This window comes from Celeribacter baekdonensis (assembly GCF_900102315.1).
GTDB classification, from domain to species: Bacteria; Pseudomonadota; Alphaproteobacteria; order Rhodobacterales; family Rhodobacteraceae; genus Celeribacter; species Celeribacter baekdonensis.
In genome coordinates this window covers 115,344-170,442 of sequence record NZ_FNBL01000005.1, presented here as the reverse complement: position 1 = coordinate 170,442, position 55,099 = coordinate 115,344, and the positions used below count along the sequence as shown (strand labels likewise).

Annotated in this window: 57 protein-coding genes (2 of these 57 only partly in view); 33 read left to right on the top strand and 24 right to left on the bottom strand. The window is 58.1% G+C overall.

What is annotated here, in order from left to right:
* Positions 1 to 1,265, top strand: partial view of a glutamate--cysteine ligase gene (locus BLT54_RS10835; protein ID WP_074644812.1) — the 3' portion only. It extends 106 nt beyond the left edge of the window; only the last 1,265 of its 1,371 coding nucleotides appear in the window; its start codon lies beyond the left edge, outside the window; the stop codon is at positions 1,263 to 1,265.
* Positions 1,266 to 1,338: 73 nt separating this feature from the next.
* On the opposite strand, the gene BLT54_RS10830 is transcribed toward BLT54_RS10835, so the two are convergent.
* The 6 genes from BLT54_RS10830 to BLT54_RS10805 form a co-directional block, all read right to left on the bottom strand.
* Positions 1,339 to 1,764 carry a DUF805 domain-containing protein gene (locus BLT54_RS10830; RefSeq protein ID WP_074644810.1) on the bottom strand — a complete coding sequence of 142 codons (426 nt, stop codon included), beginning with the start codon at positions 1,762 to 1,764 and terminating at the stop codon, positions 1,339 to 1,341.
* Positions 1,765 to 2,084: 320 nt separating this feature from the next.
* Positions 2,085 to 2,678 (bottom strand): glycerol-3-phosphate 1-O-acyltransferase PlsY, encoded by a 594-nt coding sequence (plsY, locus tag BLT54_RS10825; protein WP_074644807.1) that lies wholly within the window; start codon positions 2,676 to 2,678, stop codon positions 2,085 to 2,087.
* A 41-nt stretch (positions 2,679 to 2,719) separates the two neighbouring features.
* Positions 2,720 to 3,985: a dihydroorotase gene (pyrC, locus tag BLT54_RS10820; RefSeq protein WP_074644804.1), complete on the bottom strand. Its 1,266-nt coding sequence runs from the start codon at positions 3,983 to 3,985 to the stop codon at positions 2,720 to 2,722.
* Complete coding sequence (locus BLT54_RS10815) at positions 3,982 to 4,497, bottom strand: hypothetical protein (protein ID WP_074644802.1); 516 nt, start codon at positions 4,495 to 4,497, stop codon at positions 3,982 to 3,984. The genes pyrC and BLT54_RS10815 overlap by 4 nt, the downstream gene beginning before the upstream one ends.
* Entirely contained in the window at positions 4,494 to 5,015 is a 522-nt protein-coding gene (locus tag BLT54_RS10810) for a hypothetical protein (RefSeq protein WP_074644800.1), read from the bottom strand. Before BLT54_RS10810 ends, BLT54_RS10815 begins: the two co-directional genes overlap by 4 nt.
* Entirely contained in the window at positions 5,012 to 5,974 is a 963-nt protein-coding gene (locus BLT54_RS10805; RefSeq protein ID WP_074644798.1) for an aspartate carbamoyltransferase catalytic subunit, read from the bottom strand. Before BLT54_RS10805 ends, BLT54_RS10810 begins: the two co-directional genes overlap by 4 nt.
* 123 nt (positions 5,975 to 6,097) lie before the next feature.
* On the opposite strand from BLT54_RS10805, the gene BLT54_RS10800 reads away from it, so the two are divergent.
* The 5 genes from BLT54_RS10800 (at position 6,098) to BLT54_RS10780 (ending at position 13,078) form a co-directional block, all read left to right on the top strand.
* Complete coding sequence (locus BLT54_RS10800; RefSeq protein ID WP_074644796.1) at positions 6,098 to 6,898, top strand: uracil-DNA glycosylase; 801 nt, start codon at positions 6,098 to 6,100, stop codon at positions 6,896 to 6,898.
* Complete coding sequence (locus tag BLT54_RS10795) at positions 6,895 to 7,524, top strand: LysE family translocator (RefSeq protein WP_074644793.1); 630 nt, start codon at positions 6,895 to 6,897, stop codon at positions 7,522 to 7,524. Before BLT54_RS10800 ends, BLT54_RS10795 begins: the two co-directional genes overlap by 4 nt.
* Before the next feature lie 22 nt (positions 7,525 to 7,546).
* Entirely contained in the window at positions 7,547 to 8,089 is a 543-nt protein-coding gene (gene moaB / locus BLT54_RS10790; protein WP_074644790.1) for a molybdenum cofactor biosynthesis protein B, read from the top strand.
* A gap of 142 nt (positions 8,090 to 8,231) precedes the next feature.
* A complete protein-coding gene (locus BLT54_RS10785; RefSeq protein ID WP_074644788.1) occupies positions 8,232 to 9,701 on the top strand; it encodes an efflux RND transporter periplasmic adaptor subunit in 1,470 nt (489 codons plus the stop codon).
* 2 nt (positions 9,702 to 9,703) lie between these two features.
* A complete protein-coding gene (locus BLT54_RS10780) occupies positions 9,704 to 13,078 on the top strand; it encodes an efflux RND transporter permease subunit (RefSeq protein ID WP_074644785.1) in 3,375 nt (1,124 codons plus the stop codon).
* Positions 13,079 to 13,082: 4 nt separating this feature from the next.
* Here BLT54_RS10780 and BLT54_RS10775 read toward each other — a convergent pair whose 3' ends face one another.
* Entirely contained in the window at positions 13,083 to 13,949 is an 867-nt protein-coding gene (locus tag BLT54_RS10775) for a protein-disulfide reductase DsbD domain-containing protein (protein WP_143026796.1), read from the bottom strand.
* A gap of 123 nt (positions 13,950 to 14,072) precedes the next feature.
* On the opposite strand from BLT54_RS10775, the gene BLT54_RS10770 reads away from it, so the two are divergent.
* The 5 genes from BLT54_RS10770 (at position 14,073) to BLT54_RS10750 (ending at position 18,435) form a co-directional block, all read left to right on the top strand.
* A complete protein-coding gene (locus tag BLT54_RS10770) occupies positions 14,073 to 14,654 on the top strand; it encodes a YqgE/AlgH family protein (RefSeq protein WP_074644783.1) in 582 nt (193 codons plus the stop codon).
* Positions 14,655 to 14,783: 129 nt separating this feature from the next.
* Complete coding sequence (locus tag BLT54_RS10765; protein ID WP_074644781.1) at positions 14,784 to 16,493, top strand: acyl-CoA dehydrogenase family protein; 1,710 nt, start codon at positions 14,784 to 14,786, stop codon at positions 16,491 to 16,493.
* Positions 16,493 to 17,527 (top strand): MBL fold metallo-hydrolase, encoded by a 1,035-nt coding sequence (locus BLT54_RS10760; protein ID WP_074644779.1) that lies wholly within the window; start codon positions 16,493 to 16,495, stop codon positions 17,525 to 17,527. Before BLT54_RS10765 ends, BLT54_RS10760 begins: the two co-directional genes overlap by 1 nt.
* A 118-nt stretch (positions 17,528 to 17,645) precedes the next feature.
* Entirely contained in the window at positions 17,646 to 17,780 is a 135-nt protein-coding gene (locus BLT54_RS10755) for an aa3-type cytochrome c oxidase subunit IV (protein WP_074644776.1), read from the top strand.
* Positions 17,781 to 17,808: 28 nt separating this feature from the next.
* Positions 17,809 to 18,435: a hypothetical protein gene (locus tag BLT54_RS10750; RefSeq protein ID WP_074644774.1), complete on the top strand. Its 627-nt coding sequence runs from the start codon at positions 17,809 to 17,811 to the stop codon at positions 18,433 to 18,435.
* A gap of 1 nt (position 18,436) precedes the next feature.
* Here BLT54_RS10750 and BLT54_RS10745 read toward each other — a convergent pair whose 3' ends face one another.
* From BLT54_RS10745 to greA, 4 genes are all read right to left on the bottom strand, one after another.
* Positions 18,437 to 18,763: an AzlD domain-containing protein gene (locus BLT54_RS10745; protein ID WP_074644772.1), complete on the bottom strand. Its 327-nt coding sequence runs from the start codon at positions 18,761 to 18,763 to the stop codon at positions 18,437 to 18,439.
* The gene (locus BLT54_RS10740) at positions 18,760 to 19,476 is read right to left on the bottom strand and encodes an AzlC family ABC transporter permease (protein WP_074644770.1); all 717 of its coding nucleotides are present in this window, start codon (positions 19,474 to 19,476) and stop codon (positions 18,760 to 18,762) included. Before BLT54_RS10740 ends, BLT54_RS10745 begins: the two co-directional genes overlap by 4 nt.
* Before the next feature lie 123 nt (positions 19,477 to 19,599).
* Complete coding sequence (locus BLT54_RS10735) at positions 19,600 to 20,616, bottom strand: hypothetical protein (RefSeq protein WP_083351787.1); 1,017 nt, start codon at positions 20,614 to 20,616, stop codon at positions 19,600 to 19,602.
* 16 nt (positions 20,617 to 20,632) lie between these two features.
* Positions 20,633 to 21,103, bottom strand: coding sequence for a transcription elongation factor GreA (greA, locus tag BLT54_RS10730; RefSeq protein ID WP_074644768.1), 471 nt, complete (start codon positions 21,101 to 21,103; stop codon positions 20,633 to 20,635).
* A 397-nt stretch (positions 21,104 to 21,500) separates the two neighbouring features.
* On the opposite strand from greA, the gene BLT54_RS10725 reads away from it, so the two are divergent.
* From BLT54_RS10725 to BLT54_RS10715, 3 genes are all read left to right on the top strand, one after another.
* Positions 21,501 to 23,153 (top strand): electron transfer flavoprotein-ubiquinone oxidoreductase, encoded by a 1,653-nt coding sequence (locus BLT54_RS10725; RefSeq protein ID WP_074644765.1) that lies wholly within the window; start codon positions 21,501 to 21,503, stop codon positions 23,151 to 23,153.
* 121 nt (positions 23,154 to 23,274) lie between these two features.
* On the top strand, positions 23,275 to 24,981 hold the full coding sequence (locus tag BLT54_RS10720) for a tetratricopeptide repeat protein (RefSeq protein WP_074644763.1): 1,707 nt from the start codon (positions 23,275 to 23,277) through the stop codon (positions 24,979 to 24,981).
* A gap of 9 nt (positions 24,982 to 24,990) precedes the next feature.
* On the top strand, positions 24,991 to 25,818 hold the full coding sequence (locus tag BLT54_RS10715; protein WP_074644983.1) for a 4-(cytidine 5'-diphospho)-2-C-methyl-D-erythritol kinase: 828 nt from the start codon (positions 24,991 to 24,993) through the stop codon (positions 25,816 to 25,818).
* Between the two features lie 66 nt (positions 25,819 to 25,884).
* Here BLT54_RS10715 and BLT54_RS10710 read toward each other — a convergent pair whose 3' ends face one another.
* The gene (locus tag BLT54_RS10710) at positions 25,885 to 26,895 is read right to left on the bottom strand and encodes a polyprenyl synthetase family protein (protein WP_074644761.1); all 1,011 of its coding nucleotides are present in this window, start codon (positions 26,893 to 26,895) and stop codon (positions 25,885 to 25,887) included.
* A 50-nt stretch (positions 26,896 to 26,945) separates the two neighbouring features.
* On the opposite strand from BLT54_RS10710, the gene BLT54_RS10705 reads away from it, so the two are divergent.
* From BLT54_RS10705 to BLT54_RS10695, 3 genes are all read left to right on the top strand, one after another.
* The gene (locus tag BLT54_RS10705) at positions 26,946 to 27,164 is read left to right on the top strand and encodes a putative signal transducing protein (protein ID WP_074644759.1); all 219 of its coding nucleotides are present in this window, start codon (positions 26,946 to 26,948) and stop codon (positions 27,162 to 27,164) included.
* The gene (locus tag BLT54_RS10700) at positions 27,161 to 27,922 is read left to right on the top strand and encodes a tRNA1(Val) (adenine(37)-N6)-methyltransferase (RefSeq protein WP_074644757.1); all 762 of its coding nucleotides are present in this window, start codon (positions 27,161 to 27,163) and stop codon (positions 27,920 to 27,922) included. Before BLT54_RS10705 ends, BLT54_RS10700 begins: the two co-directional genes overlap by 4 nt.
* A gap of 137 nt (positions 27,923 to 28,059) precedes the next feature.
* Entirely contained in the window at positions 28,060 to 28,227 is a 168-nt protein-coding gene (locus BLT54_RS10695) for a YdcH family protein (protein ID WP_074644755.1), read from the top strand.
* Between the two features lie 31 nt (positions 28,228 to 28,258).
* Here BLT54_RS10695 and yddG read toward each other — a convergent pair whose 3' ends face one another.
* The 4 genes from yddG to BLT54_RS10675 form a co-directional block, all read right to left on the bottom strand.
* On the bottom strand, positions 28,259 to 29,122 hold the full coding sequence (yddG, locus tag BLT54_RS10690) for an aromatic amino acid exporter YddG (protein WP_074644981.1): 864 nt from the start codon (positions 29,120 to 29,122) through the stop codon (positions 28,259 to 28,261).
* An 85-nt stretch (positions 29,123 to 29,207) separates the two neighbouring features.
* Entirely contained in the window at positions 29,208 to 29,930 is a 723-nt protein-coding gene (phbB, locus tag BLT54_RS10685) for a beta-ketoacyl-ACP reductase (protein ID WP_074644752.1), read from the bottom strand.
* A gap of 299 nt (positions 29,931 to 30,229) precedes the next feature.
* A complete protein-coding gene (locus tag BLT54_RS10680; protein WP_074644750.1) occupies positions 30,230 to 31,405 on the bottom strand; it encodes an acetyl-CoA C-acetyltransferase in 1,176 nt (391 codons plus the stop codon).
* Positions 31,406 to 31,554: 149 nt separating this feature from the next.
* A complete protein-coding gene (locus BLT54_RS10675; protein WP_074644748.1) occupies positions 31,555 to 32,382 on the bottom strand; it encodes an EAL domain-containing protein in 828 nt (275 codons plus the stop codon).
* 355 nt (positions 32,383 to 32,737) lie between these two features.
* On the opposite strand from BLT54_RS10675, the gene BLT54_RS10670 reads away from it, so the two are divergent.
* Complete coding sequence (locus BLT54_RS10670) at positions 32,738 to 34,015, top strand: PAS domain-containing protein (protein WP_074644746.1); 1,278 nt, start codon at positions 32,738 to 32,740, stop codon at positions 34,013 to 34,015.
* On the opposite strand, the gene BLT54_RS10665 is transcribed toward BLT54_RS10670, so the two are convergent.
* On the bottom strand, positions 33,984 to 34,580 hold the full coding sequence (locus BLT54_RS10665; RefSeq protein WP_083351786.1) for a TlpA family protein disulfide reductase: 597 nt from the start codon (positions 34,578 to 34,580) through the stop codon (positions 33,984 to 33,986). The genes BLT54_RS10670 and BLT54_RS10665 overlap by 32 nt on opposite strands.
* A 12-nt stretch (positions 34,581 to 34,592) precedes the next feature.
* Here BLT54_RS10665 and argH point away from each other — a divergent pair, with 12 nt between their 5' ends.
* The 4 genes from argH to BLT54_RS10650 are packed head-to-tail and all read left to right on the top strand — an operon-like array spanning position 34,593 to position 40,040.
* A complete protein-coding gene (gene argH / locus BLT54_RS10660; RefSeq protein ID WP_074644979.1) occupies positions 34,593 to 35,984 on the top strand; it encodes an argininosuccinate lyase in 1,392 nt (463 codons plus the stop codon).
* Entirely contained in the window at positions 35,981 to 36,145 is a 165-nt protein-coding gene (locus tag BLT54_RS22550) for a hypothetical protein (protein ID WP_176832867.1), read from the top strand. The genes argH and BLT54_RS22550 overlap by 4 nt, the downstream gene beginning before the upstream one ends.
* A gap of 37 nt (positions 36,146 to 36,182) precedes the next feature.
* Positions 36,183 to 37,448 carry a diaminopimelate decarboxylase gene (gene lysA, locus BLT54_RS10655; protein WP_074644744.1) on the top strand — a complete coding sequence of 422 codons (1,266 nt, stop codon included), beginning with the start codon at positions 36,183 to 36,185 and terminating at the stop codon, positions 37,446 to 37,448.
* Positions 37,449 to 37,496: 48 nt separating this feature from the next.
* Positions 37,497 to 40,040 carry a DUF4175 domain-containing protein gene (locus BLT54_RS10650; RefSeq protein WP_074644742.1) on the top strand — a complete coding sequence of 848 codons (2,544 nt, stop codon included), beginning with the start codon at positions 37,497 to 37,499 and terminating at the stop codon, positions 40,038 to 40,040.
* A 133-nt stretch (positions 40,041 to 40,173) separates the two neighbouring features.
* On the opposite strand, the gene BLT54_RS10645 is transcribed toward BLT54_RS10650, so the two are convergent.
* A complete protein-coding gene (locus BLT54_RS10645; RefSeq protein WP_083351785.1) occupies positions 40,174 to 41,316 on the bottom strand; it encodes a zinc-ribbon domain-containing protein in 1,143 nt (380 codons plus the stop codon).
* Between the two features lie 42 nt (positions 41,317 to 41,358).
* Between BLT54_RS10645 and BLT54_RS10640 the strand changes: the two genes are divergently transcribed.
* The 4 genes from BLT54_RS10640 to BLT54_RS10625 are packed head-to-tail and all read left to right on the top strand — an operon-like array spanning position 41,359 to position 44,275.
* Positions 41,359 to 41,973: a cell division ATP-binding protein FtsE gene (locus tag BLT54_RS10640; protein ID WP_425429334.1), complete on the top strand. Its 615-nt coding sequence runs from the start codon at positions 41,359 to 41,361 to the stop codon at positions 41,971 to 41,973.
* Positions 41,970 to 42,869 carry a cell division protein FtsX gene (locus BLT54_RS10635; RefSeq protein WP_074644739.1) on the top strand — a complete coding sequence of 300 codons (900 nt, stop codon included), beginning with the start codon at positions 41,970 to 41,972 and terminating at the stop codon, positions 42,867 to 42,869. The genes BLT54_RS10640 and BLT54_RS10635 overlap by 4 nt, the downstream gene beginning before the upstream one ends.
* Entirely contained in the window at positions 42,869 to 43,612 is a 744-nt protein-coding gene (locus tag BLT54_RS10630) for a lysophospholipid acyltransferase family protein (RefSeq protein WP_074644737.1), read from the top strand. The genes BLT54_RS10635 and BLT54_RS10630 overlap by 1 nt, the downstream gene beginning before the upstream one ends.
* Before the next feature lie 57 nt (positions 43,613 to 43,669).
* Positions 43,670 to 44,275, top strand: coding sequence for a pyridoxamine 5'-phosphate oxidase family protein (locus BLT54_RS10625; RefSeq protein WP_074644735.1), 606 nt, complete (start codon positions 43,670 to 43,672; stop codon positions 44,273 to 44,275).
* Between the two features lie 42 nt (positions 44,276 to 44,317).
* Here the strand turns inward: BLT54_RS10625 and BLT54_RS10620 are convergent, their stop codons facing one another.
* A complete protein-coding gene (locus tag BLT54_RS10620; RefSeq protein WP_074644733.1) occupies positions 44,318 to 45,280 on the bottom strand; it encodes an acetyl-CoA carboxylase carboxyltransferase subunit alpha in 963 nt (320 codons plus the stop codon).
* 113 nt (positions 45,281 to 45,393) lie between these two features.
* Between BLT54_RS10620 and BLT54_RS10615 the strand changes: the two genes are divergently transcribed.
* Entirely contained in the window at positions 45,394 to 46,239 is an 846-nt protein-coding gene (locus tag BLT54_RS10615; protein WP_074644731.1) for an AraC family transcriptional regulator, read from the top strand.
* 77 nt (positions 46,240 to 46,316) lie between these two features.
* On the opposite strand, the gene BLT54_RS10610 is transcribed toward BLT54_RS10615, so the two are convergent.
* Positions 46,317 to 47,276 carry an L-malyl-CoA/beta-methylmalyl-CoA lyase gene (locus BLT54_RS10610; RefSeq protein ID WP_074644728.1) on the bottom strand — a complete coding sequence of 320 codons (960 nt, stop codon included), beginning with the start codon at positions 47,274 to 47,276 and terminating at the stop codon, positions 46,317 to 46,319.
* Positions 47,277 to 47,554: 278 nt separating this feature from the next.
* Between BLT54_RS10610 and dgcN the strand changes: the two genes are divergently transcribed.
* The 3 genes from dgcN to BLT54_RS10595 all read left to right on the top strand — a co-directional run bounded on the left by dgcN (position 47,555) and on the right by BLT54_RS10595 (position 50,475).
* Positions 47,555 to 48,556 (top strand): N-acetyltransferase DgcN, encoded by a 1,002-nt coding sequence (gene dgcN / locus BLT54_RS10605; protein WP_074644726.1) that lies wholly within the window; start codon positions 47,555 to 47,557, stop codon positions 48,554 to 48,556.
* Between the two features lie 65 nt (positions 48,557 to 48,621).
* Positions 48,622 to 49,590: an N-acetyl-D-Glu racemase DgcA gene (dgcA, locus tag BLT54_RS10600; RefSeq protein ID WP_074644724.1), complete on the top strand. Its 969-nt coding sequence runs from the start codon at positions 48,622 to 48,624 to the stop codon at positions 49,588 to 49,590.
* Positions 49,591 to 49,614: 24 nt separating this feature from the next.
* Entirely contained in the window at positions 49,615 to 50,475 is an 861-nt protein-coding gene (locus BLT54_RS10595) for a D-amino-acid transaminase (protein WP_074644721.1), read from the top strand.
* Positions 50,476 to 50,555: 80 nt separating this feature from the next.
* Here the strand turns inward: BLT54_RS10595 and BLT54_RS10590 are convergent, their stop codons facing one another.
* The 4 genes from BLT54_RS10590 to BLT54_RS10575 form a co-directional block, all read right to left on the bottom strand.
* Entirely contained in the window at positions 50,556 to 51,497 is a 942-nt protein-coding gene (locus BLT54_RS10590) for a calcium-binding protein (RefSeq protein ID WP_074644719.1), read from the bottom strand.
* A 162-nt stretch (positions 51,498 to 51,659) separates the two neighbouring features.
* Positions 51,660 to 51,989: a DUF1244 domain-containing protein gene (locus BLT54_RS10585; protein ID WP_425429331.1), complete on the bottom strand. Its 330-nt coding sequence runs from the start codon at positions 51,987 to 51,989 to the stop codon at positions 51,660 to 51,662.
* A 5-nt stretch (positions 51,990 to 51,994) separates the two neighbouring features.
* The gene (locus tag BLT54_RS10580) at positions 51,995 to 52,339 is read right to left on the bottom strand and encodes a 5-carboxymethyl-2-hydroxymuconate Delta-isomerase (RefSeq protein WP_074644717.1); all 345 of its coding nucleotides are present in this window, start codon (positions 52,337 to 52,339) and stop codon (positions 51,995 to 51,997) included.
* A 3-nt stretch (positions 52,340 to 52,342) separates the two neighbouring features.
* The gene (locus tag BLT54_RS10575) at positions 52,343 to 53,116 is read right to left on the bottom strand and encodes an N-formylglutamate amidohydrolase (protein WP_074644969.1); all 774 of its coding nucleotides are present in this window, start codon (positions 53,114 to 53,116) and stop codon (positions 52,343 to 52,345) included.
* Positions 53,117 to 53,252: 136 nt separating this feature from the next.
* Between BLT54_RS10575 and pyk the strand changes: the two genes are divergently transcribed.
* The 3 genes from pyk to rpmI all read left to right on the top strand — a co-directional run.
* Positions 53,253 to 54,701, top strand: coding sequence for a pyruvate kinase (pyk, locus tag BLT54_RS10570; protein ID WP_074644715.1), 1,449 nt, complete (start codon positions 53,253 to 53,255; stop codon positions 54,699 to 54,701).
* 36 nt (positions 54,702 to 54,737) lie between these two features.
* The gene (locus BLT54_RS10565; protein ID WP_074644712.1) at positions 54,738 to 54,959 is read left to right on the top strand and encodes a hypothetical protein; all 222 of its coding nucleotides are present in this window, start codon (positions 54,738 to 54,740) and stop codon (positions 54,957 to 54,959) included.
* 132 nt (positions 54,960 to 55,091) lie between these two features.
* Positions 55,092 to 55,099, top strand: partial view of a 50S ribosomal protein L35 gene (rpmI, locus tag BLT54_RS10560; RefSeq protein WP_009572394.1) — the start only. It continues 193 nt past the right edge of the window; 8 of the gene's 201 nt are visible here — the first part of the coding sequence; the start codon lies at positions 55,092 to 55,094; its stop codon lies beyond the right edge, outside the window.

Here is a 55,099-nt window from a genome sequence, read left to right as displayed (position 1 = left end):
AGCATGAAAAGTTCGGCTATTGCAAAGACACGCTGAAGCCTTTGCCCTACGAAGGCGATCGCTCGATCAAAGCGCTGCTTGAGGGCTTGCAGGACCGGTTTGGCTGGGACCCGGTGTTTGAGGGCGAACATCTGATTGGTCTGACATTGAATGGCGCGAATATCTCGCTTGAGCCGGGCGGGCAGTTGGAATTGTCCGGCGCGCCTTTGGACACCATCCACCAGACCTGTGACGAGGTGAACGAACATCTGCGCGAAGTGCAATCGGTCTCCGACGACCTTGGTGCGCGCTTTATCGGTCTGGGCATGGCACCGCATTGGACCCATGACCAGATGCCGTTGATGCCCAAGGGCCGCTACAAATTGATGGACACTTATATGGGCAAGGTCGGCACCACCGGCACCCAGATGATGCGCCGCACCTGTACAGTTCAGGTGAACCTCGATTTCTCCTCTGAGGCCGATATGGTGCAAAAATTCCGCACGGCCTTGGCGTTGCAACCCGTCGCCACCGCCTTGTTTGCCAATTCGCCCTTTATGGAAGGCAAACTCAACGGTCATAAATCGTGGCGGTCTTATATTTGGCGTCATCTCGACCCGTCGCGCACCGGCATGTTGCCGTTTGTGTTTGAAGACGGGATGAGCTTTGAGCGCTACACCGAATATGCCCTCGATGTGCCGATGTATTTCGTCTACCGCGATGGCAAATATATCGACGCGCTGGGCATGTCCTTCCGCGATTTCTTGAAGGGCAAATTGCCCGCGCTGCCGGGTGAAAAACCGACGCTCTCCGATTGGGCGGATCACCTCACCACACTGTTTCCCGAGGCGCGGATCAAACAATATATGGAAATGCGTGGTGCCGATGGTGGGCCTTGGCGGCGTTTATGTGCCCTGCCTGCCTTCTGGGTCGGCTTGATGTATGATCAAAATGCGCTGGATGCGACCACCGACCTGATCAAAGGTTGGACTACTGAGTTCCGTGAAAACCTGCGGGTGGCCTCCTCTGTTGAGGGGCTTCAGGCCGAGGTGGATGGGGTCAAAATGCTTGATCTCGCGCGGGAATGCGTGTCGATTGCCGAAGCGGGGCTGAAGGCGCGCGCTTGCCCCGGTGCGGGCGGATTGGTGCCGGATGAGACCCATTTCCTGAACGCGCTCAAAGAGAGCATCGAGACCGGACATGCTCCGGCCGACGAACTTATTGAGAAGTTCGAAGGCGAGTGGGATGGCGATGTGACCAAAGTGTTTGGCGAATATTCCTACTGAGGCCTCTGAGGTTTCAAACATGAAAAAGGCGGCAAACCGGATGGGTCTGCCGCCTTTTTGTTGGTTGGGGGGCTTATTCGCCGCGGTTGACCGGCGGGATCGCACTATCTGTGTAGCTCAGCGGAGCCTCTTCGCCCGTGATCGGGTCAGGGCCAAACCGGTTCGGACCGGATGTGCCTTTGGTGACCGCCCAATAGAGCAGGACCAGCCAGCCGATCAACGGGATAAGGATCAAAAACACCCACCAGCCGGAGCGGTTGACATCATGCAAACGGCGCACCCACACGGCCAAGCCGGGCAGCAAAGTGGCGAGCGAGAACAGTCCAGAGGTCGGTCCGGTGAGTTCTGGCACACCGAAAAAGATCATGTCAACGCCGCCAAGAATGATGCCGGCGATGATGGTGAACAAGACCCACCACCAATACTCCGCCCGGCGGGCACGGCCTTGCAATGTGATGTATTTCGAGAAACAGGTTTTGATTGCAGTTAAAAAAGTCATGTCATCTTTCCAAATAGGGCCTGACGTGACTTTTTCTGATCTGACTTGGCCCAACAAGGGGAAAAATGCGCCTGTTTACCCGGCTTTGCCCAAAACCCGCGTTTTGTAATACTCTTGGATGTCCCGGCGGCGGGCGTCTTCAAACTCCTCGGACGTGCCGCCGCCCACATCCGCGATGCACGCCCCGAAATGGTGAAGGCCCAGAAATAGCCGTTCTCAATTGCTTTTAAGGGTCGAGCCATACTGGTCGTCCCAACCCGATGCCATCATGGTTAAATTGACGCCAAATAGGAACAAGAATGGGTCCGATTTCATGGAAATCAGCCCTTTTTGCCGATCTTTGTTTCTGTACCGGCTTTCAGGCGGGTGATGTTTTCGCGGTGTTTGTAGAAAATCAACGCGGTGAGCACCAAAACAAGGATCGCGCCGTGCAGGTGGTAAAAGGCCGCCGTGTAAATCGGGGCCATGAGGGCCGCGACCAAGGCCGACAGGCTGGAGTAGCGCGTCACAACGGCGACCAAAAGCCATGTGACACAGGCCAAAAGCCCGACCGGGAGCGAGAGCGCCAAGAGGGTCCCAAGGAAAGTGGCAACGCCTTTGCCGCCCTTGAAGCGCAGATAAAGCGGGTAGAGATGCCCCAACATCGCGCAAAGCCCGGCGATCCCGGCGGCCTGTTCACCCACCAAAAGACGCGCCAGAACCACCGCCAAAGCGCCTTTGCCGCTGTCGCCCAAAAGTGTGAGGAAGGCGGCCAATTTATTGCCCGTGCGCAAAACATTGGTGGCACCAATGTTGCCCGACCCGATCTGACGCAAATCGCCAAGCCCAAACAGGCGCGCCATGACAATGCCAAAGGGGATCGACCCCAAAAGATAGGCGACAAGCGCGGTGACAATCAGCATCAATAGCGTCATCGGTGTTCTCCGTGGAAAATTAGGGATCGCTTGGCGGCGTTTCAGCCTTCAAACACCCGCAGCCCTTCGACCCAGGTGCCGATGACTTTGCCCTGCATCCGCGCGCCGTCAAAGGGGGTATTTTTCGATTTCGAGCGCAGTTTGAACCGATCCAGTACAAAAGGCGCATCCGCATCAAACAGCACAAGATCGGCGGGCGCGCCCTCCGAGAGCCGCCCCGAGGCAAGCCCCATGCGAGTGGCGGGATTGAGCGCCATCGCGCGGAACAACTGCGGCAGGCTGAGTTGACCCGAATGATAGAGGCGAAGCGCGGCGGGCAGCAGTGTTTCAAGCGCCACAGCACCGGACGCGGCCTCTTCAAACGGCAAGCGTTTGCTTTCCTCATCCTGCGGTGTGTGCATCGACGAGATCACATCAATCAGCCCGGAGGCGACACCCTCGACCATCGCCAAACGATCATCTTCGGATCTGAGCGGCGGTTTGACTTTGAAAAAGGTGCGGTAGTCGCCAACATCGAGATCATTGAGCGTCAGGTGGTGGATTGACACCCCCGCCGTCACATCAAGCCCGTTGTGTTTCGCTCGCTCCAAAGCGGGCAGGGCGCGTGCCGTGGTCAATTGATCAAAGTGATAGCGCACGCCGGTCATCTCGATCAGCGCCAGATCGCGGTCCAATCCCATCCGTTCGGCCATGGGCGATACGGCGGGCAGGCCGCGCAGGGTGGCGAATTTGCCGGATGTCACGGCGGCCCCTTTTGAGAGGCCGGGGTCTTGGGGATGACCGATGACCAGCGCGCCACAGGAGCGGGCATAGGTCAGCGCGCGCTGCAATACTTTGGTATCCTCAACCACATGATCGCAATCGGTAAAGGCCACGGCGCCCGCATCCAACATAAAACCGATTTCAACCATCTCACGGCCCGCGCGGCCCTTGGTCAGCGCGGCCATATGTTTGACCTTCACAATGGCGTCTTCCGTCGCGCGGCGTCTGACAAATTCCAACACTTCGGGGGTATCAATCGCGCTTTGGGTGTCGGGGCGGGTGATCATCGTGGTCACACCGCCTGCCGCCGCCGCGCGTCCGGCGGAGGCGAAACTTTCTTTGTGACGCTCGCCCGGTTCCGACACTTTCACCCCAAGGTCCACGATCCCTGGCGCAAGACATTTGCCGCCGCAATCAATGCTTTCGCCCCGTGGTGGTGTGCCCGTGCCGGTTTCTGCAATCACATTGCCTTCCATGCGGAGCCAGCCCAGATCATCGGTCAGGGTTTCGGGATTGATCAGACGCGCATTGGTGAAAATCGTCATGCTTTGCCTCTTTGGATGTCGCGGATCAGCCCAAACACATCTCGGGCGTTTTGAATTTTGGTAAACATGGGCGCGCCATCAAAACGCGTGCCTACAAGCGGTGTGGCTTTGTCTTGAAACCGCAATGTGCCGGGGTCCTTGCCGTCGAATTCGATCCCAAGCGCGGGCGTCAGGTCCAGCGCATTGAGGGTGGGGCCGACAAAGGGCAGGTGCGTGGCAAAAAACGCCCGACGATTGGTCAGCGAATACCATGTGCGCGAGGCCACAAACGGCATGACGAAAATCGGCCCGATCGCCACGGCCAGCCCGGCAAACAGATGGATCAGGCCAAAGACCCAAATCGTCCCCGCCCGCATCGCCATCGACATCCAAAACACCGCAAATCCCGCGAACATCATGCCGAACAAAAAGACCGGAATCTGTCGCGGCGACAGGCGGGGCGGCACAGACGGCTGTCCCTGCCATAGCACATGTTCGCCGGGTGCCAGAATATCCTGCCAACCATTCATCATTTGCCGACCCAGACAAAGGCGGCGACAAACACCGCCAGGAACAGCAACACAACAGTCGCAACCATGCCCGACATGCGCGCAGACGACATCGGAGCTTTGCCTTCGGGTAATTGGCCAAGGGCGCTCTTGGATGTGATGTCCTCGGGCAAGGTCAGATCCGTGGTCAAGCCATAGCGCCCGATCAAACGGAACGGTGCATCGGGGTCAAAACGGCGCTCGGCCTCGGCCAGACCTTGGGAAAACACCACCAAGACCGGGCCGGTGAGCGCATTCAACATCGCCATATCGTTGCCCACGGCCATGCCATTGGCTTCGCTGAGGTAACGCGCAAAGCCGTAGTCTTCGAGGTTTGAGAGATCAAACCGCTCCATCGCCTCCAGTTTAGGCGCGCTCCAAAGCCCCAAAGCCTCGGCCAAGGCCTCGGGCGTGAGGGCATCAAGCTCGTCGAGCGGCCCGTCAAAGGCAAAGACCCAAACACGCCGCGTCTCACCGCCGGGGATCTCAAAGGGGTCGCTCACACCATCACCCCTTGGTCAGAGGTTTCGCGTGAGGCGCGCAGGTTTTGCGCCAAAAGGTCCATTGCCGCCATGCGCACCGCCACGCCCATTTCGACCTGTTCCTGGATCACCGAGCGGTTGATGTCATCGGCGATGGTGCCGTCAATCTCGACGCCACGGTTCATTGGGCCAGGATGCATGACAATCGCGTCGGGTTTGGCATGGGCCAGTTTTTCGGCGTCCAATCCGTAGCGATAGAAATATTCGCGCTCGGACGGGATAAACCCGCCATCCATCCGCTCTTTTTGCAGCCGCAACATCATCACCACATCGACATCTTTCAGGCCTTCGCGCATGTCGTCGTAAATTTCACAGCCAAATTCGCGGAACTGTTCGGGCACCAAGGTCGGCGGGCCGACCAAGCGCACACGGTTTTCCATTTTGCCCAAAAGGATCAGGTTAGACCGCGCCACGCGGCTATGGGCGATATCGCCGCAAATCGCGATGTTCAGGCGGTGCAACCGCCCTTTGGCGCGGCGAATGGTCAGCGCGTCGAGCAACGCCTGTGTCGGGTGCTCATGCCGCCCGTCACCGGCGTTCAACACCGCGCAATTGACCTTTTGTGACAAAAGATCGACAGCCCCCGAATGCGGATGACGCACCACCAACAGGTCGGGATGCATGGCGTTCAATGTCAGCGCCGTATCAATCAGCGTCTCGCCCTTTTTGATCGAACTGGCCTGCATTGCCATGTTCATCACATCGGCACCAAGCCGCTTGCCCGCCAATTCGAATGAGGCCTGCGTGCGGGTCGAATTTTCAAAGAACATGTTGATTTGGGTGAGGCCCTTGAGCGCATCGGAATGCTTATTGGCCTGACGGTTCAGCTCAACATAGCGATCCGCCACATCGAGAACGGTTTTGATCTCTTCGGGATGAAGCGGCTCGATCCCCAAAAGGTGTTTTTGCCGGAATGCCATGATGCCCTCTCCCAGTTGATCGCGCCTTTGCAGTGCTTATAGAAAAGGGGGCGCGGGCGGGCAATGGCTGCTGTGGCTCTGTCACCGATTTACCTTGGCGTTCGCGCATTGTAGCGTGGGCGGATGGAGACTCAGATCGACTATTGGCAAGCACATGCTCTTTTGGAGTGGCAGATCGAACTCGGCGCAACCGAGGCGATCGCGGAGGTGCCTGTCAATCGCTATGAGGTTGCGGCCGCCGCGCCCACGCCTGTGCCTGACGCGCCCGCTGCGGCCCGCCGCCCCGCCCCGCCCGTTGTGGTGGCGGCCAAGGAGGTCGATCCGATTGAGGCGGCAATGGCGCTGGCCAAATCTGCCACAAGCCTGGATGCTTTGCGTGAGGCGATGGCGGGGTTCGATCTATGTGATCTCAAACGCGGCGCGCGCAATTTGGTGTTTTCCGACGGCAATCCCAAGGCGCGGGTGATGATCATCGGCGAGGCGCCGGGGCGCGAAGAGGATCAGCAGGGCAAACCCTTTGTCGGTCGCTCAGGCCAGCTTTTGGACAAAATGTTTGCTGCCATCGGCATGGACCGGACCTCGCCCGACACTGAACATGCGCTCTACATCACCAATCCGATCCCGTGGCGTCCGCCGGAAAACCGCGATCCGACGCCTGCGGAAATTGCCATGCTCAAACCGTTTTTGATCCGCCATATCGAATTGGCCGACCCGGATGTGATCGTGTTGATGGGCAATTGGGCCTGCACGGCGCTGTTGGGTCGGGCCGGGATCACCCGGCTGCGGGGCACTTGGCAAACCATTTTGGGCAAGCCCGCCATGCCAATGACCCACCCGGCCTATTTGCTGCGCACACCCGTGGCCAAACGCGAGGCATGGGCCGATCTTTTGGACATCCAGGCGCGGCTTCGTAGCCTCACATGATCGTCGATCCGCTGACCCTCGCGGCTTTTGTACCAGCGGCTTTGGCGCTCAATCTGACGCCGGGTGCAGATATGATGTTTTGTCTGGCCCAAGGTCTGCGCGGCGATCGGCGCGCCGCTGTGGCCGCCAGTGCCGGGATTTCTGTCGGTGGCATGATCCATGTGACTTTAGCCGGGCTTGGCCTCGGCGCGTTGGTTGCGGCAAGCCCGGCGATTTTTGGGGTCATCCGCTGGATTGGGGTCGCATATCTGCTTTGGCTTGCATTCAAGACCATGATGACCCCGCTGCCCGAGATGCGCTCCAACATCACCCTCAAAAGCCATGCGCGTGCTTTTCGTGACGGGGTGATCGTCAATGTATCGAACCCCAAGGTCATCCTGTTTATCCTCGCCTTTGTCCCACAATTCGTCGATCCAACACGTGGGTCCGTATTGGGGCAATTCCTCATTTTTGGCGCGGTGATCGGGCTCGGGGGCTTTGTGATCAATGGCCTTGTTGGCTGGTTCGCGGTCGGGTTGGGCGGCGTTTTGGCACGGAGCCGCGTGATGGAGCGTGTGTTACGCTATGTCTCGGCCAGCATCTTTGGTGGCCTCGCCTTAAAACTTGGTCTCGATTTTACCCGTTAGATTTCACCATGGAGCGCCGCGCATGAGCCGCATTGACGACAGCCTTGACTTTATCCCCATCCGCATCGCGGTTTTGACCGTCTCAGACACGCGCGGGATTGAGGACGATCGGTCCGGTGCCGCCTTGGTCGAGATGATCACCGAGGCCGGGCATATTTTGGCGGATCGCAAAATCGTCACCGATGATCGCCCCCTGATCCGCGATCAGCTTCAGGCGTGGATCGACAGTCCAGAGGTCGATGTGGTGATCTCTACCGGCGGAACGGGACTGACCGGGCGCGATGTCACGGTTGAGGCGCACCGCGATGTCTATGAAAAGGAAATCGACGCCTTCGCGACGGTCTTTACCATTGTGTCGATGCAAAAAATTGGCACTTCCGCCGTGCAATCGCGCGCCACGGGCGGGGTTGCGGGCGGCACCTATTTGTTTGCGCTTCCAGGTTCGACAGGGGCCTGCAAAGACGCGTGGAACGAGATCCTGAAATGGCAGTTCGATTATCGTCACAAGCCCTGCAATTTCGTGCAGATCCTGCCGCGTTTGGATGAACATCTGCGACGCAAATGAGCCCTGACAGAAAAGTGACAAATGAGCGCGACGGGTTTTTATCGTTTGTGCGTATGATTAATGTGTCGTGGACTGTGCCGGACCAAGGCCTGACTTTATTCAAAATCCGCCTCTCGGGGGCATGAACCAAAGGTTTTACGGAATGCGCTTTTTCCGCCGCTCTTTGATCGGTCTTTTCCTTGTCTCCCTAACGCTGGCCTTGCTGGCCGGGGCGGGCTATCGGTTTTATGCGGCCTTTCAGGCCCGGCTTGCGGCGGAAAACGTACCGCCACAGGCGCGCGAGCGGCAATTTTCGGTCAATGTGATCGAGGTGGTGCCGACCACGGTGAGCCCGGTTTTGACCAGCTATGGCCAAATCGCGGCCCGGCAAACCTTGGAGTTGCGCGCGCCGGTGTCGGGGCGGATCGTCGCCTTGGCCGATGGGTTTCAAGAGGGCGGTGCGGTCAAGGCCGGCGACGTGATCTTGCGCATTGATCCGGCGGATGCACAGGCGGCGGTGCGTGTGGCCGAAGCCGATCTTGTCGAGGCCGAAGCGGGCCTGCGCGAGGCCGAGCGGTCGCAGCTTTTGGCAGTGGATGATTTGGCCGCAGCCGAGGCACAGCGCGATTTGCGATTGGCCGCGCTTGAGCGGCAACAAAACCTGTTGGAGCGTGGTGTTGGCAGCCCGAGCGGCGTCGAAGATGCGGCCTTGGCCCATGCCTCTGCGGGTCAGTCGGTTTTGTCCAAACGTCAATCTTTGGCCGATGCCGAGGCCAGCGTGGACCGGGCGCATACCGCCGTTTTGCGCGCCCAGATTGATCTGGACGAAACCCGCCGTCGCTTGGATGACACCACCGTCACTGCCGCCTTTGACGGGGTTCTGAGCGATGTTTCCGGTGCATTGGGCACGTTGTTGAGCAGCAATGAACAATTCGCCACGCTGATTGCCCCGGATGAGCTTGAAGTCGCCTTTCGCATCTCCACCGAACAATATGCCCGCCTTGTGCAAGACCGCGGTGCGCTGCCCGATATGGCCGTGACCGCGACGCTTGATGTGTCGGGGCTTGATCTGGTTGCCATGGGCACGGTCACGCGTGAAAGTGCCGCCGTGGCCGAGGGGCAAACCGGGCGGATGCTTTACGCACGCTTGGATACGGCCCCCGGATTTCGGCCCGGTGATTTCGTGACGGTTCAGGTGCAGGAGCCTGATGTGAGCGATGTTGCGCTCCTCCCCGCAAGTGCGGTTGCGGCCAATGGCACGGTGCTTGCCGTTACGGATCAAAGCCGTCTCGAAGAGGTGTCCGCCCCCATTTTGCGCCGTCAGGGCGACGATGTGATCGTCGATGCGCGTGGGGTTGCCGGGCGTCAGGTCGTTTTGGAGCGTTCGCCGCTTTTGGGCGCGGGCATCCGCGTCAAAGTCAATGGCGCGCAAAGCGGGGCCTCCGCGCCGCAAACGGGAGAGGAGGCCACGATGGTCAAACTCACCCCGGAACACCGAGAAAAACTTTTGGCCTATGTCGCAAGCAACACGCGGATGCCCGAAGAGGTGCGCGCCCGGATCACCGAACAACTGGCCGCCGACGAAGTGCCGACTGAGCTGATCACCCGCCTCGAAGACCGGATGGGGAGCTAAACATGAGCGCCACATTGGGCAAAGCCAAAGGCATCCTGTCGTATTTCACCCGTCACGGTACGGCCGCGAACCTTGTTTTGGTGATCTTGATCGTTGCGGGTCTGGCCGCGCTGCCGCGGATGCGAGCGCAGTATTTTCCCGACGTTGTGGTCGATACGGTGCGGGTTTCTGTTGCGTGGAAAGGGGCGGGGGCGGAAGACGTCGACAATGCCATCGTCCAGCTTTTGGAACCCACGCTTTTGGCCGTCGAAGGTGTCACTGAAAGCAGCGCGAGTTCAACCGAGGGCCGCGCGTCGATCAGCCTAGATTTCGAACCCGGCTGGGACATGCAGCGCGCCGCCGACGATGTGAAGGCCGCGATTGATGCCGAGACCGATTTGCCCGAGGGCGCGGACGATCCGGTCATTCGTTGGGGCGGGTGGACGGATTCGGTCACCGATGTGGTGATCACCGGGCCTGTCGGGCTTGATCAACTGGCGCGGTTTGCCGATGAATTGGTGGCGCGGCTTTTTGCCCGCGGTGTAACGAAAACCAGCATTGCGGGTGTCGCCGCCTCCGAAATGATTGTCGAAGTGCCGACCCTCAATCTCATCCAGCACGACATTTCCATGGCCGAGATCGCCAGCGCGATTGCGGCCGAGACCGACACAAGCCCGGCGGGCAATGTCGGCAATGGCGGTGCGCGGGTGCGTGCGGGGGTTGAGAAACGTGAGGCCTCTGACATCTCCGCCATCGTGTTGCGCCGCAATGAGGATGGGTCGGAATTGACCATCGGCGATGTGGCGACGGTCCGGGTCAATGGCGTTGACCGCAATGAGGCGTTTTTTGTTGGCAACAATTCCTCGGTCTCGGTGCAAGTCGCGCGTTCGGATCAAGGGGATTCGATTGAAATTCAACGGATCGTCGAAGAGGTCAGCGCCGAGATGGGGCTGACCCTGCCCGACGGGGTGACGCTTGATCTGTTTCGGACCCGCGCCGATGCAATCCAGGCACGGCTTGATCTGTTGTTGTCCAATGGTGCGATGGGGCTTGGGCTTGTCGTGATCTTGTTGTTCTTGTTCTTGAACGCGCGCACGGCGATCTGGGTGGCGGCGGGCATTCCTGTGGCGATGTTGTCGGCGATTGCGATGATGTATTTGGCCGGGCTGACGCTCAACATGATCTCGCTGTTCGCGCTGATCATAACCTTGGGTATCGTCGTCGATGATGCGATTGTCGTTGGCGAACATGCGGATTTTCGCGTCAGGCGGTTGAAAGAAGGACCGATTGAGGCGGCGGAAAATGCCGCGCGACGGATGTTTGCGCCAGTGTTTTCCTCAACCATCACCACGGTGATCGCCTTTTTTGGCCTGACGGTGATTTCCGGTCGCTTTGGCGATATGATCTCTGACATTCCCTTTACGGTGATCGTGGTTTTGATGGCCTCGCTTTTGGAATGTTTCATCATTCTGCCCAATCACCTCAGCCATTCCATCGCTTCCACTGCAAAATCGCATTGGTATGATTGGCCCTCGCGTCAGGTCGACAAGGGTTTTCGTGTCTTTCGCGAACGTCTGTTCCGGCCCTTGGTCGGTTGGTCCGTCAAGTTGCGCTATCCGCTGCTTGCCGGGATCGTGCTTTTGCTGGCGATGCAGGTGTCTTTGGTGATCACCGGACAGGTTCAATGGCGGTTTTTCAATTCGCCGGAACAGCCGTTGATCTCTGGCAATTTCGCCATGGCCCCGGCGGCGGAGCGCGCTGACACATTTGCCATGATGCGCGAATTACAACGCGCCACCGAGGCCGTAGGCAAACGCTATGAAGAGCAATATGGCACCAATCCCGTCGCCTATGCCGTGGCGCAAATCGGGTCGAATGCCGGGCGAGGATTGTCTGGGACGGACACCAAAGAGGACTATCAGCTTGGCGGATTGTCGATCGAATTGATCGACGCGGACCTGCGGCCCTATTCGTCCTATGCCTTTGTTGAGGACCTGCAAGCCGAGGTGGTGAACCATCCTTTGGCGGAAACCGTGTCCTTTCGGCGTGGCCATTTTGGCCCCGGAGGTGACGCGATTGATGTTGATCTTTATGGTGCGGATTCGGCCACACTCAAGGCGGCGGCAGAGGCGCTCAAAACCCGGCTGGCACAGTTCCCGGAAGTTTCGGCATTGGAGGACAGCCTCGCCTATGACAAGGAAGAGTTGATCTTGGAGTTGACGCCACAGGGCGAGGCGCTTGGGTTTTCCATCGACACATTGGGCACGACCTTGACCCATCGTTTGGGCGGGATCGAGGCCGCGACCTATCCCGAAGGCGTGCGCACCGCGGCGGTGCGGGTCGAATTGCCCGAAGGCGAGCTGACCGCCGATTTCATGGACCGCACCCAAATGCGCGCCAGTTCGGGCGTTTATGTGCCGCTGTCTGATATTGTCTCGGTGACGCGCCAGACCGGGTTTTCCACGGTACAACGCGAAAACGGTCTGCGCCTTGTCTCGGTTTCAGGTGATTTGAGCGAAGACAACCCGGCCCGCGCTTCAGACATCCAAGCGGCGATCACTGATGAGATCTTGCCCACCTTGGACGAAGAGTTCGGCATCACCCATCGGGTCTCTGGCCTCTCAGAGCAAGAGAACCAATTCCTCTCCGATGCGATGTTGGGTCTGGGCGGCGTGTTGATCGGGATTTACCTGACGCTGGCGTGGATTTTCTCAAGCTGGACGCGGCCTGTTGTGGTCATGTCGGTCATTCCCTTTGGCCTCATCGGTGCCATTCATGGCCATGCGATTTGGGGCATTCCCCTGTCGATGTTCTCCGTTGTCGGCCTGATTGGCATGACCGGGATCATCATCAACGATTCGATTGTTTTGGTCTCGACCGTGGATGAATATGCCAAAGAACGCGGCCTGTTTCCGGCGATCATTGACGCCGCAACCGATCGTTTGCGCCCCGTCATGTTGACGACCATGACCACGGTTTTGGGCCTTGCGCCGCTTTTGTACGAACGCTCCGCCGATGCGCAGTTTCTCAAACCGACGGTGGTCACACTGTCCTATGGGCTTGGGTTTGGCATGGTGGTTGTGTTGATGCTGGTGCCTGCGATTCTTGCGATGCAACTGGATGTGGCGCGGCAAATGGCGGCCCTGCGCCGCGCTGTGCGCCATCCGCGCCGGGCGGGGCTTGTGGGCTCTGCGATCTTGGCTGCGGGGGCTTTCGCGGCTTTGTGGTTCGCGCTGACGCTGGGACAGGTGATGGTCTTTGGTGCGCTGTCACCGCTCTTGGGCGGTGGCGGGATTGGCGCGGCTTTGACGCTGTTCCTTGGCGGATTATGTGTAAGCTTCGCGCTGCTTTATGTCGGTATCGCGGGGCTGATGCTGCGTCGGCATAAAGCGAGCTGATCGCTTATGATCCGCCGGTACAGCCCTGTGCCTCATAGGCCTGCCCGCCGCCGATGACGGTGATGGTCAAGGCCGAGCGGTCCACCATAAACGGTTGCGTGTCAGATGGGACCAGATCGCTTTGCACCGAAACCGAACCACCGGTGCGGGTGACCATCGCCTCCGACACCCACATATAGCGGTCCGGGTGTTCAACAATCGCCACTTCGCGCGTGCCCAAATGCGGCACATTGAGCGTTGCGGTCAGGCGCATCCCGTCGGAAAGGGGGGTCGCGTTACAGCGCGCGCCCGTGACCTTTTGCGGCTGATCGGCCAGCGCTTTGCGGATCTGGCCGCTGTCCGCAATAGAACCAGTCCGGGCATTCTGCGCGAATGTTGCGCCGATTGCGGCCTGTAAGGGCATACAAATATCGTTGCACACACCAAGGTCCATCACCCCATCCAGAGCAATGTCTCCCGCCGCGTTTGGCGTGATCTCGATGGGCAAAACCACCTCGCGCTCATAGCCCAGATACCACATGCCATTCTCGGAAAAGAGTTCGGGCACCGGCCAGTGCACAGTGACGGCAGAGATATTTTCAGACCCGCTCCAATCAAATTGCGGCGGGATACCCGCCTCGCCGGGCGCGCGCCAATAGGTGTGCCAGCCGGGGGCCAATGTGATGCGAATGGCGGCCATCTGATGACCATTGTCCATTTGCCATCCGGGCAGAACCTCGATCCGCGCCATATCTGCCGGGCTTTCGGCCACGGCGGCAGGTGCAAATCCAAGACTGGCAAAACCAAGACTGGCCAAACCAAAACAGGCGGCTGCGAATGTGTTTGAGATCGGGTGTGTCATGGCACCCATATAGACACGGGATGCGGTCACACAAACTCACATTTGAGAGACAGCACCGCTCGCGCGGCTTTGTGTTGCTGCGCAACCGCGATTTTGGCGGGGAATGCCCCGCGCCCACTTGCGTTCAGGGCTGGGTTCAGGTGAGGTGGGGGCATGGTACACCCCGCTCCCATAGAGACCTCAGAGTTGACTGGAAAGCTTTTGATCGCGATGCCGGGAATAGGCGATCCGCGCTTTGAGAATGCCGTGGTGTTTCTTTGTGCTCATTCGTCTGATGGCGCGATGGGGTTGATCATCAACAAGACCTCAACCGAGATCGACGTCTCCGATGTGTTTGAGCAACTCGACATTCGCGCCACACCTGAAATGCAACCGATCCCGGTCTATTTTGGTGGCCCGGTTGAACTGGGCCGTGGCTTTGTGTTGCACAGTACGGATTATGCCGCCGATCATGCCTCGATGCATGTGGGGGAACAGTTTTCCATGACGGCCTCACGCGAGATTTTGCGCGATATGGCGCGCGGTGCCGGGCCGGATGAGCGCTTGCTGTGTCTGGGATATGCGGGTTGGGGGCCGGGCCAGTTGGAGGAGGAGATTGTCAAAAACGGCTGGCTGGCCTGTGATGCGGACCCGGAGATTGTGTTTTCTACGCCGGATTGGGCCAAATGGCAGGCGGCGCTGAAGTCACTTGGCGTGAGCCCGGCGGTTTTGTCATCAAATGCGGGCCGCGCGTGACGCAGCGTTTGGGTTGGGTGCCGGCATCGGCTTCGTTACGCTTCTCGTCAATCGTCGGGATATCCCGACCTAGGCTTGACAAAAATCTGCCGCAACCTGTCGGTGATTTGCGTGCAGAAGGAGACCCACATGACCTATCGCGCCCCGGTTTCAGAGTATCAGTTTATCTTTGATCACATCGTTGATTTTGCGACTGTTCTGGAAACGGACACCTTTGCCGAGATTGATGCCGACACGGTTGCGGCCATTCTGAATGAAGCGGCCAATCTCACCAGCGATGTGATTGCACCGCTGGATCGGGGCGGGGATGTGACGCCCGCCACTTTGGTGGATGGGGTGGTCAAAACCTCTCCGGGGTTTGGCGATGCCTTGACGCAAGTGGCCGAAGGCGGGTGGATCGGCATGTTGGCCGACCCGGAAAATGGCGGGATGGGTCTTCCGCTTACGGTGGCGACCGCCGTGAATGAAATGATGTCGGGCGCGTGCCTGTCTTTGTCGCTCTATCCGCTGATGACACAGGGGCAAATCGAGGCGTTGGAACATCACGCCAGTGACGACATCAAAGCGCTTTACCTGCCGAAATTGATTTCGGGCGAATGGTGCGGCACGATGAACCTCACCGAATCCGGGGCGGGCTCTGATGTGGGCGCACTGCGGACCAAGGCGACGCGCAATGAGGACGGGTCATACGCCATCACCGGTCAGAAGATTTTTATCACTTGGGGCGACAATGATTTTTCCGAAAATGTCTGTCACCTTGTGTTGGCCCGCTTGCCGGACGGGGTTGAGGGGACCAAGGGCATTTCGCTGTTCATGGTGCCAAAGATCATCCCCAATGACGATGGCACGTTGGGTGAGGCCAATAGCCTCAAGGTTGTGAGCCTTGAGCATAAGCTCGGCATTCACGGTTCTCCGACCTGTGTGATGGCCTATGAAGAGGCCAAAGGCTGGCTTGTTGGGCGCGAGCACGAAGGTATGAAATGCATGTTCACCATGATGAACAACGCCCGTCTGGGCGTTGGCGTTCAGGGTGTCGGCATTGCCGAGGCCGCAACGCAAAAGGCGCTGGCCTACACGCAGGACCGGGTGCAAGGCGCGTCCCCGATCGGGCGCGAAAATGGCCCCATTCTGGATCACGCCGATGTGCGCCGGATGGTGGCCACGATGCGCGCCGAGACCTTTGTGGCGCGGTGCATTTCGTTGGCCTGTGGCGTGGCGCTCGATCTTGGGCGCACGGAGCCGGACCAACAGGCGCGCGGGGCGTTTTTGATCCCGATCGCCAAGGCGTTTTCCACCGACATTGGTCATGAGGTCGCCCAAACCGGCGTTCAGGTCCATGGCGGCATGGGCTACATCGAAGAAACCGGTGCGGCGCAATATGCCCGCGATGCCCGCATCACCTCGATTTATGAGGGCACGAACGGCATTCAGGCGATGGACCTTGTCGGGCGTAAGTTGATGGATGGGGGCGATGCAGCCTTTGCCATTTTGGACGAGATCGAAGCCTTTGCCGAAGAGGCGCGCGCGGTGTTGCCGCGTCGTGCAATTGCGGTGTGGAATGCGGCGGAGACCCTGCGCGAAGGGGTGGAAACCATGTTGGCGCTGCCGATGAATGACCGTTTTGCCGGCGCTGTGCCGTTTTTGCGGGCTTTTGCGCGCGTTCTCGGCGGTCATTATCACCTTAAAGCGGCGATTGCCGAGGGCGGCGAGGGCAAGCGCTCGCGTCTTGCGGCCTTCTACATTAAACGTATGCTGCCCGAACACACCGCTCTTTTGGCGCAGGCGCGCCTTGGCGCGGCGGATGTCTATGCTTTGAGTTCTGAGGATTTGACCGCCTGATGATTGCCCCCATACGCACGCCGTTTGACCCGCCTGAGATGGGCGAGGTGGTTGAGATTGCGGCAGGCGTGCTTTGGACCCGGATGCCTTTGCCGATCCCTTTGGCGCATGTGAATTGCTACCTCTTTGATGAGGGCGATGGCTGGACTCTGGTCGACACCGGCGTCGATACCGCCAAAACGCGGCGCCTGTGGCAGGGGCTGATCGACGGGGCGCTGCGTGGCAAGCCGATCCACCGCGTCATCGCCACCCATCATCATCTGGATCACATCGGTCTTGCGGGCTGGTTCATGTCCGAACATGGCGCGGGCCTGACCACCACCCGCACCGCCTATCTGATGGCGCGGATGCTTCAGCTTGATGTGCAAGAGGCTCCGACGCCTGAAATGTGTGCCTTTTGGCGGTCTTGCGGCATGGCGTCCGAGGTCTATGACAAACGCCTGAACGAACGCCCGTTCAACACCGCCGATGCGGTGACGCCAATCCCACTTGGGTATACCCGCCTGCGTGAGGGCGATGAAATCGAAATTGGCGGACGGATCTGGGACGTGCGCTGTGGCAATGGCCATGCGCCGGAACATGCGACATTTTGGAGCCGGGAAGGGGATTTGGTGATTGGCGGGGATCAACTTTTGGGCGCGATCTCCCCCAATCTCGGCGCTTCCGCCACTGAACCTTTGGCCGATCCCGTGGGGGAGTGGATCACATCGTGTGAGAGCTTCGTGCCCCATGCGCGGGACAGCCACCTTGTGATGACCGGGCATAAATTGCCCTACACGGGCCTGCCTGCACGGATGCGGCAATTGCTTGACAATCACCATCATGCGCTTGCGCGTCTGATCGAGACGTTGAAAGATCCACATACCGCTTGCGAGTGTTTCGATGCGCTGTTTCGTCGCAAGATCAAAGAGGGTGAATACGGCCTTGCGATGGTCGAAGCCATGGCCCATTGCCGCCATCTTGAAGCTCAGGGATTGGCCATCGGACATCTGCGCGAGGATGGGGCGATCCTGTGGCAGGCGAAAGCGGAATGACTTGTGGCTGATCTGAAACAGGTTGTGCCCTGATCGCACCCTCTGGATGCAAGCAACGGGTGACAGGGCGATCTGAATCGTCTAATTCAATGCCAAAGAAGATAAAAGGACACGCACAATGGCTGAGTATAAACACGGCGAAATGGATACTTCGGTTCAGGAAAAGACCTTTGCAGGCTTTATCAAATGGTCCACCTGGGTGGCAGGCGCTTCGATTTTCGCTCTGATTTTTATGGCTGTTTTCAACAGCTAAGCCCTGTTTAGGAGTCGGACAGTTGCGGATGTTCTCTCGCGTTTTCTGGCTCCTGAGCCTTTTGATCCTGACGGCCTGTGGAGCCGCCGAGCCCAAATGGGCACCTGACGATGAGGTCGCGCGCGCGCATTATGTGCATGGCGCGCCCTACACGCTGACCCTGTTCACGGTGATTGGCAATCGCGGCGGCGGCGGGGCACATTCCGCCTTGTTGGTCAATGCGCCGTCCGAGCGTGCGATTTTTGACCCTGCAGGCACGTTTTACCACCCGCATTTGCCCGAGCGTAACGATGTGCATTATGGCATGAGTGACGCCGCCATGGCCTTTTACATAGATTACCATGCGCGCGTGACGTACCATGTGGTTGAACAGACCATTGTGGTCAGCCCTGAAGTCGCGCAGCTCGCACTGTCAAAAATTCAGGCCCATGGCGCGGTGGCAAAGGCACATTGTACCGATAGTATTTCGGGTATTTTGTCTGATCTGCCGGGGTTTGCCGGTGCGCCCAACACGATGTTCCCGAAAAAGCTGATGACTTGGTTCGGTGAACTGCAAGGCGTCACCGAGAAAAAGCATTATGACGACAGCCCGGATGAGAACGGCCGCCTCATTGAAGCCCCGCCGCTGTTGCTACGTCACAGGCAGGGTGCCTGAGTCACCCTATCAACGCGCCAAGGCCGAAAAACAGCCCAAGCCCGATCAAAATCGCCCAAAGCACATTGCGGGTTAAAATGCCCACGGCAATGGTGGCCGCTGCACAGCCCAACCGGAGTGGGTCAAAGGCGTTTTCACCATGCCCCAATAGCATTGGCGCGACCACGGCGGGCAGCACCGCCACAGGCGTATAGCGCAGCAAGCGCAAGAGCCAATCGGGCAAAGGACGGTCACCGACAAAGCCCAAAAACGCAAAGCGGATCAAAAACGTACCCGCCGCCATAGACAGGATGATGGTCCAGATTTGACCTGTCGTGGCTTCGATCATAATGCGGCCTTTCGTTTTTCCATCCAAATCTCAACCTGTGCGCCAACGACCAAAGCAACCGCCGCAGCGACCAAAAGCCCGGAGCCAAAGGGCATAAAGCTCAGGGCCAGCACCAACACGACAGAGGTGAGCGCCGCCGCCAAATGCGCCAGTGTTTTCAACATCGGTGAGACCACGGCCAAAAAGGTGATTGGGACAGCGAAATCGACGCCGAGATCGGTGGGGATTTTCTCGCCCAAAACCGCGCCGGTAAAGGTCAGCGCATACCAGCCAATGCCAAGCGGGATGGCGACACCAAAGAAGTAGCCGAGCTTTTCAGAGACGGTCAGGTCGGGTTCTTTTTCGAATTTGATCGTCGAGAGCGCATAGGGTTGATCATAGAGCATATAGGCGGCAAAGGCGCGGGTCAGCAGCGAGGATTTGCCAATATGCGGGGTGATCGAGGCGGAATACATCCCCATGCGCAGATTGACGGCCAAAGCGGTGGCGATGACGATCACCGTGGGGGCGTTTTCCGTCATCAACTGCAAGGCGGCCAATTGCGCCGATCCGGCGATGACAAGCACGGAAAACCCCATGACTTCAACGATGTTCAGCCCGGCTTGCGTGGCAATTGCGCCAAAAATCGCGGCAAAGGGCCAGAGTACGATGTGAAACGGCAAACCGTCTTTGATGCCAATGAGGAACTGTCGCGACGCGGGAGATTTAAACATGGATTTGTCACTTTTGGGGTCATGCCAGCCTAAGGCATGTGTTCGCGCATGACCAATGTCGATTTGTGAATATGGGTTTTGCAAATGGTGATCAGACTGGGTCGATCAATCAGGCGGGGTCGATCAATCAAACGTCCCCGTAACCCGCCCCAAAAGCATAAAGGCGCGTGCGGTACGGGTGTCGGAGAGGGCGGAGATTTCTTCGTCTGTAGCGGTGTGTTCAAACTCGGCAAAGGTCTTGTCAAATTTGCGCAGGAAATGGTGCACCGCATCGCGGAACACCGCATCCTGTTTCATTCGACCCGAAGCCAAAGCCAAGGACGACCGATCGCGAACGCCGCCCAAAGGTGCGACGGTATGGCCGCGTTCGCCAGTGGCAAAGCGGCGCCAAATTTCCGGCTTGGCGCGGTCAGGGCGCAGGTCGTCCATGTAAATCCCGTCTTGTGACAGCAGGGTCAAAACGTCCTGTGCGGCGTGGACCAATTGGCTGACCTTACGGTCAGACAAGGCGCGGCGCAGGGCACGAAAGCCCTCTTTGTCCTCGGCGGTTTCGGGGAAATTCAATGCCTTGATAAAATCCGCGACCGAAAGGGGCGGCGCGAGGGATTCGGAGGGGGTGCCAAGCGCCAGCGAGGCCTGTTCTTCGATCAGCGCGGGCGAGGGGATCGCCAATTTGTCCTCCGGCGGCGTGGTGCCGGGGCGGATTGAGGTGAACATCGCGAGAGTGGATTCGGTCTTGCGCTGAGCCGCGACAATCTCTTCGAGTTTTTTCTCAACGCTGCTGGATGCCGTGCCGCCGTGTTGTTGCGCCAGATAGGATTGGCGCATGGCGGAAATCGCCGCCTGAAGGCGACGGCTCTCTTCACGCATCGTGACAGAGGCCCGCACCGCCAAGGCGCCGACCCAAATCATCGCCACGGGCATGAAGATCGCGATCAACATCATCACAAAGCGGATGCTGTCAAAATCATCCGTGCCTTTGCCGACGATCAGGAAATAGCCAATGGTCAGCGCCAGCCAAAACAACGACAGGACCGCCGCGATCATTTCTGTCGCAGTGATCCGAGGGGCGTCATCAGGACGTTGATACACGCCGAGTTCAATTTTTTTGGGACCTTCGTCTGCCAAAGGGGCCTCCACGACCGCGTCTATAAGGTTAAATATACGCGATCTTGAGGATTTCGTAGCTCTTTTCACCGCCGGGCGTACGCACTTCGACGCTGTCGCCTTCTTCCTTATTGATCAAAGCGCGCGCCAAAGGCGATGCGATGTTCAAAAGCCCGTTTTCGATATCGGCTTCGTGTTGGCCAACGATCTGAAAGGTTTTCTCTTCGTCAGTGTCTTCGTCCACGATTGTCACCGTGGCGGAGAATTTCACAGCACCGGAAAGTGTTTTTGGATCAACAACTTCGGCCAGGGACAACACGCCCTCGAGCTCTTTGATCCGGCCTTCGATAAAGCTCTGTTTTTCACGCGCAGAATGATATTCGGCATTCTCTGACAGATCGCCAAGCTCGCGGGCTTCGGCAATCGCCTGAATGACAGCCGGGCGTTCCACCGACTTGAGTTTTTTCAGCTCGCTGCTCAACGCGGTGTTGCCCGCGCGCGTCATGAGAATTTTTTCCATCAGGCCACTCATCTGCACGAAAAAAGCGCTGCGAGGTCGGACCCTCCGCGCGCTTTGGTTATCACAATTTATAGTCCCAACTGACCCGGAATAGGGGCAGATTGCAAGGGCTCAGTTGCGCGGTGCCCGACATGATGCCTGGCATGGCGTGGTTTTGGGTGGTTTGGCATGGTTGAAGGGGGCGATTCTTTGGGTCCAGGTTTGCCCGCCGTGCCTGTACCTTTTGGCGGTATTTGAGCGATGATCTGGGCTTTCGGTTCCTTTTGATGCGGCGCTGCGGCGTTTTCGTGACGGTTGTGTCCAACAGACGCGACGGAAAACACCATCTGAAATTGACCCGGCCATGCCTTAGCGGTTAGGTAAGCGCCGGAGAGCTTTCGGATCAGGGAGAAATTTTATGTCGAATGTCGAACGCGAGGCGATGGAATATGACGTCGTTATCGTTGGTGCCGGACCTGCGGGTCTCTCCGCTGCGATCCGCCTCAAACAGCTGGATGAGGATCTCAACATTGTTGTGTTGGAGAAAGGCTCCGAAGTGGGCGCGCATATTCTGTCCGGTGCGGTGCTCGATCCCTGTGGTCTTGACGCGCTGATGCCGGATTGGAAAGAGCGCGGTGCGCCGATTTCCACCAAGGTCACCGAAGACCATTTCCACCTTTTGGGGGAAGCGGGTTCCATTCGTATCCCAAATACGCCGATGCCGCCGTTCATGTCGAACCATGGCAAATACATCGTCTCCATGGGCAATGTCTGCCGCTGGATGGCGGAGCAGGCCGAAGAAATGGGCGTCGAGATTTTCCCCGGCATGGCCTGTTCTGAACTGATTTATGGTGAGAATGGCGAAGTCAAAGGCGTGGTTGCGGGCGAGTTTGGCCGTGGGCCGGATGGCGAGCCGACTGAGGCCTATGAGCCGGGTATGGAGTTGCACGGTAAATATGTTTTGATTTCTGAAGGCGTGCGTGGCTCGCTGGCCAAAGAGATCATCGCCAAATACGACCTGCAAAAAGGCCGTGACGTTCAAAAATTCGGTCTCGGCATGAAGGAAATCTGGGAAATCGACCCGGACAAGCACAAAGAGGGCAAGGTGTGGCACTCGATGGGCTGGCCTTTGAATTCAAATGCGGGCGGCGGTGGATTTATCTATCACGCGGAAAACAATCAGATTTTCATTGGGTTTGTGGTCCATCTGAATTACAAAAATCCCTATGTCTTCCCCTATATGGAGTTCCAACGCTTTAAACATCATCCGCTCGTCGCGGAGCTTTTGAAGGGCGGCAAACGCGTGGCTTATGGCGCGCGCGCGATTTCCGAGGGCGGCTATCAGTCGATGCCGAAAGCGGCCTTTCCCGGTGGTGCCCTGCTTGGCTGTTCCGTTGGTCTGGTGAACGTGCCGCGGATCAAAGGCAACCACAACGCCATGCTGTCCGGCAAAGCGGCGGCCGAGCATGTTGTGGCGGCACTCAAAGAGGGCCGATCTGGCGACACGTTGGAAGGCTATGAAACCGAGCTGCGCACCGGCGCTGTCGGCAAGGACCTGAAACGTGTGCGCAATGTCAAACCGCTCTGGTCGAAATATGGCCTGACCGCATCTTTGATGTTGGGCGGTTTTGATATGTGGACCAACACCCTGTTTGGTGGCTCGCTGTTTGGCACGGTGAAACATGGCAAAACCGATGCACAATCGACCGGAAAGGCCGATACATTCAAACCGATCGACTATCCGAAACCCGATGGCGTGATCTCGTTTGACCGGCTGACCAATGTGTCTTTTGCCGCGACCAACCACGAAGAAAGCCAGCCCAGCCACCTCAAACTCAAAGACCCGAAGGTCGCAATTGATGTGGATTACAAACAATTCGGCGGCCCGTCCGCGCGCTATTGCCCGGCAGGGGTCTACGAGTATCTGACACCTGAGGGCGAAGAGCCGAAATTTGTGGTGAACTTCCAAAACTGCGTGCACTGCAAAACCTGTGACATCAAAGAGGCGAGCCAAAATATCACATGGACCGTGCCGCAGGGCGGCGATGGCCCGAACTATCCGAATATGTAAGGCTCTCACGCCAACGTGTTGACGTAAATGAAAGAACGGGGGCCCAGGCGGTCCCCGTTTGCGTTGCAGCCGCCCGGTTTGAACGATAGGCTTTGCGCAGATAACGCGAAGGAGATTTCTGGTGACACACCGCGCGGGTTTTTCGCTTTCCGCCCTGACCGCCATCGGCCTGATTTTAGGCGTCGGGCTTTTCAACCCGTCTCCTGTCTCGGCGGATGCCGGGGCCTATCTTGCGGCGCGCCAGGCGACAATGGATCGCAGCTTTCGTGATCTCGTCAGCTATGCCACGCGCTCGCTGGCCTCTGATCCTCAAAACCCGGTCCTGCTCGAATCCGTGATCTCGGGCCATATCTCCATGGGCAACTTTGATCAGATCAAAGGCTATATCACCGTGTTGCGCGACCTTGAACCCGGCAATCAAATTGCGGCCATGGGCACCCTGACGCGACTGGCCCGCGATGAAGATTATGACGGTGTGATTGCGGCCCTTGATGAGGGACAAAGCATTTCTACCGTCGTCGACGGGATGGTGCATGCTTGGGCTTTCGTCGGCAAAGGCGATATGTCAAGTGCTCTGGCCCTGTTTGACAGCACGGTTGATGCGGGGCAGGGATTTGAGTTTTTTGGCCCTTATAACAAAGCCTTGGCCCTCGCCCTCGTGGGGGATTACGAAGGGGCGCTTGAAACACTGTCTTCGGTCGGCATGCCCGCCACCCGCTCTGCCGTCATCGCACAAGCCCAGATTCTTAGCCAATTGGAGCGCAATGACGAAGCGCTTACCCTGATCAATGACAGTTTCGGCCCGGCCAGCGATGCGGAAATCGACGCGCTCAAAGCCGCCCTGAGTGCGGGCGAAAGCGTACCCTTCACCATGGTGCGCAGCGCGCGCGATGGTATGGCCGATGTGTTTTTCGCCGTGGCGTCCGCTCTCGATGGCGGGCTTGATGATGGCTACACGCTTTTGTACGCGCGCATTGCCCAGGAATTGCGCCCGGATGAGGCCAATTACGCCCTGTTTAGCGCCGCGCTTTTGGAGAGGCTCGACAATTACGATCTTGCCACCACCGCCTTTGACGCGATCGCCGTCGATGATCCGGCCTATCCGATGGCAACGCTTGGCCGCGCCGAAGCGCTGCGGGCGGGGGGCAAAGACGATGCCGAGCTTGAGGTTTTGCGTCAGTTGACGAAATCCCATCCTGAGCTGGATGACGGGCATATCGCGCTTGGCGATGCGTTGCGCCGTCATGAACGCTATGCGGAAGCGGCCGAGGCCTACACTGTTGCAATTGATCTCAATCAGCCGCCCAGCCGGGCGCAATGGCCGCTCTATTTCACCCGTGGCATCGCCTATGAACGCGAAGGTATTTGGGACAAGTCCGAGGCCGATCTGCGTCAGGCGCTTGCGTTGGAACCGGATCAGCCACAGGTGCTGAATTACCTTGGCTATTCTTTCCTTGAGATGAAAACCAACCTTGATGAAGCCATGGGGATGATCCGCAAGGCCTCTGCCGCGCGTCCGAATGATGGCTATATTACCGACAGTCTTGCCTGGGGTCTTTATCTTTTGGGTCGCTATGATGAAGCCGTCGATCCAATGGAACGCGCCGCTGCTTTGATGCCGGTCGATCCGGTGGTGAACGATCACCTGGGGGATGTCTATTGGGCCGTGGGGCGCGAACGCGAAGCACGGTTTCAATGGGAACGCGCGCTGTCCTTTGATCCCGAAGAGGATGAGGCCAAGCGTATTCGCCGCAAATTGGAGGTCGGGCTGGACCGGGTGTTGGGTGAGGAGGGGCTAACGCCCACACGCCCCTTGGATGACGGCTAATACCCTATGATCACAAAGATTTTTGCTCCGGCCAAGATCAACCTTGCCCTGCATGTCACCGGGCAGCGGTCGGATGGCTATCACCTGTTGGACAGCCTTGTGGCCTTTGTCGATCTCGGCGATCAGATCATCGCTGAGCCTGCCGTGCAATCGTCCCTGACCGTGACGGGTCCCTTTGCCGAGGGCGTGCCCACCGATGGCACCAACCTTGTGTTGAAAGCGGCGGCTTTGGCTGGGCGACCGATGGCGTTGACGCTTGATAAACATCTGCCGCCAGCCTCCGGCATTGGTGGCGGATCGGCGGATGCGGCGGCGACATTGCGTGCGGCGGCCCGTTTGGGGACTCAGCCGGTGACCGCCGATCAGGCGCTGTCGCTGGGCGCGGATGTCCCGGCCTGTTTGCGTTCTAAACCGGTGCGCATGTTGGGGATTGGCGAGGCGCTGACCCCCGTCGTCATGCCCGCGCTGCATCTGGTGTTGGTCAACCCTCGGGTCGAAGTGTCGACGCCGGATGTGTTTGCCCGCCTTGAGCGCAAAGACAATATGCCGATGCCCGATAAGCTGCCGCGCTGGCCGGACAGTTTGGCCTTTGTTGATTGGCTGAGCACCCAGCGCAACGATCTTGAACGGCCTGCGGTGAAACTTGTGCCTGAGATTGCGGCGGCGTTGGCGGCTTTGGCGCTGGCTCCAAAGGCGCAAATGGTGCGGATGTCGGGGTCCGGTGCGACCTGTTTTGCCCTGTTTGCGGATCGTTTGTCTGCGGATGCAGCGGCGGCGCAAATGGCCGCGAGCAATCCGTGGTGGTGGGTCAAATCGGCCAGTACGCTGCCGGGCTAAGGCGCGCTATCGTTTCTCGCAGCCTTGCCACATGCTAAATTAGCGCAGCCTTGCCACATGTTTATGTTAGCGCAGCCTTGCCACGACATAATCCGCGATGTCCGACAGCATCTGAACCACCTCGCTCGCAGGCAGCACAGACAGTGCCGCCTTGGCTTTTTCCGCCCAGTCCAGTGCCACGTCGCGGGTCTCTTCGAGTGCGTTGTGGCGGTTCAAAAGCGCGATGGCATGGTCCAGATCGCCGTCGTCCTGCTTGCCCTTCTCGATGGTTTTCACCCAAAAGGCGCGCTCTGTCTCGTCCGCCTTGGCAATCGCTTTGATCAACGGCAGGGTCAGTTTGCGTTCGCGGAAATCGTCGCCGATGTTTTTTCCGGTCTGCGCCGAGCCCCAATAATCCAAAAGATCATCGACGATCTGAAACGAAATCCCAAGCGCATCGCCATAGTCAAACAGCGCCTTGATCACCGCGTCATCGGCATCGGCCAAAACGCCACCGACTTCGGTCGCCGCCGAAAACAGCGCTGCGGTTTTGCCGCGCACGACTTGCAGGTACACGCCTTCGTCGGTCTTCAAATCCTGCGCCGCAGTCAGTTGCAACACTTCGCCCTCGGCGATGGTCGCGGAGGCGTTGGAAAGGATTTGCAGCACACGCATGTTGTCGGCATCTGTCATCAACTGAAATGCGCGGGCAAAAAGGTAATCGCCCACCAGCACCGAAGATTTGTTGTCCCACAACAGGTTCGCCGTGGGGCGCCCACGCCGCTGCGCGCTTTCATCGACCACATCGTCATGCAACAGCGTGGCGGTGTGGATGAATTCGACCGTGGCGGCGAGGTGAATGTGATAGGGGCCCGTGTAGCCACAGGCCTTGGCCGCCGCCAAGGTCAGCATTGGGCGTAGCCGTTTGCCGCCGGCCTCGATCAAATGCGCGGTGACTTCGGGAATGCGCGGCGCGTGTTCAGAGGACATGCGTTCGCGGATCAGGGCGTTGACGGCCGCAAGCTCGGGCGCAAGATACGCGGCCAATTGCTCATGCGGTTTGATCGCCGCTTGTTTTGTCGCCTCACCCAAACTCATGGGACACTCCTTGTCTCGACAAACCCCTCGGTCTGTCTTTAAATCAAGTGATGAAACAGCTCCTGCGCACAACCGACCTGACCCAGATCATCTATGCCAAAGCCATCTTGTCCGGGGAGGATATAGACTGCTTTGAAATGGACGTCCATATGAGCGTCCTTGAAGGCAGTCTTGGCATATTGCCGCGTCGTTTGATGGTTTTGGATGATGATCTTGATCAGGCGCGGCGGATTTTGCGCGATCATGATTTTGAATTGGAAGATCTGTGAATTCGGAGGCGACGGAGACCTGTGACGCGTTTTTGGGCGGGCGGGTGCAACTTTACCAACCGGCAGACGGCTATCGTGCCGGCGTCGATCCGGTTTTGTTGGCGGCGGCAACGCCTGCGCAGCCGGGCCAGACGGTGTTGGAATTGGGGTGTGGTGCCGGGGCCGCGTCGCTGTGTTTGCATGCGCGGGTGACAGGGCTGTCGCTGACCGGGGTCGAGATGCAGCCACTCTACGCCGATCTTGCTCGCCGCAATGCGGTTCTGAACGGTGCTGATATGAGGATTGTGGACGCCGATTTGCGGCATCTGCCGTCGGATATAAAGGCGCGCGGATTTGATCATGTGATCGCCAATCCACCCTATTATGACCGCGCCCGTTCGACGTCCTCCATCAATGCCGGGCGGGATATGGCCCTTGCGGGTGACACGCCGCTGAGCGATTGGATTGATGTGGCCGCGAAACGGCTTGCGCCCAAAGGTTATCTGACGATGATCCAAAAGGCGGATCGCCTCCCGGATATTTTGACACCGCTGATGGCGCGGCTTGGCTCTGTCCGGGTGCGGGCCATTCAGCCGCGTGTGGGGCGGTTGGCCGAACTGGTGATTGTTCAGGCGCGCAAGGGCGGGCGGGCGGCGTTTGTGATGGAACCGCCGCTGATCCTGCATGAGGGCGAGCGACACCTGCGCGATGGCGAAAGCTACACGGCTCAGGTGTTAACCATTTTGCGCGAAGGTGGGGATTTGCCCTGGGGGCATTAATCCTTTGGCAATATTTCGCGCGCAACCCTGATCACGCCATTTTGTTCCAAAACAAACCCGTGACACGACTCAAAATCTATGGTGCACTTGTTACATAGCTTTTACATTGAAGCTAAATCAAACGAAGAGGAGAAGACATGAGCTTGATTTCCCACATTGAGGAATTGAAGAAAAAGCACAAATCCCTCTCTGAAGCCGTCGAAATTGCGCAACGCTCGCCAAGCGCAGACGACCTTCGGATCGCAGACCTGAAAAAGCAAAAACTTCGGATCAAGGAAGAGATCGCCCGTTTGAGTACGACCTAAAGAGGGCCATCAAGCGTCCCTATACGGATCATCATTCGGTCTGGCGGCTTGCAAAAGCGGCCAGTCCGGCACCGGCGGTGATCATTCCCGCCGAGAGCAAAAGCAGCAAACGCGGCTCAGTCACCCCTCCAAGGATCAAAGCCCCCGTTGACAAAAGCGGCGCGGCATATGCCGCTGTTGCAAGCAGTTGAATGTCGCCCTTTTTCATCCCCACATCCCACAAGTAAAACGCACCGCCTGCGGGACCCAGTCCCAATGCGATCAGCGCCCCCCATCCTATGTGAGTTGCGGGCCAAACGGTTTGTTCAAAGGCCAAATGCGAAATCAGTGACAGCAGTGCGGCCAAAAGGCAAAACACCGCGACAGAGGCGGTGGTGACATGGCCGATCCGGCGCGAGATCACCGAATATCCGGCCCATGTGAAGGCCCCGGCCAAGGCCAAAAGATAGCCAAGCCCCGCGTCCCCCGCAAAGGACGTACCACGCGCAATGACGAGGACGGCCCCCACCAGCGCAAGCACGGCCCCCAAGATGTGCAGCGGGCGTAGACGTTCGCCGGGCAAAAGACCGGAAAACAGCACGATCAGCAAAGGCCAGAGGTAGTTGATCAATCCCGCTTCCGCCGGAGGGGCGAGGCGCAAGGAGGAGAAATACAGGAAGTGGTAGCCAAAAATGCCAAGCGTTCCAAAGCCATAGACCAAGGGCGAAACGCGTTTCAAATCCCGCCATGCGCGGTTTTTGGCGATCCAGATCAGGCCAATCCCGCCGCCAATGGCAAAGCTGATCGCATTGAGTTGCAGCGCCGGAACCGGCGTGCTGGCCACGGTGAACAGCGCCAAAAGCGCCCAGAGAAGGACGGCGAGAAAGCCGATGGATGTGGCGGTTTGACGTGTCATTGCGCGAGATAGCCGTAAGTTTTGAAGCAGCGCAATATAAAAAGGGGCCACGCCTGTGACCCCTTTCAAACTTTATCTCAACGCCTTAGGCGAGGTATTGGCCGCCGTTGGCCGTGATGGTCGAGCCGGTGATGAAGCCAGCCTCATCAGAGGCCAAAAACACCACACAGCGGGCGATGTCTTCGGGTTCGCCAAGGCGTCCGACCGGGATGGTTGAAATGATCGACTCGCGGACTTTTTCCGGCACGGCCATGACCATTTCGGTCGCGATATAGCCGGGGCAAATCACGTTGACGGTGACGCCAGCGCGCGCGCCTTCTTGGGCCAGGGCTTTGGTGAACCCGATGTCGCCCGCTTTCGCCGCCGAATAGTTCACTTGCCCAAACTGACCTTTTTGACCGTTGATCGAGGAAATGTTGATCACCCGGCCAAATTTGCGCTCGCGCATGCCCGGCCAGATCGGATGGGTCATGTTGAACACGCCGGAGAGGTTGGTGTCCATCACCTGCTGCCACTGCTCGCGGGTCATCTTGTGGAACGGCGCGTCGCGGGTGATGCCCGCGTTGTTGACAAGGATGTCGACCGGGCCAAGCTCGGCCTCGACCTTGGCAATGCCCTCAACACAGCCATCGTAATCTGCCACGGACCATTTAAAGGTCTTGATGCCGGTTTCCTCGGTGAATTTCGCAGCGGCGTCGTCATTGCCCGCATAGTTTGCAGCCACGGTGTAGCCTGCGTCTTTCAGGGCCTTCGAAATGGCGGCGCCAATCCCGCGCGTTCCCCCGGTCACGATTGCGACTTTGGACATGATACTCCTCCCTATCAAATCTTCTGTTGGAAATCTTGTTATCCAAAATATTCTGCAGTCGCAACAATATTACTTAGCCGATGCAGAAATTTTTTGGCGTGACGGCATCGTCCCATGACATGGCTCCCGATATTTTGGACATGAACACTGTACCGCCCATTCATGACAAACTGAATGCGGTGCGGGATCAAGAGCTATTTTGCAAAGGGGGTGTTTGCGCTACCATTTTGTAGGCTTTGGGCTTGTTTGAGACAAGCAAGAGGGGAGAGGCCCCGAAGAGGCCCCTCCCAGATTGGCTATCAATCCCGTTCGACGCAGAGGGCAACGCCCATGCCGCCGCCAATGCAAAGTGTGGCGAGGCCTTTCTTGGCATCGCGGCGCTGCATCTCAAACAAAAGCGTGTTGAGGATACGCGCACCAGAGGCGCCGATCGGGTGGCCGATGGCAATCGCCCCGCCGTTTACGTTCACCACGGCCGGATCCCAGCCCATGTCTTTGTTCACGGCACAGGCCTGTGCGGCAAAGGCTTCGTTGGCTTCGACCAGATCAAGATCCTGAGCCTTCCAGCCCGCTTTTTCGAGCGCTTTGCGGGAGGCATGGATCGGGCCGACGCCCATGATCGACGGGTCGAGACCGGCGGTTGCATAGGAGGCGATGCGGGCCAGCGGTTGGATGCCGCGTTTGGCCGCGTTGTCTGCCGACATCAAAAGCACGCCAGCCGCACCATCGTTGATCCCCGAGGCGTTGCCTGCGGTGACAGATCCCTCTTTATCAAAGGCCGGGCGCAGTTTTTGCAAGGACTCCAACGTCGCGCCGTGACGGATGTATTCGTCGGCATCAACCATGATTTCGCCCTTACGGGTTTTCACCGCGAAAGGGATGATTTCATCAGAGAATTTCCCAGCCTTTTGCGCCGCTTCGGCTTTGTTTTGCGAGGCAAGGGCAAAGGCGTCCTGCATGTCGCGGGAAATCTGCCATTGATTGGCAACGTTTTCGGCGGTGATGCCCATGTGGTAGCCGTTAAAAGCGTCCCAAAGGCCGTCTTTGATCATCGAATCGATGAATTTCATATCGCCCATTTTATGGCCAGCACGCAGGTTGGCGACATGGGGAGACATGGACATGTTTTCTTGGCCGCCGGCACAGACGATATCGGCATCCCCCAACATGATGTGTTGGGTGGCGAGGGCGACGGTGCGCAGGCCCGAGCCACAGACTTGGTTGATGCTCCATGCGGCGGATTCTTGCGGCAGACCGGCGTTGATATGGGCTTGGCGTGCCGGGTTTTGACCCTGACCCGCAGTCAGCACCTGACCAAGAATGGTTTCAGACACCTCGCCTTTTTCAATCCCGGCACGCGCAACCAGCGCTTCAAGGACTGCGGCGCCGAGGTCGTGGGCCGGGGTATTGGCGAAAGCGCCCGAAAAGCTGCCGACGGCAGTTCGTGCTGCGGATGCGATAACGACATTGGTCATGATGGTCTTCTCTCCCAGAATGGTTGTGGGGAGATTGCCCAATGGCTGGATTTTTTGCAACAATATTGCGCGGCTCCCCACCAAAGCAGTAGGCTGCGCGCGCAGCATTTTCAACCATCAATCCCAGGATGAGGCGGTTTGACGCCCGGCTAGCTGGCTTTTCGGGGTGTTTCTTTGGTTTGCCACGCTGGATCAATTGTGGCCGCGCCGAAGTAGTGGCCCTGCATGCAATCGATCCCGATTGAACTCAGGTATTGGGCATCTGCTTCGGTTTCGACAAATTCGGCCACCGTATACATGTCGAAATGTTTGGCGACAGAGACGAGCGCCTGTGTCAGGACCTGATTGTCGGGGTTTGTTGCAATGCCGCGGATAAAGCTGCCATCAATTTTGACAATGTCGAAATAGAATTCTTTGAGATAGCGGAAGGCGGTATAGCCCGCGCCAAAATCATCAAGAGCAAAGGAAATGCCCATAGATTGCAGCTCTTTCATGAAGACAGACACAAGATCAGGCATCACCATGGCGGAGCTTTCGGTGATCTCCAAAATAAGACGTTCGGCGACGGTTGCGTTTTTGGCCAAACCAAGGTGAAGCGTTTCTTTCCAGCGGGGATAGCCAATAGAGCGTGCCGACATGTTGATCGCAAGGCGCAATGTCGGGTGTTCGTTAAGGGCCGTAAGCCCAAGTTCAAGCGCGAGACAGTCGAGTTGGCGACCGGTCTCAGTGGTCTCGGCAACTTCCATAAACTCGCGCGCTGGAATCACCCGTCCGGTTTGATCCAAAACACGAATGAGGCCTTCGAAAAAGGCGGGACGGTCCGGGCGCAACGTTTGGACAATAGGTTGATACGCCAGCATCACCTGTTTTTTACGCAGGGCCGAATGCACCATATCCATTGTGTTTTGATCGCGCTCTGCGACCGCAGCCGACAGTGGGCTACCAAAATCATCGTGGCCATAGAAAGAGGCATTCATCCCGTCACCTTGCCTTAAAGCATCCGTATTGTGAGACCGACTTTGAAAGAGTTGGGATAACGGCAGGTAAACTTTCAAATTTGTCCAAGACTTTAGAGAAATTTTGAACAATTGCATAAAGCATTGATGCGATTTGTAAATTTAAGGGAAAACGTGAAATTGTCCAAAAATCCGGGGTATTTACATTGAATTTTTCTTTCTAAAAGGGCGCGGGTTTGCGGGCCAAGGCAAAAACTGCCGTCGCATAAATGTCGCATAAATATCGAATGACAAAACAGGATCGATTTGAAACGGCTTAACCATATTGAAAGTAACCTTTGCTCAACTGCGATCAAATCAGACAATTGGGCACAACATGTCATTTCAAAACTCTGCAACAGCCTTTTCCTCAAACCGTGAAGAGGCACCGTTCTCAATCGACGAACTGTTCTTTTCACGGACAGATGAGCGCGGTGTGATCGCGGCCGGGAACGAAGTTTTTCGCCGGATTTCCGAATATTCCTGGCAAGAACTTGTTGGTGCCCCCCATAAGATCATTCGACATCCCGATATGCCGAAAGGGATTTTCTATATTCTGTGGGAGCGGCTCAAAAAAGGGCTGGCCACGGGCGCTTATGTGAAAAACCGTGCGAAAGATGGCCGATATTATTGGGTCTACGCGGTCATTTCGCCGATTGAGGGCGGCTATGTTTCCGTACGGATGAAACCCTCTTCGAAAGTCTTTTCTCAGGCTCAGGTCGCCTATGCGGAGGCTTTAAAATTAGAAGAAAATGAAGGGCTTACTCCCGAAGAAAGTGCTGCGAAAATTCGCGAAGTATTGCGGGGTCTCGGGTTCCCAACCTATGCGGCTTTCAGTTCGTTTGCGATTGCACAAGAGATGGCGGCCCGCGACGCCGCACTCGCTCGGGTCGAAGACGGGCGTTTGCGCAGTATGAAAGAGCTTTTGCCGCGGCTGCATGACCTTGAAGCAGAGCAACAGAAACTGTTCACGGCTTTTGCCAAAATTCGTGGGATTCCCTCGAATATGCGCATTGTTGCATCGCGGTTGGAACCTGCGGGAGGGCCGATCTCTGCAATCTCTCAAAATTATAGGTTGATGTCGGACGAAGTGACCAACCATCTTGGAGGATTCAGGGTCGAAAACGGCGCTCAAAGTATGACCGAATCGGTCCTGTCGCGAGTGCACCATGGTATTTTCATGATGGCCGCGGCACGGCTACAACGTGAAGTGAAAATGGTTGCGCTAGAGGCTTTCTTGACAGCGGCAGAAGGTGACGATTTCAAACATGAGGTGGAGGTTCTCACCACTTTACTCGACGCCTATTCCATTGATTCGGGGGCAGTTTTGGTGTCCGTCTTCAACGATGTGACCGGGCTCACGCGCTCTGCAAAGGATCTGCGCCAACTTGTGACGGGGCTTGATTCCATCCGGGTGCTGTGTCGCGTCGAAGCTGGGCGTCTTGGGGCGAATTCGGTGTCGCTCATGCCTGTCATTGATCAACTCGATAAATTCCACATCGAAATTGATGCGACTTTGGAGCGGATCATGCATCTTTCGGAGCGGGTGAAAACACTGGTTGAGGCGGCGATGCCGCGCACCACTAATGGGTCACTGCACTGCTATCATTCGTGAGGTCGTATTTGTTCAACAGTTCGGTCACAATCGCTTGGGCGGAGGGCGAGAACCAGTCCGCATCTCCGGTCATACGTGCGATTTCCTGGCCTTGCGGAGAAATCAAGATCGAGACAGGGAGGCCAAGCACTCCCATATCGCGCGCCATTGCGCCTTTGGGATCAAGCCGCGCCGTCAGCCCCTTGATCTGAGCGGTTTCAAAGAATTTTTCGATCGCGGGTGTGGGGTTGTGTCCGGTCGCAATGGGCAGAACCACAAACCCTTTGTCGCCAAACTCGGCGGAGAGCGCATCAAGCGCTGGCATCTCTTTGCGACACGGCGCACACCAAGTGGCCCAGAAATTGAGCAGGACAAGTTTGCCCGCATAGTCCGCAAGCGTTTCCTCAGCACCATCCATCGCCGTGAACGGCAACGCACTCACCTCTTTGGGGTCAGTGTGAAACCCCAATTTTTGCAAGCTGTCCTCGCGCAGCTCCATCACGCTTTGCATGTCCTGTGCGGCAGCAGGAATTGCACCAAGGCTCAGGGCCGTATAAAGGGTGGCGGCAATCAGATTTTTCAACATGTGGGTGTGTCCATGACCGATAAGAAATCAAACGCGATGTGGGGCGGGCGTTTCGCCGCCGGACCTGACGCGATTATGGAGGCGATCAATGCGTCCATTGGTTTCGACAAACGACTGGCCTCCCAAGATATTGCAGGTTCGCGCGCCCATGCTTTGATGCTTGCGCAACAGGGCATCATTACCGATAGCGATGCGCAGGCCATTCGGGAAGGCCTTCTCACGGTATTGTCAGAAATTGAAGCCGGAGAGTTCGTCTTTTCCACAGCGCTTGAAGACATCCACATGAACGTCGAATCCCGGCTTAAAGAGATCATCGGCGAACCGGCCGGGCGGTTGCACACGGCGCGCTCGCGCAACGATCAGGTTGCCACCGATTTCAAACTTTGGACCCGCGATCAAATGGACGCGGCGGTTTCCGGCCTTGAGGCGCTGATCCGCGCGTTGATGGCGCAGGCCGAAAAAGGCGCGGATTGGGTCATGCCCGGCTTTACTCATCTGCAAACCGCGCAGCCGGTGACCTGGGGTCATCACATGATGGCCTATGTCGAAATGTTTGGCCGCGATATGTCCCGGTTCAAAGACGCGCGCGCCCGGATGAACGAAAGCCCGCTGGGCTCTGCGGCTCTGGCGGGGACGGGTTTCCCGATTGATCGCCACATGACCGCCGAGGCTTTGGGCTTTGACCGTCCGACCGCCAACTCTTTGGATGCTGTGGCGGATCGCGATTTCGGTCTCGAATTTCTGAGCTGCGCGTCCATCACCGCCATGCACCTGTCGCGCTTTGCCGAGGAATTGGTGATCTGGTCCTCGGCGCAGTTCCGCTTTGTCGCGCTTTCGGATCGGTTCTCCACCGGTTCTTCGATCATGCCGCAAAAGAAAAACCCCGACGCCGCTGAGTTGATCCGCGCCAAGGTGGGGCGGATTTTTGGCGCCAATGTCGCGTTGATGATGGTGATGAAAGGCCTGCCTTTGGCCTATTCGAAAGACATGCAAGAAGACAAGGAACAGGTGTTCGACGCCGCCGACAACCTTATGTTGGCCCTCGCCGCGATGACCGGGATGGTGTCGGATATGAACGCGAACACCGACAATCTGCGCGCTGCCGCCGCCTCTGGGTTCTCCACTGCGACTGATCTTGCCGATTGGTTGGTGCGCGAAGCGGGCCTGCCGTTCCGCGATGCACATCATGTCACTGGCGCTTTGGTGGCGATGGCCGAGAAAAAGGGCTGTGATTTGCCTGATTTGAGCTTGGAGGAGATGACATCCGTTCACGAAGCGATCACCGAAGGCGTTTATAATGTCTTAACAGTTGAAAATTCGGTCGCGTCTCGCACAAGCTACGGAGGCACGGCGCCCTCGCAGGTCCGTGCACAAATTGCGCGTTGGAAAGAGGTGCTCGGATGATCCGTTTTATATGTGCTGTGGCGATGATCGGCCTTGTGGGGTGTGGTGTGGATGGCGACCCTGTCAAGCCGGAGGTGGGCGTGTCGACCACCGTGGGCGTGAATTCCAAACGCGGAAGTTACACTGACACTTCGGTTAACATTCACATTCCGCTGAACTGACTGAGGGCCCTCTGGCCCGGCATCTGAAAGACCCTACATGGATCATTTCCTTTATAGAGACGGTGTTTTATACGCCGAAGACGTGCCCGTGTCTGACATCGCGGCACAGGTTGGCACGCCGTTTTATGTCTATTCCACCGCCACATTGACGCGCCATTACAATCTGTTCGACGAGGCCTTGGGCGGGATGGATCATCTGGTCTGTTTCGCGATGAAATCGAACTCGAACCTTGCCGTGCTCAAACTCATGGGTGAGCTGGGCGCGGGGATCGACGTGGTGTCGATCGGGGAGTATCTCAAGGCCAAGGCGGCGGGCCTGCCGGGGGATCGGATCGTGTTTTCCGGCGTGGGCAAAACCCGTGATGAAATGCGTCAGGCTTTGATTGGCGGCATTCGTCAGTTTAATGTTGAAAGCGAACCCGAACTTGAGGCGCTCAATGAGGTGGCGATGTCTTTGGGCGTCAAAGCCCCGATTGCCTTGCGGGTGAACCCGGATGTGGACGCCAAAACCCATGCAAAAATTGCCACTGGGAAATCCGAAAACAAATTCGGTATTCCGATTGCCACATGCCGCGACGTCTATGCCCGCGCGGGCCAAATGCAGGGCATCGATGTGGTCGGTATTGATGTTCATATCGGCTCGCAATTGACCGAGCTTGCGCCGTTTGAATTGGCCTTTACCAAGGTGGCGGAACTGACCGAAGCCCTGCGCGCCGATGGTCACAACATCCGCCGGCTTGATCTCGGCGGCGGTCTGGGCATTCCTTATGAGCGTTCAAATGAGGCTCCGCCGCTGCCGGTGGAATATGGCGATGTGATCCGCAAAACCGTCGGTCATCTGGGCTGTGAGATCGAGATCGAGCCGGGGCGGCTGATTTCTGGCAATGCCGGGATTTTGGTGTCCTCGCTGATTTATCTCAAACATGGCGAAGGCCGCGATTTTCTCATCCTCGATGCGGCGATGAACGATCTCGTGCGGCCGTCGATGTATGACGCTCATCACGACATCATTCCAGTGATCGAACCCGGTGCAGGGGTTGAGCAATTGCCCTATGACATTGTTGGTCCGGTTTGCGAAACCGGCGATACATTTGCCAAGGCGCGCAACATGCCGCTTTTGGCGGAGGGCGATTTGGTCGCTTTCCGTTCGGCGGGGGCCTATGGCGCGGTGATGGCGTCGGAATATAATTCCCGCCCGCTCATTCCCGAGGTTTTGGTGAAAGACGATCAATTCGCTGTCATCCGCCCGCGTCCGAGCTTTGACGAGATGATAAATCGCGATACCATTCCTCAATGGCTTTGACACCCGCGCGATCCGGCGCGGCAAAACGGGCTGGATCGGGCAAATGTTATGGGATTTGACCAAGAAAAACGAACCCTCAACCTGAACGGGCCTTTGGCGCGCCGGGTGCGTTTTGCTTTGACTGCCACGGCTGTCGGGCTTTGGCTGGAACGTATCGGGCAGGTCTTTTGGCCGTTTTTCTCCGTCTTGATGGCGATGTGCGGGCTTGCCCTTTTGGGGCTGCATGACCTTTTGCCGACTATGGCGCGGATCGTTGTTTTGGCGTTGGCGGCGCTGACGCTGATTGGCAGTTTTGCCTTAGGTCTCTGGCGGTTCCGCCGTCCCGCGCCGCATGCGGCCTTGGCGCGGGTGGATGCCGCGCTACCGGGACAACCGTTGCAGGCGCTCACCGATACGCCCTTGGTCGGAGCCAATGATCCGGCGTCAAAAGGGCTTTGGGCCGCGCATCGCGCCCGTATGCTGATGCGTCTCAAAGATGTGCGCGCGGTCGGTCCGACCCTGCGCCTGTCTGCCGCCGATCCCTACGCGCTGCGTTTGATGGCGCTGACCGCGCTGGGCATGGGGGGCCTGTTTGGCTCTCTTGAACAGGCCCGCACGACCACCGATTTGGGCGCTTCCGGGTCGAACATTGCTGCTGGACCAAATTGGGAAGGTTGGGTGCAACCCCCGGCCTATTCGGGCAAGCCGACGCTGTATCTGGGGGATCTGAAAGACCAGTTTGATGTGCCGAAAGGCTCCAACGTGACCGTGCGCTTTTATGGTGAGGACGGGGTTTTAACCCTGTCCGAAACCGTGTCCGGCGAGCCGATTACGGGTGCAAGTGCGGTGCCGGATTTTGCCGTGCGTCAACCGGGCGAGATCGAAATTGATGGGCCAACGGGGCGTTTGTGGGATGTGGCGCTACAGCCCGACGCGGCCCCCACAGCCGAATTGATCGGTCCGATGACCCGTGCGCCGTCGGGTGAAACCCGGCAAAATTTCCGCCTCACCGATGATTTCGGTGTGGCGCGCGCGGTGCTGACGATCACGCGCGACCCGGAGGCGGTGGAAAAACGCTATGGCTATGTGTTGCCGCCTGAGGATCGTCCGGTGCTTGAGGTCACGGTGCCGCTGCCGCAGATCGGGGATCGGCACGAGATCGAAGGCATGATCGGCGAAAATCTGGCTCAACATCCGTTTGCGGGCTTGCCGGTTCAGATTTCCCTCACCGCGTGGGATGAGGCCGGGCAGGCCAGCGAAGAGGCCATTGGCGAGGCCATCCTGCCGACGCGGCGGTTTTTTGACCCGCTGGCCGCGGCTTTGATTGATGTCCGCCAAGAGTTGTTGTGGAACCGCGAAAACGCCGCGCGCGCCGCCCAGGTGATCCGCGCGGTCACGGTTGATCCGACGCAAATGTTCGATGATATGCGCCATTATTTCCGCCTGCGCGAGGTGGTCGGTATGATCGAGGGGCGCGAGGACCCGATGTCTGATGCACAGCTTGGTGAGGTGACGGACGCGCTTTGGGAAGTCGCGCTTTTGCTCGAAGATGGACAGTTGAAAGACGCACTTGAGCGGCTGCACCAGGCCCAGGAACGGCTGAGTCAAGCCATGCGCGACGGGGCGACGCCGGAGGAAATTCAAAAGCTGATGCAAGAGCTGCGCGAGGCGACCCGCGATTATATGCAGCAATTGGCCGAGCAACAGGGCGAGCAGGGTGATGACACCGATATGCCCGATCAAGGCGAGCAAGACGGCCAGCAGATCACCGGCGATCAGTTGCAACAATTGATGGACCGCATTCAGGAATTGATGGAGCAGGGCCGGATGGCCGAGGCGCAGCAGCTTTTGGACATGCTGGCCGAAATGCTTGAAAATATGCGTGTGACGCAAAGCGAGGGGCAGGGCCAAGGCGGCGAGAGCATGCAAGGCTTGCAAGACATGCTGCGCGACCAACAACAGCTCAATGATGATACGTTTTCTGACCTGCAAGAACAGTTCGGCGGTGGTCAGCCCCAAGGTGAACAGGGGAATCAGGGCGAGCCACCCCAGACGGGTGAAGGTCAGGGGGGCGAAGGACAGGAAGACGAAGGGCAGGGCACGGAGCCGAATGGTCAGTCTTTGGCCGAGCGTCAACAGGCCTTGCGCGATCAACTGGCGCGCCAACGTCAGTCGATGGATGGTGCAGGTGGTGGCGACGAGGAGGGGCTTGGCGGCGCTTTGGATCGGGCGGATCGGGCGATGGATGAGGCCGAAGAGGCGCTTGGCCAAAACGATTTGTCCGGCGCGCTCGACAGTCAGGCCGAGGCGATGGAAGCCCTGCGCGACGGGATGCGCCAGCTTGGCGAACAACAGGCGCAATCGCAGCAGGAGCAAGAGGGCCAGCAGGGCGAAGCGGGCGGACAATCTGGCAGTGATCCAATGCGGCGTGATCCGCTTGGGCGCGCGGCTGGGGACACTGGGCAGTTTGGGTCAGACGAGCCGCTTCACGAAGGCGAGGACGTCTATCGCCGAGCAGAAGAACTCACCGATGAAATCCGCCGCCGCTCTGCCGAACAAGACCGCCCAGAAGACGAACGTGACTATCTCAACCGTCTTTTGGATCGGTTTTGAGGCGAGAGTGTTGATCTCACTTAAAGCGTCACGCCTTTAACCTGAGACAGGGGAAAGGAGTGATGCTGCCAGACATATCCATGGTGTGGGCGTTCCGTCATAAACCCGTGAAACAGGTTTATGGCGGAACGCTTTAGCTGTTGAGTTGGCTCAAAAGCGCGTTGAGGCGCGTGCTTGCCGCCGACATGGCGCGATCCAGCCAGGCGCGGAACCCATTTGCCACCGTCACATAGGCGTCCATCACGCCCGCAAGCGACGGGATCTTTTGCGCGATCAGCGGCGCAAAGAGATAGAGCCCGACCAAGACCACGGTGAGAAGCACCAAAAGCCCAAAGCCCGTGCGAAAGCTGGAACGTTCGGCGCGGGCGCGGCGGGTGTCTTCGTCGGGCACTGTGCCGTCTTCGTCTCGGTCTGATGAGGCGCTGAGGGTGGAGTTGATTTCTTCGATGTCAGGCAACAGATCGCGGCGTTTGCCGGTGGCAGCGGCGGCACTCCCTGCAATGATCCCCGAATCCGCCGGATCAAGTCCGCGCAACCGCGCCATGCGGTCGCGAAGGCTCTTTTTGGCGGCGTCTTGGGATGGCTCTTCCAGTCCCAAATCAGGTTGGGATTCAAGCGGATCACTTTCCGGGCGGCGCATGGTTTGGTCAAATTCGACCTCGGCGCGCAGGATGTCGCGCACGCTGTCTTTGAGCACAGAACTCCGCCGGGCCTCGTCGATTGGAGTGGTTTCATCTTCCGGGGCTGTGTCATCCGCGCCATCGTCGATGTCCGGCTCAGGTTCTAGCTCAGCCTCGGGTGTGACCTCTGGCGCAGGAGTGGCAATCGGTTCTGGTGTTGGCTCTGCCTCGACTTCGGGCTCAGGCTCCGTGTCAAAATTGGGCATCTCGGCGGCGGCTGGTGCCGTGGCGTCGAAACCGGGTTGCTCCGGGGCCTCTTCAGGATGCTCGTATCCCAGCTCTTCGGCCAGATCCTTGTCCTGATGCGCGGGCTGTTGAAACCAAGTGTGACCACAGTTTGAGCATTGAACATCGCGCCCCGTGTCGGGAATGACACGTGCGTCAACTTCGTATTGCGCTCCGCAATTGGGACAAATAAGCCGCATTTTTTCCCCTGCCACAGCAAAATCCGTGCTTAGCACGTTTAGTTTGACGGAATTGTTAACGTCCCAAGCCAGATTGTCCATGTTTTTGCGACAGTTGCATTGAAAGCTTTTGACCAGTGAGGCAAAACTGTCGCGACAGAGAACAGGGGTTTGGGTGTGATCGAGTTTCATGATGCTGGCTACGGCTACGGGGGGCGAGAGCTTCTTACGGAGATGACGCTCTCGCTTGCGCCGGGGTCGTTTCACTTTTTAACCGGCCCGTCGGGGACGGGCAAAACCACGTTTCTCAAACTATGCTACCGCGAGCTACAGGCGACGGCGGGGCGGGTTTCGATCCTTGGTCAGGATACCCGCGATATGGGGCGTGATGAGGTGGCACAGCTCAGACGCAAGATCGGGGTGGTGCATCAGGATTGCCAGTTTCTGGATCATTTGAGTCTGGGCGAAAACGTGGCCCTGCCTTTGACGGTGGCCGACCGGCCGCGCGACGATCAGGATTTGGTGGACCTTTTGGCCTGGGTCGGATTGACCGAACAGATCAAAGCCAAGCCGCCCGAACTCTCCGGCGGCGAACGCCAGCGCGCGGCTTTGGCGCGAGCGGTGATCATGTCCCCCGATGTGATTTTGGCCGATGAACCGACGGGGAATGTCGATTGGGAGATGTCATTGCGGTTGTTGCAATTGCTGATCGAACTCAATCGCATGGGCAAAACCGTGGTGATTGCGACCCATGATATGCATTTGATTCGGCAGGCGAAATCTCAGGTGCCCGCACGGGTGTTGCGGATTTCCAATCGCCGCATTCAACAGGCGGGGGCAGATCTGTGAAAACCATTCTTTTGCCGTTCCTTACCTTTTCCGAAAGCGCGCAAGGCCGCGTTGTGCCGCCTTCGGGTTTTACCGCGCGCCTGACGGTGCTGACCGCGGCGGCGATGGCGTTTTTGGCAGTGTTTGCACTGGCTTTGTCTTTGGCAACCGGACGTTTGGCCGAACGTTGGGGCAATGAGTTGGCCCGCGCTTCCACGGTGCGCATTTCCGCGCCCGAAGATCAGGTTGACGCTCAGATCAAAGCCGCGCTTGATGTGTTGAACACCACACCGGGCGTCGCCTCGGCGCGGGTTTTGAGCCGGGACGAAGAGATGGCGCTGCTTGAGCCATGGTTCGGCCCGTCCTTGCCAGTCGATACCCTCCCTTTGCCCGCACTGATTGAAGTGATCGAAACGGCGGAGGGGTATGATGGCGAAGGCCTGCGGTTGCGCTTGGCCGGAGAAGCCCCCGGCGCTGTTCTCGATGACCATAGCCGCTGGCGCCGTCCTCTGATCAAGGCGGCAAGTCGGCTTCGGTTCTTAGGCTATGTGTCCTTGATCCTGATAGCAGGGGTGACGGCGGGGATGATCACCCTGGCCGCCAATGCCGCACTTGCCGCCAACGCCCAAGTGATCCGCACCCTGCGCCTTGTCGGGGCCACGGACAGCTATATCGCCCGCGCCTTTGAGCGCCGCTTTACGCTGCGTGGCTTTACCGGGGCTGTGATCGGTGCGTTTTTTGGCACCGTTGCCGTAGCGCTTTTGCCAAGTGCGCAGCTGGAGGGCGGATTTCTCACCGGGCTCGGCTTTTCCGGGCTACAGTGGTTCTGGCCCTGTGTGATCCCGCCGCTGGCGGGTTTTGTGGCGTTTCTGGCCACACGGTTTGCTGCTCTGCAAACCCTACGGAGATTGATGTGATGCCCTATCCGATTCAATGGTTCCTCTCTTTGATCTTCGTGGTTCAGATGTATCTGGCGATGATCGTTCTGGCGCTTGTCTTTGCACCCTTTGCGATGATCAGCCGGGTCTATGCCTATGCGGCGTGTCGGACCTATTGCCGTTGGGTGCGGTTTTCGGCGCGCTGGTTGGTTGGGCTGCGCTCCGAAATTCGGGGCGACATCCCTACGGATGAGGTTTTGATCGCCTCCAAACACCAAAGTTTTTTCGACATCATCATGATCGTTTCGGTCGTCCCGCGGCCAAAATTCATCATGAAAAAGCAACTCACCTTGACCCCGATCGTTGGTTATTACGCCAAGCGGATCGGCTGTGTCGCGGTGGATCGTGGCAAGCGCGGGCAGGCGATCAAAAAGATGGTCGCGGATGTGAAATCCGGATCATCTTTGCCGGGGCAACTGATCATTTTCCCACAAGGCACCCGAGTGGCTGCGGGGGTGCATATGCCGTACAAAGTGGGCACGGGTGTTCTGTATGAACAAACCGGGCAAGGCATCGTGCCCGCCGCCACCAATGTGGGCGTATTCTGGCCGCGCCGTGGCGTGTATCGCGCGCGCGGTTTGGCCGTGGTCGAGTTCTTGCCTCGGATCACGCCGGGAAAGCCGATCAAAGAGGTCATGAAAGAGCTGGAAGAGGTGATTGAAACCGCCTCGGATCAATTGATGGCTGAGGCTGGATTTACGTTGCCATCGCGTGCGACATAATCCGTCATTGTTGTGTCATCCTTTCGGGTTAGGCCGCCTGTAAAAGGAAGATGCAAGATGACGCCGATCAAAACCATCGAAGACCTTGAGGCGCTTTATGGCGCGCCCGGACCCGCCGCCACGCAAAAGGTGGCGCGTCGCGTCACACCGGAGTTTCGCATCTGGCTTGCCCGGTCGCGGTTTTGCATTCTCTCAACGGTGGGACCAGAAGGCACCGATGCCTCGCCGCGCGGCGACGATGGCGCTGTGGTGCGTGAATTGGACGCCGGAACGCTGGCTTTGCCGGACTGGCGCGGCAACAACCGGATCGACAGCCTGCGCAATATCGTTCGCGATCCTCGGGTCTCTTTGATGTTTTTTGTGCCGGGGTCCAACAACGTGGTGCGGATCAATGGCCGGGCGTTTGTCACCGGCGATGACGATCTGTGTCGGTCTTTTGAAAAAGGCGGACGCCATCCCCGGACAGTGATCGTGATCGAGATTGCTGAGATTTACACCCAATGCGCGCGCGCTTTGATGCGCTCCGGGCTTTGGGCCGCGGGGGACGAAAGCGCGGGACTGCCGAGTGTGGGCGATATTTTGGCGGCGCTGACCGAGGGCCGTGTCGGCGGCAAAGCCTATGACGAAGAATGGCCGGAGCGCGCCGCGAACAGCATGTGGTAAAAACGCCGCGTGAAGGCGGCGTTTTTGTCTGAAATAAATGTGTTAGGCCGCGAGCCCTTTTGACCCCACGTCCAGGAACTTCTTGCGACGCTCTTTCAGGATCGCATCGGGTTTTTTCTTTTTCAGCGGTGCAAGCAGGGCTTCAATCGCTTTGCCAACGGCGGCGATGGTTGCTTGCGGGTCGCGCTGCGCACCGCCCAAAGGTTCGGGGATGATCTGATCAATCACGCCGAGCTTTTGCAAATCCTGCGCGGTCAGGCGCAGAGCCTCAGCCGCTTCGCGCATTTTCTCCGCGTCTTTCCAAAGGATCGAGGCGCAGCCTTCCGGGGTGATCACCGAATAGACCGAATGTTCCAACATCGCGACCTTATTGGCCGAGGCGAACGCCACAGCCCCGCCAGAACCGCCTTCGCCAATGATTACTGAGATCAGCGGCACTTTGAGTTGCAGGCATTTCTCCGTGGAGCGGGCGATGGCTTCGGATTGACCGCGTTCTTCGGCGCCTTTGCCGGGGTAGGCACCGGGGGTGTCGACCAAAGTGATGACCGGAAGGCCAAACCGATCCGCAAGCTCCATCAAACGGATGGCTTTGCGGTAGCCTTCGGGGCGGGCCATGCCGAAATTGCGTTCGATGCGCGACTTGGTGTCATGGCCCTTTTCCTGACCGATCACCACAACGGGTTGATCATTAAACCGGGCCAGCCCGCCCATCACCGCATGGTCATCGGCGAAATTGCGGTCGCCCGCCAAGGGGGTGTATTCGGTAAAAAGCGCCTCGATATAGTCGCGGCAATGCGGACGATCCGGGTGACGCGCGACCTGACATTTGCGCCAGGGGCTCAAACCTTTGTAGAGGTCTTTCAAGATGTCGACAGCTTTTTTATCAAGGCCCGCGGCCTCTTTTTCCACATCCATCTCCGCATTGGCCCGCGCTAAGGCGCGCAGTTCTTCGGCTTTGCCTTCGATTTCCGCAAGGGGTTTTTCGAATTCGAGATAATGGGTCATGCTGTACTCCGACACTGGTCTTGTCTGTATATGGCGATTTTCGCGCGCCGGTGCAACTCGGCAAGATTTGCAAAGCGCATCTATGCGAGGACGAGGAGCGAAAGGGGCAAAGAATGGCACAAGATTACGATCATCGACTGTTGCGTGTGCTCACCTATATCGAGGCCAATTTGGAGGGGGATTTATCGCTGGACCAATTGGCGGAGGTGGCCGCGCTCAGCCGATTCCATTTTCATCGGGTGTTTCGCGCGATGACCGGGGAAACCGTCGCACAGGCGGTGCGGCGCGTGCGGTTGCGCGCTGCGGCGGCTGAATTGTTGCGCGGGGGTGAGCCGATTGAGGCAATCGCTGCCCGGCATGGCTATCCCAATCTGTCCAGTTTTTCGCGCGCCTTTCGCGATCAAAATGCAATGAGCCCCGGCGCGTTTCGGGAGCGTGGCTTTGTCACGCCCCAGCCGTTGTCCGAGACACTGCCACGACAAAAGGAGTTTACAATGTACGACATCGACATCCGCGATATGCCCGCCCATCGCCTCGCCGCGATTGCGCATCTGGGTGATTATATGAAAGTGAATCAAGCCTTTGGCAAAGCCGGTGCCGTGCTCGGCGCGCGCGGGATGATGCAACAGGCGGGGCCGATGATTGGCGTCTATCTGGACGATCCCTCATCGGTGCCTTTGGACGCGCTGCGCTCCTATGCGGGGATGAGTGTACCGGAGGGGGCCTTGATCGAAGAGCCATTGGAGGAGATTGCTTTGGTCGGCGGCAAATATGCGGTTTTACGCTATGTTGGCCCCTATGAGGGCTTGCCCAAGGCCTATGCCACGTTGTTTGGGTCGTGGTTGCCGCAAAGCGGTGAAGTGCCCCGCGATGCGCCGCCCTATGAACTCTATGAAAACACGCCGATGGACACAGCACCCGAGGATTTGGTCACGCTGATCTGTGTGCCTTTGCAGTAAAAATACGCCCTGGGGATTGCTCCCCAGGGCGCGCGTCACCTCAACAGTCAGGGCCTCCCCGCCCCACCCGGAGGAGATCAGCTATTGGCGATCAATTCGGACTGGGCGACGATGACCTCAGCCTGTTTGATCGACGCGATGTCAACAAGGCGGCCCTTGTACACGGTCGCGCCTTCGCCATTGGCTTTGGCGGCGTCCATTGCGGCCAAAATCTCGCGGGCCTCTGCCACGGCTTCGTCCGAAGGGGTGAACACCTCATTGGCCAAGGCGATCTGTTTCGGGTGGATTGCCCATTTGCCGACCATGCCGAGGGTGGCGGAGCGGCGGGCCTGTGCCCGATAGCCTTCGTCATCGGAGAAGTCGCCAAACGGACCATCGACCGGCAGGACACCATGGGTGCGGCAGGCGGCGACGATGGCGGTTTGGGCCCAATGCCACGGATCGGAATAATGCCGGGTGTCGCCGTGCAGCATGTAATAGTTGTCCTGCGTGCCGCCGATACCGGTGGTTTGCATGCCCATGGAGGCGGCAAAATCCGCGGCCCCAAGGCTCATGGCGACAAGGCGCGGGGAGGCGCTTGCAATCGCTTCGACATGGGCAATACCCGCCGCCGATTCGATGATCACTTCGAAAGTGATCCGCTTGGTCCGGCCTTTGGCGCGCTCAATCGCGGTGACCAAGGCGTCAACGGCATAAATGTCCTCGGCGCAACCGACTTTCGGGATCATGATCTGATCCAGACGCTCGCTGGCTTGTTCCAAAAGATCGACCACATCGCGATACCAATACGGTGTGTCGAGCGAGTTGATTCGCACGGCCAGCGTTTTCTTGCCCCAATCAATCGTGTTGATGGCTTCGATGATATTGGCGCGGGCGGTGTCTTTGTCGGAAGGTGCGACAGAATCCTCAAGATCAAGGTTGATCACATCCGCCGCAGAGGCTGCCATTTTCGGGAACAGTTTGGTGTTTGAGCCTGGGCCAAAAAGTTGGCACCGGTTTGGCCGTTCCACGGGGGCGGGCTGAAGGCGGAAGGACATGTCGGTTCCTTTCGGTAATGATGTTTCTAAATTTCTGTTCGCATTGATATAATCTTGCGCAATTATCCGCAAGAGTCATTTTGCTCCTGCGGCAAATCCCGAGTCATTCCGAAAACCAAGTTTATTTTCTGCCTATTTTGTGTACATAAGAGAATTTCTCCCGAAAATAGAAACCAAATGGAGTTTTTCTCCCAAAAGGACAGCGTTGCTGCCCAATTTTCGAAGCACTTTGCAGCGATTCACTTACACACTCATCCAAACGCAACTGGAGAGCTGCCATGATTGAAACGCCATACCTTCTTTTCCTCGGTGACGCCTCTGACCAACTGGCCGCAAAAGTGGCACAGGGGATCAAGGACTGGCGCCCGGAATTTGCCCTTGGTCAATTCCGTATGGAGGGCTGTAAAGCCGATATGAAATTGCCCGACATGGACCTCAATGAGGCCAAAGCGGCGGGCGCAAAGACGCTGGTGATCGGGGTGGCCAACCGGGGTGGCGTGATCAGCCCGGCTTGGAAAAAAGTTCTGATCCAGGCGCTGGAAGAGGGGTTCGATCTGGCATCGGGCCTTCATAACCTGCTGCGCGACGAGGAAGACCTCGCCGCCGTGGCCAAAGCCTGCGGTCGCACGTTGCATGACGTGCGTGTCCCTTCGGTGAAATACCCCATTGCCAATGGCGTAAAGCGGTCCGGCAAACGCTGTTTGGCTGTTGGCACCGATTGTTCGGTGGGGAAAATGTACACCGCGCTGGCGATGGATGCGGAAATGCGCGCACAGGGGATGAAATCCACCTTCCGCGCCACGGGTCAGACCGGCATTCTGATCACCGGCGACGGCGTGCCTTTGGACGCGGTTGTGGCCGATTTCATGGCGGGGTCGATCGAATATCTGACGCCCGACAATGACGACGATCATTGGGATTTGATCGAGGGGCAGGGCAGCCTGTTCCACGTGTCCTATTCTGGTGTGACCATGGCTTTGGTCCATGGCGGTCAACCGGACGCGTTGATCCTGTGTCACGAACCGACGCGTGAGCATATGCGCGGTCTGCCGGGATATGCTTTGCCAACGCTTGAAGCGCTGCGCGATGTGGCTCTGACCTTGGCCAAAGTGGCAAACCCGGACTGTGTTGTGGTCGGCATCTCCGTAAACACCCAACATATGTCCGAAGAGGAGGCTGTCGCCTATCTCGGGCGGGTTGAAACCGAGATGGGCCTGCCTGCGGTCGATCCGTTCCGCCATGGTGCTGCACGTCTGGTCGAAGCGCTGGCGAACCTCTAAATGTCAACGAGGGCGTCTTTGGGCGCCCTCATTTGTAGGCCCTCATATTTTTCAGGGAAGAGATCATGACCAAGCTCACCGTCACCTCTGAGAGTTTCCGTCTGGCCGAGGTTTTTACCATCTCGCGCGGCTCGCGCACCGAGGCCAAAGTCCTGACCGTGCGCGCCACGGATGGCGATCTGATGGGCTGGGGTGAATGCGTGCCCTATGCGCGCTATGGTGAGAGCCTTGAGAGCGTCACGGATGAGATCATGGCCCTGCCCGAGGACATCACCCGCGCGACCCTGCAAGAGGCGCTTCATCCCGGTGCCGCGCGCAATGCGGTCGATTGTGCGCTTTGGGATTTGGAAGCCAAACGGGCCGGAAAACGCGTGTGGCAGATGTTGGATTTGCCTGCGCCGATCCCGATGATCACCGCGTATACGCTCTCGCTCGGCACGCCTGAAAGCATGCAGGCCGCCGCCGCCAAACATGCCCATCGCCCGTTGTTGAAAATCAAACTCGGCACGCCGGATGACATGGCCCGCCTTGAGGCGGTGCGTCGCGGTGCGCCGACATCGAAAATTATTGTGGACGCGAACGAGGGGTGGTCCGCCGAGGTTTATTCAGACCTTGCGCCGCATTTGGTGCGGCTTGGCGTGCAGCTTGTGGAGCAACCCTTGCCTGCGGGGCAGGATGATATGTTGGCAGAGATTGCGAGACCCCTTCCGGTCTGTGCCGACGAATCCTGTCATGATCGGGCGAGTCTCCCGGATTTGAAGGGCAAATACGATGTCATCAACATCAAGCTCGACAAAACCGGGGGGCTCACCGAAGCCTTGGAATTGCGCAATGCCGCAAGGGCTGAGGGCTATGGCATCATGGTCGGCTGTATGGTCGGGACCTCTTTGGCGATGGCCCCGGCGGTGATCGTGGCCCAAGGCGCGCGCGTTGTGGACCTTGACGGACCTTTGCTTTTGGCCGAAGACCGTGCCGAACCATTAAAATTCGACGCGGAGGGCGTTCACCCGCCTGTTCGCGCGCTTTGGGGCTAAACCCCGTCATTTAAGGAGATCATGATGACGCGCACCGTCTATGTGAACGGCGAATACTTGCCGGAAACCGAGGCCAAAGTATCCATTTTCGACCGCGGCTTCCTGATGGCGGATGCGGTCTATGAGGTCACATCTGTGATTGGTGGCAAGTTGATCGACTTTGCGGGCCACACCGCGCGTCTCGAACGCTCGCTGTCTGAGCTTGAGATGGGGTCTCCGGTCACCATGGACGAGCTTTTGGCGATCCACCGGGAATTGATCGTGAAAAATAACATCGACGAGGGCGGTGTCTATCTTCAGATCACCCGTGGTGCTGGCTCTGACCGTGATTTCGTCTGGCCGGACCCCGAAGAGGTGCCGGGCGGTATCGTGCTTTTTACCTTCGCCAAGCCGCTTTTGAATTCCAAAACCATGGATGAAGGCATCAAGGTGATCTCTGCCCCAGACCTGCGTTGGGGCCGTCGCGACATCAAAACCACTCAGCTTCTCTACCCGTCTTTTGCCAAGATGCAGGCGAAACGCGCCGGGTGTTCGGATGCGTGGCTGGTTGAAGATGGCTTTGTGACCGAGGGCTACGCCAACAACGCCTATATCGTCAAAGATGGCACGATCATCACCCGTCAACTGTCCAAGGACATTCTGCACGGCATCACCCGTGCCGCGATCCTGCGCTTTGCCGAAGAAGCACAGATCAAGGTCGAGGAACGCCCCTTTAGCATCAAAGAGGCGCAGGACGCGGATGAGGCGTTTGTGACCTCCGCGACCGGGTTCTCCCAGCCGGTGATCGAGATCGACGGCGCGATGATTGCCGATGGCAAACCGGGCCCGATCGCCAAACGCCTGCGTGAGATTTACGTCGAGGAGATGCTGAAAACCGCGATCTGATCCGGTTGACCAGATCGAAGAAAGCCCGCCAATTTGGCGGGCTTTTGTTTTTGGTATCTGGATCCGCGGTTCTGTCGAGATTACGCGCTGGTGATGTAATAGATGTCGGATGAGGCCAGCTCCGCGATGGTGACGCCTTGGATGATCGACACGGGCTCGCCATTGATGAGCAGTGTGACCCCTTGGCTGGTCTCCACCGCATCGGCGGTCACTTCCGCATCGGTGAGATCCTGAACATAGATGTTCAACGCGTCCTCGGCCGGATCGAAATCAGTGACCACAACCGGATCATCGCCGCTGACATAGCTTTGTTCGATGGCGTCCGCCCCTGTGCCGCCGGTGATGGTATCGCCATCATCGGTGAAGATCAGGTCATTGCCCGCGCCACCCAAAAGCACGTCAGGCGTACTGTCATCGTCATCCGCACCATAGATGATGTCGTTGCCGTCATCGCCCGCCAAGGTATTGGAGCCGAGGCGATCCAGAATAATGTCATCGCCGTCGCCGCCACTGATGTAATCATCTCCGGTCTCAAGGTATTGCGAGCCAGTCACGTCAGATGTACCCGAAGAGACGCCGGAATAATCGTTGCCCTCGCCCAAGAACAAATAGTCGTTGCCATAGCCGCCTTCGACCGAGTCATCGCCCTTGCCGCCATAGATCACGTCATCGCCACCATTGCCTACGATATAATCGTCACCCGACCCGGCATGGGCCCAGTCATTGCCTGAGCCAAGCGATATGGTGTCGTTGCCGTCGTAGGCCTGAACAAGGTCGTCGCCGCCATTGGTGACAATCTCTTCGCCGTCCATGGTGCCAATGACCTCCTCGCCCTCATCGGTGCCCTCGTAGGCATCGTCTGCCGGGTCCATTTCGACCGTCGTTTCCGGTGTGGGCTGTTCTGGCATATCCTCTAGAGGATCGTCGTCCGTCTCGGTCTCTGTGTCATCAGACGAGTCCCCGAGATCCAAAGCGTAAACCGCGCCGATCAGCATTGGCAAAGCAAGCAGTGCAAGAAGCATGTTCAAATCCTTGAGCTTGTAAAAATTCGGTGTTGGAAAAATCGAAAAACACCCCGCTCTGCTATTTCAGAGCGGGGTGTTTTGGTCAATAAACTATTAATATTACACTGGGTTACGCGCAACAATATCTCAAATTTCGCGGGATTGTTGCGCGGGGGAAAGCTATGATTTGTCAGCTTCGCCTACGTTTTCGGCAAAAGCCGTTTTGAAGGCGGCGTGTTGTTCGGCGCTTGCTTCTGTCTGAGTCTGGGCTTTCCAGTCCTCATAGGGCATGCCGTAATACAGCTCACGCGCCGCGTCTTTGCTCATTTCAATGCCGCGCTCTTGGGCGGCCTCTTGCACCCAGCGCGACAGGCAGTTGCGGCAAAACCCGGCCAGATTCATCATGTCGATGTTTTGCACATCGGTGCGTTTTTCCATCAAATGCGCGCGCAGGGTGCGAAAGGCGGCGGCTTCAAGTTCGATCATGGTTTTTGCGTCGATCTGGTCCATTTGACTTATCCTTTCACACGTTTTGCATAGGCGGTTTTGTTCATGTCGCGAACATCGACAGAGAGGCTGCCGACGCTGGGCAGCACGGTGTCCATCGCGTGCAGCACGATGTCGGACAATCGCGCCTTGGTGTCATCGGCGCGCCCGGCCAAAAGGTAGAGCGTGGCATGTGCAAAGGTCTGCGGTTCGGTTCCGATGTGGAAATAGGGCTGTGGACGGGCACGGATTTTCAGCGCGGGGGCGTTGATTTCGACGTCCAAAATCAGCGCGTCAAACACGGATTTACAGAGCAAATCCATGTCATAGCTGTCTTCTAAACCAGTGGAAAAATCAATCACGACATGGGGCATGGGTTACAATCCTGTTGCTTTGAGGGTCTCGGTCAAAATCGGTGCCAAAAGCCCCGCCCACCGGAGCTGATCCGCCTCAGTTTCGATCAGATCGGAGCGCAGTTCAATCAACAGATTGAGCCGCCCGTGTTTGAGCGCATGGATGTCAATCGCATCGCCGGGCAGGTGGCCATCATAGGGTTCGTTGTCGCCAATCACCAACCGTTCACCGCGCTGCTCAACCTCGGCTTTCAACGTCGGCGAAGCCTCCAGCGCCTTGATAAACGGATCGGTGAAGCGGCGATCATAGGCCGACAGGATGCCGACCTGCCACGGGCGGGGCGGGCGGCTTTTGAGTTGTGGCGTAAAGGAATGTATGGCGCAGATCACCACGTCGTCGCGCTGTGCGGCAAGCGTTTCATAAGCGGCGTGATAGGGGCGGTGATAGGCGATGATCCGGCGCGTGATCTCTGCGGTATCGGCGTGGCGATTGCCGGCAATGATCGTGCCATCATAGAGTTTCATCACCAAAGTCGGGTCGGTTTCGCCACGGTTCGGGTCGATCACAAGACGCGAAAAGTCGGTTTCGATGCTGGGGCTGTCCAAGAGCCGCGCCAATTCACGCGTGACCCCGCGCGCGCCAATGTCATAGGCAATGTGGCGTTTCATGTCGGAGGACGCGATGCCAAGATCGCCGCCCAATTCCTCAGGCACGCGGTTCGTTGCGTGATCACAGGTCACCAAAAAGCGGCCCGGACGATCCGCGCCAAAGATGTGAAATGGGGCTTTTTCGGTCATTTTAACGTCACCTTGCCATGTCATGCCCCCAATACGCGCTTTGATGGGAAAGGGCCAGTTGTGCCGCAAGGCCATTTGCGGCATAGAGGGGGTGGCCCGCCGCGAACCTACAAAAACCGAGAGGATTTAAGGCATAATGAGACGCCTTCGGAATGTGAAAATCGTGGCCACTTTGGGCCCCGCTTCCAATGACTATACCACCATCCGCGCGCTGTCAGAGGCCGGTGCGGATGTGTTTCGTTTGAATATGAGCCATGGCGATCACGAAGAAATCCGTGCCCGCCATGCGATCATTCGCAAGATCGAAACCGATCTTGGTCGCCCGATTGCCATTTTGGCCGACCTTCAGGGGCCGAAATTGCGGGTGGGTAAATTTGCCTCCGGCGCGCATGATCTGGAGGAGGGCGACAAGTTCCGCCTCGATCTGGACGCGGCGGATGGCGACGGCAAACGCGTACAACTGCCGCACCCCGAAATTTTTGCAGCACTCAAACCCGGCGCCTCGCTTTTGGTCAATGATGGCAAAATCCGCCTCACCGTCGAGGACTGTGGCGCAGATTACGCCAATTGCGTTGTGATGGTCGGCGGGACGATTTCGAACCGCAAAGGCGTGAACGTCCCCGATGTGGTGCTGCCGCTGGCCGCACTGTCGCCGAAAGATTTGAAAGACCTCGAATTCGTCTGCGAACTCGGTGTCGATTGGGTGGCCCTGTCGTTCGTGCAGCGTCCCGAAGATGTGCTTCAGGCGAAAGATCTGATCAAAGGTCGTGCCTCGGTTTTGGCGAAGATCGAAAAACCCTCCGCCGTGGAGCGGTTTGACGATATTCTGGCTGTCTCTGATGGCATCATGGTTGCGCGTGGCGATTTGGGTGTGGAACTGCCGGTTCAGGCCGTGCCGCCGATCCAAAAACGCCTGACGCGCAAATGTCGCGCCGCGGCCAAGCCGGTGATCGTGGCGACCCAGATGCTTGAGAGCATGATCGAAAGCCCGATGCCAACCCGCGCCGAGGTCTCTGACGTGGCGACCGCCATCTATGAGGGCGCGGATGCGATCATGTTGTCGGCGGAATCTGCGGCGGGGAATTACCCGGTCGAGGCCGTGACCACGATGAGCAACGTTGCCAAAGAGGTCGAAAACGATCCGGTCTACCGCGATGTTTTGGATGCGTCCCGCTCTGGCACCAAAAAGAAAACCGTGGCCGATGCTATGGTCTCCGCGGCGCGCGAAATCGCCGAGACCACCGAGATCAAAGCCATTGTGTGCTATTCCGAATCCGGCACCACGGCGGCGCTCACCGCGCGCGAACGGCCACATGTGCCGATCATTGCCATGACCTCGCGCCGGGGCACCGCGCGCAAGCTGTGCCTCTATTGGGGGATGCATTGTGTCATGACCGGCGAAGTCGAACGGTTTAAAATGGCCGTGGTCAATGCGGCGCGTGCGGCGCGGACCTCGGGCTTTGCCACAGAGGCCGACAAAATCGTCGTTATTGCAGGCATTCCGTTCAACCAACCGGGATCGACCAACATCTTGCGCGTCGCGCCCTGCGAGGAACGCTTGATTTTCAACACCGACCCCGAATAATGGCCACAGCGTAAGGCCTTTCAAAGGAACGGCATGATGGATACGGATCTTTTTCTTGTGCTGGGCACCGCGATTTGTGTGCTCGCCGTTCCGGCCTTTGTCAGTGCCTTTTCCGACAGCCGTCCCCCACGGGGGGCGGCGATCATGGTGATGATCGGAGGCGGGCTTTTGGTTGCCGCCGTCATCAAACACCCCGGCGGATATGCCATCAGCGACATCCCGGATGCCGTGATGCGGGTGATCGGGCATTATTTCTAAGCCCATCTGAAACTCAAGGCTTGCAAACACCCGAATTGGCCTGTACTTGCACGCGCTCATGGTGCGCGTCCGGCGAAATGGCATGCCGAGTCGCGCGTATAACCATCCGATCACTCGAATAAGGAGATGGAAATGCCAAA

Bases quoted from the DNA above. Each gene is read 5' to 3' on its own strand.
- BLT54_RS10785 (WP_074644788.1), top strand. From the start codon at position 8,232: ATGCGCTTTTTCCGCCGCTCTTTGATCGGTCTTTTCCTTGTCTCCCTA.
- yddG (WP_074644981.1), bottom strand. From the start codon at position 29,122: ATGACACGTCAAACCGCCACATCCATCGGCTTTCTCGCCGTCCTTCTC.
- BLT54_RS10615 (WP_074644731.1), top strand. From the start codon at position 45,394: ATGGCACAAGATTACGATCATCGACTGTTGCGTGTGCTCACCTATATC.
- BLT54_RS10705 (WP_074644759.1), top strand. From the start codon at position 26,946: ATGAAACAGCTCCTGCGCACAACCGACCTGACCCAGATCATCTATGCC.
- BLT54_RS10610 (WP_074644728.1), bottom strand. From the start codon at position 47,276: ATGTCCTTCCGCCTTCAGCCCGCCCCCGTGGAACGGCCAAACCGGTGC.
- BLT54_RS10680 (WP_074644750.1), bottom strand. From the start codon at position 31,405: ATGACCAATGTCGTTATCGCATCCGCAGCACGAACTGCCGTCGGCAGC.
- BLT54_RS10750 (WP_074644774.1), top strand. From the start codon at position 17,809: ATGTTCTCTCGCGTTTTCTGGCTCCTGAGCCTTTTGATCCTGACGGCC.
- BLT54_RS10595 (WP_074644721.1), top strand. From the start codon at position 49,615: ATGACGCGCACCGTCTATGTGAACGGCGAATACTTGCCGGAAACCGAG.
- pyk (WP_074644715.1), top strand. From the start codon at position 53,253: ATGAGACGCCTTCGGAATGTGAAAATCGTGGCCACTTTGGGCCCCGCT.
- BLT54_RS10620 (WP_074644733.1), bottom strand. From the start codon at position 45,280: ATGACCCATTATCTCGAATTCGAAAAACCCCTTGCGGAAATCGAAGGC.
- BLT54_RS10580 (WP_074644717.1), bottom strand. From the start codon at position 52,339: ATGCCCCATGTCGTGATTGATTTTTCCACTGGTTTAGAAGACAGCTAT.
- BLT54_RS10710 (WP_074644761.1), bottom strand. From the start codon at position 26,895: ATGAGTTTGGGTGAGGCGACAAAACAAGCGGCGATCAAACCGCATGAG.
- BLT54_RS10755 (WP_074644776.1), top strand. From the start codon at position 17,646: ATGGCTGAGTATAAACACGGCGAAATGGATACTTCGGTTCAGGAAAAG.
- dgcA (WP_074644724.1), top strand. From the start codon at position 48,622: ATGACCAAGCTCACCGTCACCTCTGAGAGTTTCCGTCTGGCCGAGGTT.
- BLT54_RS10650 (WP_074644742.1), top strand. From the start codon at position 37,497: ATGGGATTTGACCAAGAAAAACGAACCCTCAACCTGAACGGGCCTTTG.
- BLT54_RS10745 (WP_074644772.1), bottom strand. From the start codon at position 18,763: ATGATCGAAGCCACGACAGGTCAAATCTGGACCATCATCCTGTCTATG.
- BLT54_RS10765 (WP_074644781.1), top strand. From the start codon at position 14,784: ATGACCTATCGCGCCCCGGTTTCAGAGTATCAGTTTATCTTTGATCAC.
- BLT54_RS10740 (WP_074644770.1), bottom strand. From the start codon at position 19,476: ATGTTTAAATCTCCCGCGTCGCGACAGTTCCTCATTGGCATCAAAGAC.
- BLT54_RS10640 (WP_425429334.1), top strand. From the start codon at position 41,359: ATGACGCTCTCGCTTGCGCCGGGGTCGTTTCACTTTTTAACCGGCCCG.
- dgcN (WP_074644726.1), top strand. From the start codon at position 47,555: ATGATTGAAACGCCATACCTTCTTTTCCTCGGTGACGCCTCTGACCAA.
- BLT54_RS10585 (WP_425429331.1), bottom strand. From the start codon at position 51,989: ATGGACCAGATCGACGCAAAAACCATGATCGAACTTGAAGCCGCCGCC.
- BLT54_RS10645 (WP_083351785.1), bottom strand. From the start codon at position 41,316: ATGAAACTCGATCACACCCAAACCCCTGTTCTCTGTCGCGACAGTTTT.
- BLT54_RS10675 (WP_074644748.1), bottom strand. From the start codon at position 32,382: ATGAATGCCTCTTTCTATGGCCACGATGATTTTGGTAGCCCACTGTCG.
- BLT54_RS10670 (WP_074644746.1), top strand. From the start codon at position 32,738: ATGTCATTTCAAAACTCTGCAACAGCCTTTTCCTCAAACCGTGAAGAG.
- phbB (WP_074644752.1), bottom strand. From the start codon at position 29,930: ATGTCCAAAGTCGCAATCGTGACCGGGGGAACGCGCGGGATTGGCGCC.
- BLT54_RS10795 (WP_074644793.1), top strand. From the start codon at position 6,895: ATGATCGTCGATCCGCTGACCCTCGCGGCTTTTGTACCAGCGGCTTTG.
- BLT54_RS10575 (WP_074644969.1), bottom strand. From the start codon at position 53,116: ATGACCGAAAAAGCCCCATTTCACATCTTTGGCGCGGATCGTCCGGGC.
- BLT54_RS22550 (WP_176832867.1), top strand. From the start codon at position 35,981: ATGATCCGTTTTATATGTGCTGTGGCGATGATCGGCCTTGTGGGGTGT.
- BLT54_RS10565 (WP_074644712.1), top strand. From the start codon at position 54,738: ATGGATACGGATCTTTTTCTTGTGCTGGGCACCGCGATTTGTGTGCTC.
- pyrC (WP_074644804.1), bottom strand. From the start codon at position 3,985: ATGACGATTTTCACCAATGCGCGTCTGATCAATCCCGAAACCCTGACC.
- argH (WP_074644979.1), top strand. From the start codon at position 34,593: ATGACCGATAAGAAATCAAACGCGATGTGGGGCGGGCGTTTCGCCGCC.
- BLT54_RS10815 (WP_074644802.1), bottom strand. From the start codon at position 4,497: ATGATGAATGGTTGGCAGGATATTCTGGCACCCGGCGAACATGTGCTA.
- BLT54_RS10770 (WP_074644783.1), top strand. From the start codon at position 14,073: ATGGTACACCCCGCTCCCATAGAGACCTCAGAGTTGACTGGAAAGCTT.
- BLT54_RS10630 (WP_074644737.1), top strand. From the start codon at position 42,869: ATGCCCTATCCGATTCAATGGTTCCTCTCTTTGATCTTCGTGGTTCAG.
- BLT54_RS10830 (WP_074644810.1), bottom strand. From the start codon at position 1,764: ATGACTTTTTTAACTGCAATCAAAACCTGTTTCTCGAAATACATCACA.
- BLT54_RS10805 (WP_074644798.1), bottom strand. From the start codon at position 5,974: ATGGCATTCCGGCAAAAACACCTTTTGGGGATCGAGCCGCTTCATCCC.
- greA (WP_074644768.1), bottom strand. From the start codon at position 21,103: ATGGAAAAAATTCTCATGACGCGCGCGGGCAACACCGCGTTGAGCAGC.
- BLT54_RS10725 (WP_074644765.1), top strand. From the start codon at position 21,501: ATGTCGAATGTCGAACGCGAGGCGATGGAATATGACGTCGTTATCGTT.
- BLT54_RS10695 (WP_074644755.1), top strand. From the start codon at position 28,060: ATGAGCTTGATTTCCCACATTGAGGAATTGAAGAAAAAGCACAAATCC.
- moaB (WP_074644790.1), top strand. From the start codon at position 7,547: ATGAGCCGCATTGACGACAGCCTTGACTTTATCCCCATCCGCATCGCG.
- plsY (WP_074644807.1), bottom strand. From the start codon at position 2,678: ATGACGCTATTGATGCTGATTGTCACCGCGCTTGTCGCCTATCTTTTG.
- lysA (WP_074644744.1), top strand. From the start codon at position 36,183: ATGGATCATTTCCTTTATAGAGACGGTGTTTTATACGCCGAAGACGTG.
- BLT54_RS10760 (WP_074644779.1), top strand. From the start codon at position 16,493: ATGATTGCCCCCATACGCACGCCGTTTGACCCGCCTGAGATGGGCGAG.
- BLT54_RS10780 (WP_074644785.1), top strand. From the start codon at position 9,704: ATGAGCGCCACATTGGGCAAAGCCAAAGGCATCCTGTCGTATTTCACC.
- BLT54_RS10625 (WP_074644735.1), top strand. From the start codon at position 43,670: ATGACGCCGATCAAAACCATCGAAGACCTTGAGGCGCTTTATGGCGCG.
- BLT54_RS10590 (WP_074644719.1), bottom strand. From the start codon at position 51,497: ATGCTTCTTGCACTGCTTGCTTTGCCAATGCTGATCGGCGCGGTTTAC.
- BLT54_RS10800 (WP_074644796.1), top strand. From the start codon at position 6,098: ATGGAGACTCAGATCGACTATTGGCAAGCACATGCTCTTTTGGAGTGG.
- BLT54_RS10665 (WP_083351786.1), bottom strand. From the start codon at position 34,580: ATGTTGAAAAATCTGATTGCCGCCACCCTTTATACGGCCCTGAGCCTT.